General features: G+C 40.5%; 61 protein-coding genes (2 of these 61 cut by a window edge). 13 read left to right on the top strand and 48 right to left on the bottom strand.

Going from position 1 to position 56372, the window contains the following annotated elements; genetic code table 11:
- The 3 genes from ACVR1I_RS06005 to ACVR1I_RS05995 form a co-directional block, all read right to left on the bottom strand.
- A protein-coding gene (locus ACVR1I_RS06005; RefSeq protein WP_447443125.1) for a phosphoglycerate dehydrogenase crosses the window boundary here: on the bottom strand, positions 1–889 show its 5' portion. 293 nt of this gene lie to the left of the window's left edge; 889 of the gene's 1182 nt are visible here — the first part of the coding sequence; the start codon lies at positions 887–889; the stop codon falls past the left edge of the window.
- An 18-nt stretch (positions 890–907) separates the two neighbouring features.
- Complete coding sequence (gene serC, locus ACVR1I_RS06000) at positions 908–2002, bottom strand: 3-phosphoserine/phosphohydroxythreonine transaminase (protein ID WP_447443124.1); 1095 nt, start codon at positions 2000–2002, stop codon at positions 908–910.
- Between the two features lie 139 nt (positions 2003–2141).
- Positions 2142–3476, bottom strand: a complete 1335-nt coding sequence (locus ACVR1I_RS05995) for an MATE family efflux transporter (protein WP_447443123.1) — start codon at positions 3474–3476, stop codon at positions 2142–2144.
- Between the two features lie 131 nt (positions 3477–3607).
- Here ACVR1I_RS05995 and ACVR1I_RS05990 point away from each other — a divergent pair, with 131 nt between their 5' ends.
- The gene (locus ACVR1I_RS05990; RefSeq protein WP_447443122.1) at positions 3608–4237 is read left to right on the top strand and encodes a copper homeostasis protein CutC; all 630 of its coding nucleotides are present in this window, start codon (positions 3608–3610) and stop codon (positions 4235–4237) included.
- An 18-nt stretch (positions 4238–4255) separates the two neighbouring features.
- On the opposite strand, the gene rsmI is transcribed toward ACVR1I_RS05990, so the two are convergent.
- The 4 genes from rsmI to tmk are packed head-to-tail and all read right to left on the bottom strand — an operon-like array spanning position 4256 to position 6990.
- Positions 4256–5134, bottom strand: a complete 879-nt coding sequence (gene rsmI / locus ACVR1I_RS05985; protein WP_447443260.1) for a 16S rRNA (cytidine(1402)-2'-O)-methyltransferase — start codon at positions 5132–5134, stop codon at positions 4256–4258.
- Positions 5112–5453, bottom strand: coding sequence for a DNA replication initiation control protein YabA (gene yabA / locus ACVR1I_RS05980; RefSeq protein ID WP_447443121.1), 342 nt, complete (start codon positions 5451–5453; stop codon positions 5112–5114). The genes rsmI and yabA overlap by 23 nt, the downstream gene beginning before the upstream one ends.
- A gap of 17 nt (positions 5454–5470) precedes the next feature.
- Positions 5471–6358, bottom strand: coding sequence for a DNA polymerase III subunit delta' (locus ACVR1I_RS05975; protein WP_447443120.1), 888 nt, complete (start codon positions 6356–6358; stop codon positions 5471–5473).
- Positions 6355–6990, bottom strand: coding sequence for a dTMP kinase (gene tmk, locus ACVR1I_RS05970; protein ID WP_447443119.1), 636 nt, complete (start codon positions 6988–6990; stop codon positions 6355–6357). Before tmk ends, ACVR1I_RS05975 begins: the two co-directional genes overlap by 4 nt.
- Before the next feature lie 127 nt (positions 6991–7117).
- Here tmk and ACVR1I_RS05965 point away from each other — a divergent pair, with 127 nt between their 5' ends.
- Positions 7118–7984, top strand: a complete 867-nt coding sequence (locus tag ACVR1I_RS05965) for a YitT family protein (protein WP_447443118.1) — start codon at positions 7118–7120, stop codon at positions 7982–7984.
- A gap of 19 nt (positions 7985–8003) precedes the next feature.
- On the opposite strand, the gene ACVR1I_RS05960 is transcribed toward ACVR1I_RS05965, so the two are convergent.
- The 10 genes from ACVR1I_RS05960 to ACVR1I_RS05915 all read right to left on the bottom strand — a co-directional run bounded on the left by ACVR1I_RS05960 (position 8004) and on the right by ACVR1I_RS05915 (position 15725).
- On the bottom strand, positions 8004–8660 hold the full coding sequence (locus ACVR1I_RS05960; protein WP_447443117.1) for a CBS domain-containing protein: 657 nt from the start codon (positions 8658–8660) through the stop codon (positions 8004–8006).
- A 76-nt stretch (positions 8661–8736) separates the two neighbouring features.
- On the bottom strand, positions 8737–9447 hold the full coding sequence (locus tag ACVR1I_RS05955; RefSeq protein WP_447443116.1) for an ABC transporter ATP-binding protein: 711 nt from the start codon (positions 9445–9447) through the stop codon (positions 8737–8739).
- On the bottom strand, positions 9447–10211 hold the full coding sequence (locus tag ACVR1I_RS05950) for an ABC transporter ATP-binding protein (RefSeq protein WP_447443115.1): 765 nt from the start codon (positions 10209–10211) through the stop codon (positions 9447–9449). The genes ACVR1I_RS05955 and ACVR1I_RS05950 overlap by 1 nt, the downstream gene beginning before the upstream one ends.
- A complete protein-coding gene (locus tag ACVR1I_RS05945; RefSeq protein ID WP_447443114.1) occupies positions 10211–11167 on the bottom strand; it encodes a branched-chain amino acid ABC transporter permease in 957 nt (318 codons plus the stop codon). Before ACVR1I_RS05945 ends, ACVR1I_RS05950 begins: the two co-directional genes overlap by 1 nt.
- A 4-nt stretch (positions 11168–11171) precedes the next feature.
- Positions 11172–12041: a branched-chain amino acid ABC transporter permease gene (locus ACVR1I_RS05940; RefSeq protein ID WP_447443113.1), complete on the bottom strand. Its 870-nt coding sequence runs from the start codon at positions 12039–12041 to the stop codon at positions 11172–11174.
- A gap of 68 nt (positions 12042–12109) precedes the next feature.
- Positions 12110–13288 carry an ABC transporter substrate-binding protein gene (locus ACVR1I_RS05935; RefSeq protein WP_447443112.1) on the bottom strand — a complete coding sequence of 393 codons (1179 nt, stop codon included), beginning with the start codon at positions 13286–13288 and terminating at the stop codon, positions 12110–12112.
- A gap of 87 nt (positions 13289–13375) precedes the next feature.
- Positions 13376–13648, bottom strand: coding sequence for a YlbG family protein (locus ACVR1I_RS05930; protein WP_447443111.1), 273 nt, complete (start codon positions 13646–13648; stop codon positions 13376–13378).
- Between the two features lie 101 nt (positions 13649–13749).
- Positions 13750–14340, bottom strand: coding sequence for an ATP-dependent Clp protease proteolytic subunit (locus ACVR1I_RS05925; RefSeq protein ID WP_447443110.1), 591 nt, complete (start codon positions 14338–14340; stop codon positions 13750–13752).
- A 114-nt stretch (positions 14341–14454) separates the two neighbouring features.
- Positions 14455–15084: a uracil phosphoribosyltransferase gene (gene upp, locus ACVR1I_RS05920; protein WP_447443109.1), complete on the bottom strand. Its 630-nt coding sequence runs from the start codon at positions 15082–15084 to the stop codon at positions 14455–14457.
- An 86-nt stretch (positions 15085–15170) separates the two neighbouring features.
- A complete protein-coding gene (locus tag ACVR1I_RS05915) occupies positions 15171–15725 on the bottom strand; it encodes a sugar O-acetyltransferase (protein WP_447443108.1) in 555 nt (184 codons plus the stop codon).
- Positions 15726–15816: 91 nt separating this feature from the next.
- Between ACVR1I_RS05915 and ACVR1I_RS05910 the strand changes: the two genes are divergently transcribed.
- Positions 15817–16191: a YbgA family protein gene (locus ACVR1I_RS05910; protein WP_447443107.1), complete on the top strand. Its 375-nt coding sequence runs from the start codon at positions 15817–15819 to the stop codon at positions 16189–16191.
- A gap of 31 nt (positions 16192–16222) precedes the next feature.
- On the opposite strand, the gene ACVR1I_RS05905 is transcribed toward ACVR1I_RS05910, so the two are convergent.
- Complete coding sequence (locus ACVR1I_RS05905; RefSeq protein WP_447443106.1) at positions 16223–17383, bottom strand: MalY/PatB family protein; 1161 nt, start codon at positions 17381–17383, stop codon at positions 16223–16225.
- On the bottom strand, positions 17384–18475 hold the full coding sequence (locus ACVR1I_RS05900) for a cystathionine gamma-synthase (protein WP_447443105.1): 1092 nt from the start codon (positions 18473–18475) through the stop codon (positions 17384–17386). It abuts the gene before it with no gap.
- Positions 18476–18635: 160 nt separating this feature from the next.
- Here ACVR1I_RS05900 and ACVR1I_RS05895 point away from each other — a divergent pair, with 160 nt between their 5' ends.
- Positions 18636–20081: a UDP-N-acetylmuramoyl-L-alanyl-D-glutamate--L-lysine ligase gene (locus ACVR1I_RS05895; protein WP_447443104.1), complete on the top strand. Its 1446-nt coding sequence runs from the start codon at positions 18636–18638 to the stop codon at positions 20079–20081.
- 100 nt (positions 20082–20181) lie between these two features.
- On the opposite strand, the gene ACVR1I_RS05890 is transcribed toward ACVR1I_RS05895, so the two are convergent.
- Positions 20182–20901 carry a pseudouridine synthase gene (locus ACVR1I_RS05890; RefSeq protein ID WP_447443103.1) on the bottom strand — a complete coding sequence of 240 codons (720 nt, stop codon included), beginning with the start codon at positions 20899–20901 and terminating at the stop codon, positions 20182–20184.
- A 66-nt stretch (positions 20902–20967) separates the two neighbouring features.
- Positions 20968–21669 (bottom strand): glucosamine-6-phosphate deaminase, encoded by a 702-nt coding sequence (gene nagB, locus ACVR1I_RS05885; RefSeq protein WP_447443102.1) that lies wholly within the window; start codon positions 21667–21669, stop codon positions 20968–20970.
- Between the two features lie 99 nt (positions 21670–21768).
- On the opposite strand from nagB, the gene ACVR1I_RS05880 reads away from it, so the two are divergent.
- Genes ACVR1I_RS05880 through ACVR1I_RS05870 form a run of 3 tightly spaced genes read left to right on the top strand, consistent with a single transcriptional unit; the run spans position 21769 to position 23462 of the window.
- Entirely contained in the window at positions 21769–21936 is a 168-nt protein-coding gene (locus tag ACVR1I_RS05880; protein ID WP_447443101.1) for a hypothetical protein, read from the top strand.
- Between the two features lie 12 nt (positions 21937–21948).
- Positions 21949–22977 carry a tRNA preQ1(34) S-adenosylmethionine ribosyltransferase-isomerase QueA gene (gene queA / locus ACVR1I_RS05875; protein WP_447443100.1) on the top strand — a complete coding sequence of 343 codons (1029 nt, stop codon included), beginning with the start codon at positions 21949–21951 and terminating at the stop codon, positions 22975–22977.
- A gap of 11 nt (positions 22978–22988) precedes the next feature.
- Positions 22989–23462 (top strand): arginine repressor, encoded by a 474-nt coding sequence (locus tag ACVR1I_RS05870; RefSeq protein ID WP_447443099.1) that lies wholly within the window; start codon positions 22989–22991, stop codon positions 23460–23462.
- Between the two features lie 21 nt (positions 23463–23483).
- Here the strand turns inward: ACVR1I_RS05870 and ACVR1I_RS05865 are convergent, their stop codons facing one another.
- The 12 genes from ACVR1I_RS05865 to ACVR1I_RS05810 form a co-directional block, all read right to left on the bottom strand.
- Complete coding sequence (locus ACVR1I_RS05865) at positions 23484–23930, bottom strand: GNAT family N-acetyltransferase (protein ID WP_447443098.1); 447 nt, start codon at positions 23928–23930, stop codon at positions 23484–23486.
- Between the two features lie 72 nt (positions 23931–24002).
- Positions 24003–25616: a C69 family dipeptidase gene (locus ACVR1I_RS05860; protein WP_447443097.1), complete on the bottom strand. Its 1614-nt coding sequence runs from the start codon at positions 25614–25616 to the stop codon at positions 24003–24005.
- Positions 25617–25652: 36 nt separating this feature from the next.
- Positions 25653–26990, bottom strand: coding sequence for a dipeptidase (locus ACVR1I_RS05855; protein WP_447443096.1), 1338 nt, complete (start codon positions 26988–26990; stop codon positions 25653–25655).
- 18 nt (positions 26991–27008) lie between these two features.
- Positions 27009–28514 carry a YfcC family protein gene (locus tag ACVR1I_RS05850; RefSeq protein WP_447443095.1) on the bottom strand — a complete coding sequence of 502 codons (1506 nt, stop codon included), beginning with the start codon at positions 28512–28514 and terminating at the stop codon, positions 27009–27011.
- A 117-nt stretch (positions 28515–28631) separates the two neighbouring features.
- Positions 28632–29579, bottom strand: coding sequence for a carbamate kinase (gene arcC / locus ACVR1I_RS05845; protein WP_447443094.1), 948 nt, complete (start codon positions 29577–29579; stop codon positions 28632–28634).
- A gap of 104 nt (positions 29580–29683) precedes the next feature.
- Entirely contained in the window at positions 29684–30697 is a 1014-nt protein-coding gene (gene argF / locus ACVR1I_RS05840; RefSeq protein ID WP_447443093.1) for an ornithine carbamoyltransferase, read from the bottom strand.
- 39 nt (positions 30698–30736) lie between these two features.
- Positions 30737–31171 (bottom strand): GNAT family N-acetyltransferase, encoded by a 435-nt coding sequence (locus ACVR1I_RS05835; RefSeq protein ID WP_447443092.1) that lies wholly within the window; start codon positions 31169–31171, stop codon positions 30737–30739.
- 5 nt (positions 31172–31176) lie between these two features.
- Positions 31177–32406, bottom strand: a complete 1230-nt coding sequence (gene arcA, locus ACVR1I_RS05830; protein ID WP_447443091.1) for an arginine deiminase — start codon at positions 32404–32406, stop codon at positions 31177–31179.
- A gap of 253 nt (positions 32407–32659) precedes the next feature.
- Positions 32660–33355, bottom strand: a complete 696-nt coding sequence (locus tag ACVR1I_RS05825) for a Crp/Fnr family transcriptional regulator (protein ID WP_447443259.1) — start codon at positions 33353–33355, stop codon at positions 32660–32662.
- A 111-nt stretch (positions 33356–33466) separates the two neighbouring features.
- A complete protein-coding gene (locus tag ACVR1I_RS05820; protein ID WP_447443090.1) occupies positions 33467–34462 on the bottom strand; it encodes an ornithine cyclodeaminase family protein in 996 nt (331 codons plus the stop codon).
- Between the two features lie 24 nt (positions 34463–34486).
- Complete coding sequence (locus tag ACVR1I_RS05815) at positions 34487–35344, bottom strand: sulfite exporter TauE/SafE family protein (protein WP_447443089.1); 858 nt, start codon at positions 35342–35344, stop codon at positions 34487–34489.
- Between the two features lie 12 nt (positions 35345–35356).
- On the bottom strand, positions 35357–36142 hold the full coding sequence (locus tag ACVR1I_RS05810; RefSeq protein WP_447443088.1) for a TrmB family transcriptional regulator: 786 nt from the start codon (positions 36140–36142) through the stop codon (positions 35357–35359).
- 235 nt (positions 36143–36377) lie between these two features.
- Here ACVR1I_RS05810 and ACVR1I_RS05805 point away from each other — a divergent pair, with 235 nt between their 5' ends.
- The gene (locus ACVR1I_RS05805; RefSeq protein ID WP_447443087.1) at positions 36378–37475 is read left to right on the top strand and encodes a DUF6287 domain-containing protein; all 1098 of its coding nucleotides are present in this window, start codon (positions 36378–36380) and stop codon (positions 37473–37475) included.
- A 26-nt stretch (positions 37476–37501) separates the two neighbouring features.
- On the opposite strand, the gene ACVR1I_RS05800 is transcribed toward ACVR1I_RS05805, so the two are convergent.
- From ACVR1I_RS05800 to ACVR1I_RS05785, 4 genes are all read right to left on the bottom strand, one after another.
- Positions 37502–38596, bottom strand: a complete 1095-nt coding sequence (locus tag ACVR1I_RS05800) for a serine hydrolase (RefSeq protein ID WP_447443086.1) — start codon at positions 38594–38596, stop codon at positions 37502–37504.
- Positions 38597–38695: 99 nt separating this feature from the next.
- Positions 38696–39301 carry a superoxide dismutase SodA gene (gene sodA / locus ACVR1I_RS05795; RefSeq protein WP_447443085.1) on the bottom strand — a complete coding sequence of 202 codons (606 nt, stop codon included), beginning with the start codon at positions 39299–39301 and terminating at the stop codon, positions 38696–38698.
- Between the two features lie 70 nt (positions 39302–39371).
- Positions 39372–40409, bottom strand: a complete 1038-nt coding sequence (holA, locus tag ACVR1I_RS05790) for a DNA polymerase III subunit delta (protein ID WP_447443084.1) — start codon at positions 40407–40409, stop codon at positions 39372–39374.
- 84 nt (positions 40410–40493) lie between these two features.
- Positions 40494–41858: a DUF1958 domain-containing protein gene (locus ACVR1I_RS05785; protein ID WP_447443083.1), complete on the bottom strand. Its 1365-nt coding sequence runs from the start codon at positions 41856–41858 to the stop codon at positions 40494–40496.
- Between the two features lie 145 nt (positions 41859–42003).
- Here ACVR1I_RS05785 and ACVR1I_RS05780 point away from each other — a divergent pair, with 145 nt between their 5' ends.
- Both ACVR1I_RS05780 and ACVR1I_RS05775 read left to right on the top strand, forming a co-directional pair.
- Positions 42004–42870: a helix-turn-helix domain-containing protein gene (locus ACVR1I_RS05780; protein ID WP_447443082.1), complete on the top strand. Its 867-nt coding sequence runs from the start codon at positions 42004–42006 to the stop codon at positions 42868–42870.
- A 77-nt stretch (positions 42871–42947) separates the two neighbouring features.
- Positions 42948–44132, top strand: coding sequence for an MFS transporter (locus ACVR1I_RS05775; RefSeq protein WP_447443081.1), 1185 nt, complete (start codon positions 42948–42950; stop codon positions 44130–44132).
- Positions 44133–44153: 21 nt separating this feature from the next.
- Here ACVR1I_RS05775 and ndk read toward each other — a convergent pair whose 3' ends face one another.
- Positions 44154–44570, bottom strand: coding sequence for a nucleoside-diphosphate kinase (gene ndk / locus ACVR1I_RS05770; protein ID WP_447443080.1), 417 nt, complete (start codon positions 44568–44570; stop codon positions 44154–44156).
- Between the two features lie 61 nt (positions 44571–44631).
- A complete protein-coding gene (locus ACVR1I_RS05765; protein WP_447443079.1) occupies positions 44632–46869 on the bottom strand; it encodes a DNA internalization-related competence protein ComEC/Rec2 in 2238 nt (745 codons plus the stop codon).
- Positions 46870–47105: 236 nt separating this feature from the next.
- On the opposite strand from ACVR1I_RS05765, the gene tnpA reads away from it, so the two are divergent.
- On the top strand, positions 47106–47534 hold the full coding sequence (gene tnpA / locus ACVR1I_RS05760) for an IS200/IS605 family transposase (protein WP_447443078.1): 429 nt from the start codon (positions 47106–47108) through the stop codon (positions 47532–47534).
- Positions 47535–47675: 141 nt separating this feature from the next.
- Here tnpA and ACVR1I_RS05755 read toward each other — a convergent pair whose 3' ends face one another.
- The 7 genes from ACVR1I_RS05755 to ACVR1I_RS05725 form a co-directional block, all read right to left on the bottom strand.
- Positions 47676–48575 carry a ketose-bisphosphate aldolase gene (locus tag ACVR1I_RS05755; protein ID WP_447443077.1) on the bottom strand — a complete coding sequence of 300 codons (900 nt, stop codon included), beginning with the start codon at positions 48573–48575 and terminating at the stop codon, positions 47676–47678.
- 26 nt (positions 48576–48601) lie between these two features.
- Positions 48602–49693, bottom strand: a complete 1092-nt coding sequence (locus ACVR1I_RS05750; protein ID WP_447443076.1) for a PTS fructose transporter subunit IIC — start codon at positions 49691–49693, stop codon at positions 48602–48604.
- Between the two features lie 11 nt (positions 49694–49704).
- A complete protein-coding gene (locus ACVR1I_RS05745; RefSeq protein WP_447443075.1) occupies positions 49705–50019 on the bottom strand; it encodes a PTS fructose transporter subunit IIB in 315 nt (104 codons plus the stop codon).
- A gap of 27 nt (positions 50020–50046) precedes the next feature.
- The gene (locus tag ACVR1I_RS05740; protein WP_447443074.1) at positions 50047–50523 is read right to left on the bottom strand and encodes a PTS sugar transporter subunit IIA; all 477 of its coding nucleotides are present in this window, start codon (positions 50521–50523) and stop codon (positions 50047–50049) included.
- Position 50524: 1 nt separating this feature from the next.
- A complete protein-coding gene (locus tag ACVR1I_RS05735) occupies positions 50525–51982 on the bottom strand; it encodes a BglG family transcription antiterminator (RefSeq protein WP_447443073.1) in 1458 nt (485 codons plus the stop codon).
- A gap of 192 nt (positions 51983–52174) precedes the next feature.
- On the bottom strand, positions 52175–52825 hold the full coding sequence (locus tag ACVR1I_RS05730; protein ID WP_447443072.1) for a helix-hairpin-helix domain-containing protein: 651 nt from the start codon (positions 52823–52825) through the stop codon (positions 52175–52177).
- 59 nt (positions 52826–52884) lie between these two features.
- The gene (locus ACVR1I_RS05725) at positions 52885–53625 is read right to left on the bottom strand and encodes a lysophospholipid acyltransferase family protein (RefSeq protein ID WP_447443071.1); all 741 of its coding nucleotides are present in this window, start codon (positions 53623–53625) and stop codon (positions 52885–52887) included.
- A 36-nt stretch (positions 53626–53661) separates the two neighbouring features.
- Between ACVR1I_RS05725 and ACVR1I_RS05720 the strand changes: the two genes are divergently transcribed.
- Together ACVR1I_RS05720 and ACVR1I_RS05715 are read left to right on the top strand one after the other, a co-directional pair.
- Positions 53662–54429 (top strand): tRNA1(Val) (adenine(37)-N6)-methyltransferase, encoded by a 768-nt coding sequence (locus tag ACVR1I_RS05720; RefSeq protein WP_447443070.1) that lies wholly within the window; start codon positions 53662–53664, stop codon positions 54427–54429.
- Complete coding sequence (locus ACVR1I_RS05715; RefSeq protein ID WP_447443069.1) at positions 54419–54685, top strand: GIY-YIG nuclease family protein; 267 nt, start codon at positions 54419–54421, stop codon at positions 54683–54685. Before ACVR1I_RS05720 ends, ACVR1I_RS05715 begins: the two co-directional genes overlap by 11 nt.
- Positions 54686–54745: 60 nt before the next feature.
- On the opposite strand, the gene ACVR1I_RS05710 is transcribed toward ACVR1I_RS05715, so the two are convergent.
- Both ACVR1I_RS05710 and ACVR1I_RS05705 read right to left on the bottom strand, forming a co-directional pair.
- Positions 54746–55585, bottom strand: coding sequence for a class C sortase (locus ACVR1I_RS05710; RefSeq protein ID WP_447443068.1), 840 nt, complete (start codon positions 55583–55585; stop codon positions 54746–54748).
- Between the two features lie 69 nt (positions 55586–55654).
- On the bottom strand, positions 55655–56372 hold the final stretch of the coding sequence (locus tag ACVR1I_RS05705) for a SpaA isopeptide-forming pilin-related protein (protein ID WP_447443067.1). 938 nt of this gene lie beyond the right edge of the window; only the last 718 of its 1656 coding nucleotides appear in the window; its start codon lies beyond the right edge, outside the window; it ends in the stop codon at positions 55655–55657.

Below are 56372 nucleotides of genomic sequence, written 5' to 3'. Positions count from 1 at the left end.
TTTCCAAAAATTGACGAATGGTCTGACTGGCCATAATGGCACAATTTAATTCAGCCTCTTCTGTTGATCCGCCAACATGTGGAAAAACTGTGATTTTTTCCTTGTTTAAGAGATCTTCTGTACCGAAGTCCGTCACATAGCGCTTCACGACATCTGCTTCGATAGCTTCAAACAAGGCATCATGATTGACCAATTCAGCCCGTGCAAAATTGACAATCGTAACCCCTTTTTTCATTTGGGCAAAAGCTTCTGCATTAAACGTATCTTTTGTATCAGGTGTCAAGGGTACGTGAACCGTAATGTAATCACAGTTTGCAAAAATCTCCTTTAAGTCATTGACCCGTTTCACATGACTGGAAATATTCCAAGCCGTTTCAATCGATACATACGGGTCGTAACCAAGAACATTCATCCCCAAACGACGTGCATCATTGGCAATACGAGCTCCAATCGCTCCAAGTCCAATAACTCCTAAGGTTTTACCAGAAATTTCCGTTCCAGCAAACTGACTTTTTCCCGCCTCAATTTGTTTTGGAACATCAGCACCTGTCAAAGTATTGGCCCAATTTGTTGCTGAAAAATAATCACGCGCAGATAATAAAATCGCTGTAATCACAGCCTCTTTAACTGCATTGGCATTGGCGCCAGGGGTATTAAAGACAACAATCCCAGCAGCAGTTGCATCTTCAATCGGAATATTGTTGGTTCCAGCTCCAGCTCGCGCAATGGCTTTTAAGTTCTCTGGAAATGCTGCACCATGAAGATTTTGACTGCGAATAATATAGGCATCTGGATTTTCAGAACGGTCCCCATCAATCTGAAAAGCATTCCCTAGTTCTGCCAAGCCAATCTTATTGATATTATTATAGGTTTTGACACTGTATACCATCTTCTTTTTCCCACTTTCCTATTTGTTTTTCGCTTCAAAAGCAGCCATAAAATCAATCAGAGCAAGCACCCCTTCTCGTGGAAATGCGTTATAAAGACTAGCACGCATACCACCAACAGAACGGTGACCTTTGATATTTTTAAAGCCAAGCGCATCCGCTTCTTTGGCAAAGGCAGCGTCCAATTCTTTACTTGGGGTTGTAAATGGAATATTGCAAAGCGAACGGTCTTTAGCCTCTTTTACTGGACTCTTATAAAAGGTTGATTTGTCAATGAAATCATAAAGCAAGCCCGATTTTTCTCGATTGAGATTTTCCATTTTCTCAACGCCGCCAATCTCATGTTTCACCCAGTCAAAAACCAGTTTTGAGATATAAATACTGTATGCTGGTGGTGTGTTGTAAAGCGATTCATTTTCAGTCTGAATGCTGTAATCCAACATTGATGACAACATCGGCACCTTGTTCAAGAAATCTTCTCTGACAATCACAATGGTGACGCCAGCAGGGCCAATATTTTTTTGAGCACCGGCATAAATCATAGCAAAATCCTCTACCTGATAACGAGCGGCTAAAATATTAGAAGACATATCTGCTACCACAGGGACACCATTGGTATCTGGAATATCGTAAATGGCTGTTCCTTCAATGGTATTATTGGTTGTGAGATGAACGTAAGCTGCTTCTGGATCAATGTCTTTCTCATCAAAAGAGGGAATATGGTCATAAACCGTCTCTTCAGATGAAGCCAGTAAGATCGGTTCAAAATCAATTGTTTTTGCTAACTTAACAGCCTCTGTATAAGCTTTTTTTCCCCAAGAGCCACCCACAAGGTAATAAGCTTTTTTCCCTTGGGCCAAGTTGAGAGGCAGCATAGTGAATTGAAGAGAGGCTCCGCCTTGTAAAAAGAGAACTTTATAATTGTCTGGAATCGCCATCAATTCACGTAGCGTCGCTTCCGCACCTTTGATAATCTGGTCAAATTCTGGAGAGCGATGCGACATTTCAAGTACCGACATTCCCGAACCTTGGTAATCCAAGAGCTCAGCTTGAGCCGTTTTTAAAACCGGCTGGGGTAAAGTCGCAGGACCTGCAGAAAAATTGTAAATTGTCATTGTTTCGCCTCCAAAATATAATACTTCAAATTATATACATTTTTCTGAATTTTGTAAAGATTTTTACGGTTTTTTCTACTGTTTTTTTCGTATTTTTATACAAAAAATCGCTTTCCGTATTTAGAAAACGATTTCCTTATTATAATTCTCTTTTTTTAATGCGCTTTACAAAAATCAACAAACTCGGTATTAGGAAAAAGAGGCTACCAATCCATGCTGCAGGGTGAGCTGCTGCCACTCCAGCAAAACCAAAATACCGACCTCCTAATACAGCGACAATAGCGCGCATCACCAATTCCCCAAAACCAGCCAGAGTTGGGACCAAACCATTTCCCAATCCTTGAATGAAGGAGCGTGAAATAAAGAGAATAGACAAACTCCAGTACATTACACCATTGATAATATAATAAACAAAGGCCAAATCTAAGACGACTTTAGATGGACTTGCAATAAATAAAGCTGAAAATTGTCGGTTGAATAGAATCAGAATAATTGCAAAGAAAATCCCCCAAACAACTGTTACTACCAAGGTATCTCTTAATCCCTCAAGCAGACGCTCAAACTTTCTTGCCCCATAATTTTGAGCTGCAAAAGTCGACATCCCAAGGCCAAGATTGACCATCGGAAGCATAGCCAATTGATCTGTTTTACTGGCAATTGATTGAGCCGCAATAGCATCTGTCCCTAGCTGGTTCAAGACGAATTGTAAGGTGATGGCTCCAATTGCAATGATGCTAGACTGAAATCCCATCGGAAAAGCAATCCGAGCATGGTCTTTTAACTCTTGTTTTTCTAAGATAAAGGCCTTCTTTTTCAACTGAAAAAACGGAAGCTTTTTCTGGCTGTATAAGAAAAGGTAGACAACCGAGAAGGCTTGCGCTAAGATCGTCGCAAAACCGGCTCCAAATACTCCCATTTTTAAATTTAAAATGAAGAAAAAATCCAAGCCAATATTAATAATACAAGCAATAATCAAGGCATATAAGGGCGTTTTCGAATCCCCCAAAGCCCGAATCGCACTTGAAAAATAATTGTACAAAACAGTAAAGACCATCCCACCAAAAATAGCCAAAAGAAACTGTGCAGAATGATCTAACAATTCTTGTGGTGTTTGCATGATTACTAGTAAGGGACGAAGAAAACTTAAGGATAAGATTGTTAAGATCAGGCTAACCAGTAATGAATAAAACAAACCATGAATAAAACTTTTCCTAATCCCCTCATGATCACCCGCACCAAAACGTTGGGAGATGAGGATAGATAAACCACTCGTTAATCCCTGTGAAAACCCAATCACTAAAAAAACAATACTGCCTGTTGCTCCTACACTGGCAAAAGCCGTTTGTCCTAAGGTGTGTCCAACAATCATGGCATCTGCAAAATTATAGGTCAACTGAAAAAAACTACCAATCAATAAGGGAATGGTAAATTGTAAAATAACCTTAATTGGCTTTCCTTGTGTTAAATCCTGCATGTCTTCTCTCCTATTTTCTGTCTTCCTATTCTACTCCGATTTCCAAGGAGAAGCAAGCCCAAACTCTTCTTTTCTGTATAAAAATGTTTTTCATGCTATACTGATAGAAAAAGGACGAAAGAGGAAATCAAATGATCAAAGAATTTTGTGCAGAAAACCTGACAGATTTACATTTACTCGATCCAAAAGAAGTCTCTCGGGTCGAACTGTGTGATAATTTAGCTGTTGGAGGAACGACGCCATCTTATGGTGTCATAAAAGAAGCAGCTAACTACCTCCATGAAAAAGGCATTCGTCTGGCAGTCATGATTCGGCCTAGAGGTGGCCATTTTGTCTACAACGATATTGAGTTACGGATCATGGAAGAAGACATCTTAAAGGCTGTCGAATTGGAAGCTGATGCCTTGGTCTTGGGCTGTTTGACAGAAGACAACCAATTGGACACCGAAGCCATTGAACAATTGCTGCCAGCTACCCAAGGGCTCCCATTGGTCTTTCACATGGCCTTTGATGCCATTCCAGTAGCAGCACAAAAAGAAGCAATCGATCAGTTAATCGAGTATGGTTTTGTGCGGATTCTCTTGCACGGCTCAAAAGAGCGCCGTGGGATTGCAGAAAACGCCGAACACATTCGAGACTTGGTAGCTTATGCTAGCAACCGCATCGAAATCATGATTGGTGGCGGTGTTACGGCTGACAACTGCCAAGAATTGAGCCAGCTAACAGGTACCTCTATCGTCCATGGCACCCAAATAAACTAAAGGAGTTTGAGCATTCGCTCAAACTCCTTCTTCTTTTTGTTCATGAAACTGATGGTAGAGTTCTTGGCGATTTAGTCCCAATTCTTTGGCGACTTTTTTGATGGCTTGGTTAGGTTTCTCACCCGTAGCAATTCTAGCTTGTACCAAATCCACAGGAGCCATCTCTTCGACAACGGCTTCGGTGTTCTCACCATCAAAACCTGACACAATCAAGAGGCATTCCCCTTTCAGTGGGTGGTCAGCCAAATAGTCCAAGACCTCTGTCACAGAACCCCGTTGGTATTCTTCATAGAGCTTGGTCAATTCCCGCACCACCACTACTTGGCGGTCACCGTACACAGACAAAAGATTCTCCAAGGTATCTGCTAGACGATAGGGAGACTCATAAAAAATCTGGGTTTCTGGATAATCCTTTTTACTGTCAAAAAACGCCTTCTGCTGGCCTTTTTTCCGGGGTAAAAATCCATAAAAAACATGGGGCTGCGGCGCTAGACCAGAAGCAATCAGAGCTGTAATACCAGCTGAAGCTCCTGGTGTTGCCACCACTGAAATCCCTGCTTCAATAGCCGCTTTTACGAGGTCATGACCTGGGTCAGAAATAGAAGGCAGACCCGCATCAGATACCTGGGCCAAGGATTGGCCAGATTTTAATAAGGTAATCAGACCAGGAATTTTCTCATAGGCATTGTGCTCATGAAAGGAAATTTGCTTGGTGGCAATCTCAAAATGTTTGAGCAACAGTCCGGTGTTACGCGTATCCTCCGCACAAATCGCATCGACTGTTTTTAGAATGTCCACCGCCCGAAAAGTCATATCTTGCAGGTTTCCAATAGGTGTTGCGACCAAATAAAGTGTTCCGTAAGTGCTCGTTCCCTTAAATGATTTTTGTATCTGCATCATACTCTCGATTCAATAGTTCATTGCAAAACATACAAGGCTCATCATCTTCTCTTCTTTGTCCATAAAAGAAGGTACAAATATGAAAGCCATCGTCATAGATATGCTCTAAATTCTCTTTTCCGACATTGGCTGACTTGCCACCATCTTTTTCTTCTCGTGCCAAACGATCTCTCAACTTTGAATTTTCCAAACGAAGAGCGGTGTTTTCATCAATCACTCCTTGTAAATGCTTTTTAATAGCCTCGACTTCTGCCAAGGTCATCAATAATTGTTGAGAAAAGCCGTCAAGGGCATCAAAAATCTCTCTCTTATCCATCTCTACCTTCTCTAGTTCTATTTTCGGAGCAAGACATATTCCAGGGCATTTTGCAGGCTCACATTGCTTTGCCACATCTGCCTTACAGTTAATAAGTCTTCTACCATTTGTCTCGTTTTCCATTGCGTCCAATCGCGGGAAACAGATACTGTCAGTAAATTTAAGAGTTGCTCTTGCTCTACCTTATCCGTCGCTAAAGCCGTTAATTGCCCGACCATCAAGTAGGCTTCCATTTGGTCCTTCTCCCAAGCCTGAATGAATTTGGGCACAAAGGAAAGACTATCTCTAAAGTGCTTATTTTTTAAGAAAAGCAGAGCTTCTTCCTTATCTGCCATCAAGTCACTCAGTAAGCGAGCTTCCGTTTTTAAGACACCTTCTTGTTCCAATTCCTCCTGGAAAATGGCTTTGTTAGCAGGAAAAGGAACAATCTGTGTCCGACTTTTAATAGTTGGCAAAACGGCCTCTTCTTGATTGGTCAGTAAAAAGAGAACAATATCGCTCTGTGGTTCTTCAATGACTTTCAATAGAGAATTGGCTGCATTGACATGCATTTTTTCAGCATCACAAATGATAAAAACCTGCTTGTCTGACTCGAAACCAGACTGTGAAAAATTCTTAATCAATTCTCGAACAGTATCTGTTTTGATCAGATTCCCTTGTGGTCGAACAATGGTCACGTCTGTGTATTCTTGATTGGCAATAAGCCGGCAATTTCGACAGGTACCACACGGTTTCCCAGCCGTTTTTTCAGTACAAAAGAGGGATTGGCTCAACCAGATGGCCATTTCAAAACTCCCAAAACTCCCTGAAAACAAATAAGCATGCGCTAAAGCCTGATCTGCTAGTACTCCCTCAAAACGAGTGTGTAATTGCGGTTGCCAGTTGCGGATTTTTTCTTCTATCATTTCGTAAATAATCGTTCTTTTATGACATGAAAGGCTGCTTCAATCACAGCTTCCAAAGGCTGACTTGCATCAATTTTTACTATACGATGGGATTGGTTTTCTAAAATTGCTAAATAGCCCTGGCGGACCCGTTGGTGCATATCTAGGGCTTCCATATCCAGACGATTGACATCACGGTCTTTATTCCGGGCAATGCGGGCCAAACCTTCTTCTGAATCCACATCAAAATAAAGCGTCAAGTCAGGTTCTAAACCATCTGTGGCATAGTGATTTAACCAATCAATAGCTGAAACATCTAACCCTCTCCCAAAACCTTGATAGGCAATAGAAGAATCAATGAAACGATCCACTAGAAGCAACTTCCCAGATGCCAAAGCTGGTAAAATCCGCTCTTTTAAATGCTGTCTTCTAGCAGCGATATACAAGAGCAATTCTGTCTTGTCATCCATCTCCGTATGGCTCGGATCTAAAATGACATGGCGGATTTGTTCTGCAATCGCAACACCACCCGGCTCACGTGTGGTCACTATGTCCATCCCAAATTCTGTTAATCTTGGCAACAAGGCTTCTAAAACAGAGGTTTTGCCTGCTCCATCTGGTCCTTCAAACGTAATAAATAGTCCCTTTTTCATCTCTCGCCTCATTCTTTCTACTTCATTTTATTCTATCAAATTTCTTTCAAAAAAGCACTTCAAATTTTCTTGCGACAATCCAGCTTTTTTGTTAGAATGAAAGACAGATTGAAAAGGAGAGTCGGGTATGCGTTTAAAAAATAGCTTATGGATTATTTTAGGAGCCGGATTGTTTTCATTCGCTCTGAATTATCTGGTCATGCCAAACGGTCTTTACGAGGGAGGAGTGACTGGTTTAACCCTCATTATTTATTACCTCTTCAATATCCAGCCCTGGATTATGAATATTGTCATCAATGTCCCCTTATTTCTAATCGGTTGGAAAATTTTAGGACGAAAAATGCTGAAATTGAGCCTACTCGGAACATTTGCTGTGACATTTTGGTTGGCCATTTTTGAGCATATTCCCTTTACACTTGATTTAAAGGGGGATCTCATTATTGTCAGTATGCTCTCTGGTCTTTTCATCGGCTCTGGACTTGGTATCATCTTTAAAGCTGGTGGTACAACAGGCGGAAGTGACATCGTGGCACGTATTGGACACCAGTACACCCCTTATAGTATCGGGAGAATCATTCTTGTTATCGATGTTTTAGTGGTCATCTTAACCATCATTGTCTCGCAAGATTTAAGAATTGTTCTTTATACCTTGCTGTCTGTTGTCATTACTTCTCGCATGATTGACTTAATTAGCGATGGAGATTATGGTAGTAAGGGAGTCATGATTATTAGTAGCAAATACAACGAAATCGCAACTGCTATTGACAGCCAGATTGAACGTGGAGTCACACTTATCAAGGCTCAGGGTTTTTATAGCAAGGCAGATACCAATATGGTGTATTCAGTAATTTACAAGAGCCAGCTACAAGAAACAAAAGAACTCATCCATAAAATCGATCCCCACGCCTTTATCACGATTACAGACGCCCATGAAGTATTGGGGGAAGGCTTTACATTAGATCAAAACAAACAACCACTAAAAAAAACAAAATGAGCTGATAACCAGCTCATTTTTATATTTTCTTTGCAACCGTTTCTTGAATCGATTCGATTTCAATCACTTGTCCACTCACTGCTTCTTTAAGTTTTACTTGGTCTACTTGTCCGTCAATCTGCACTTCGATTATAGCAAATCCAGGTTCTGAATCGATTTGGACGGTATTGGCTACATTGTATCCTAATTCAGAAATACTTGTTAAAATAGCTCCTAACTTGCCTTTCTCATCTTGTACACGGCAACGAAGTCGGACACCATTTTCGCCATAGCCTGAAACCTGTAAAAAGGCCTTAAAAACATCGCGATCAGTGATAACTCCTGACAGTTGACCGTGGTCCATGACTGGTAAAATCCCAACCTTGTTCTTGAACATGAGGTAGACTGCATCTTCCAAGCTGGCAAACTGAGATATGGTGACCACATCACGGATCATCACATCTTTGACCTTGGTCTTGTTGAGCAAATAATTCATCTCATAGATGGACAAACTCGTTGCTTTTGATGGACTTGCTTCAGCGATTGTTCCCTCTGTTACCAAACCAACCAAACGGTCATTTTCAATAACAGGTAGGCGGTGAATATCTTGTTCCCGCATCAAATCAGCTGCATGGGCAATGGTTGTGTCCGGTGATATATAAACCACTTTCCGCGTCATAAAATCTCTTACTGCCATGAAGACCTCCTCTATTGATTTCTAGTATCTATAACTATATTATACTACCATTTTTACGGATTGAATAGTCCCTTTTCTAGCCACCAAGATAGGCTTTTTGAACCTCATCTGATTGCAAGAGTTCTTGCCCAGTTCCTGATAACACGATAGAACCTGTTTCAAGGACATAGCCTCGATCTGCAATCGATAAGGCTTTTTTAGCATTTTGCTCAATCAATAAAACAGTCGTTCCTTGGCGTTGGATGTCTTGTACTATATCAAAGATTTCTTGAATAAAGATTGGGGCTAGTCCCATGGAAGGCTCATCTAGTAAGAGCAATTTAGGCTTGCTCATCAATGCCCGTCCCATAGCCAACATCTGTTGTTCGCCACCAGAAAGCGTTGCGGCATCTTGGTTTTTTCGTTCTTCTAATCGTGGAAAACGGTCAAAGACCTTACGCATATTTTTCTGGTTCTCTTCCTTGTCTTTATGTAAAAAAGCTCCCATCTCTAGATTTTCTAGGACAGTCAAGCCAGCAAAAACATGGCGTCCTTCTGGAACTTGTGACAAACCTGCTGCAACAATTTTACGGGCAGGAGCTTTATGGATATCCTGACCCAAAAACGAAATGATTCCTTGACTTGGGCGAACCAATCCTGAAATGGTCCGTAAAATTGAGGTTTTACCAGCACCATTTGCTCCAATTAATGAAACAACTTCTCCTTCGTTGACTTCAAAACTAACATTTTTTACCGCTTCAATCGCCCCATAACTAATGGAGAGATTCTCTACTTTCAACATACTCATTAGGCTTCCCCTCCCAGATAGGCTGCGATAACACGTTTATTTTGTCGGATTTCATCTGGTGTTCCATGGGCAATCAGACGGCCATATTCTAAAACGTAGATTCGCTCTGTTACTTCCATCACCAGACTCATGTCGTGTTCAATTAAGATAATGGTAATGCCAAACTCTTCTTTAATTTGACGAATCAAGGCTGTCAATTCAGCTGTTTCCTGTGGATTCATACCCGCAGCTGGTTCGTCCAAAAAGAGGATTTTAGGCTCTGTTGCTAAGGCACGAACAATTTCCAAACGGCGTTGTTGCCCATAAGGTAGATTTTTCGCCAAGGTATCTGCTTGATCTTCCAAATTGAAAATCGCCAACAATTCCAAAGCCTTTTCTCTTTGAGCTGCTTCATTTTTATAAAAAAGAGGCAGGCGCAAAAGGGAAGCTAAAAGATGCGGTTTATGCCGATTGCCAAAAGCAACCAGTACATTGTCCAAAACGGTCATATTTTTGAAAAGACGGATATTTTGGAAGGTCCGAGACAAGCCCAAAGACGCAATCTTATAGGGAGCTTTTCCGTTGAGTAAATGACCATCTAAGGTCACTGTCCCCTCGCTTGGCTCATAGACCCCAGTCAACAGGTTGAAAAGGGTCGTCTTACCCGCTCCGTTTGGACCAATCAAGCCAACCAACTCACCCTCATTCAACTCTAAGCTCACATCGCCAACCGCTGTTAAACCACCAAAGTTCTTGGTTAATTGTTTTACTTCAAGAAGTGCCATTAGTTGCTCCCCTCCTTTTTCTGTTTGTGAAACAGGCGTGAAAGATTGAGTTCCCAAGTTCCCAAGAGACCGCCTGGTCGAAAGACCATCACCAAAATCAAGGCTAGAGAATAAATAATCATCCGCAACTCCGATACATTTTGCAAGAACATATTGAGGATACCTAGCACAATGGCTGCCAAAATGGTACCAGTAATCGAGCCGAGTCCTCCCAATACTGCGATAATCAAGTATTCAATCGACCGCATGATGGTAAAATCTTTTGGCACAACTGTACCAATATAGCCTACATATAGTGATCCTGCTAGGCTTGAAATCATAGCAGCAACCACAAAGACAATCACTTTAATCTTAGTGGTATTCACTCCCATGGCTTCTGCTGCAATCTCATTTTCACGCACGGCCAGCACTTCACGCCCCATTGGACTACGTAGGAAATTCAGTACTAAAATGGTCATCAGAACGACAAAGACAAAGACAACTGTCCAATTGGTAAAGGGCAAAATCCCTGTCAAACCCGCTGCACCATTGGTGATTTCATCTGCGTTGATAATGATGATCCGAATGATTTCAGCCACCCCAAGCGTCGCAATAGCCAAATAATCTCCCTTTAGGCGAAGGGTTGGAATCCCAACGACTAAAGCAACCAGAGCTGTAATTAGAAAACCAACAAAAATGGACAAGTAAAAACCTGCATAGGTTGGATTAACCTCTGTCATGATGGCTGTTGTATAGGCACCAATTGCCATAAAACCAGCTTGACCAAGCGAGAATTGACCTGAAAAGCCAAGAATTAAATTAGTGGCAAGGGCCATTAAAATCGAAATGCCAATCCCCATCAAAATTTGTATATAGTATAGACCAAGTACACCTGAACGAATCAAACCTGACAAGATCCCAAATACGACAAGGATCAGAGCAGTCCATGCTAAAATCGGTTTTAGATTTTTTTTCATATTCCTACACCTTTTCCTTTACATTTTTACCGAGGATACCGGCTGGTCGTACCAAGAGAATCAAAATCAGTACTGCATACACCACAGCATCACGGTAGCTTGAAAATCCAACTGTAACCGCCAAGGTTTCCAAGAAGCCAATGACCATGCCACCAAGGGCTGACCCTGGAATAATCCCAATTCCTCCTAAAACAGCAGCTACAAAGGATTTAATTCCTGGTGCCATCCCCATCAAGGGCTCAACAGAGTTGTAATACAAACCAATCAAGACACCCGCTGCACCAGCAAGGGCTGACCCTAATGCAAAGGTAAAGCTGATCGTTGAATTGACGTTGATCCCCATGAGCTGTGCAGCATCACTATCCACTGAAACAGCCCGCATAGCTTTCCCCATTTTGGTCTTTTGAACAATAAATTGTAAGGCCAACATTAAGAAAACAGAGACACCTAAAATGGTCAACTGAACATTTGTAATGGTGATGGGACCAAGGTTATACTTGACCGTTTCAAGGGCCTGCGGAAAGGCTCTGGTATTAGCACCAAAGAAATAAATCATGCCGTATTCCAGTAAGAAAGATACACCAATAGCGGTAATCAAGGCCGCAATCTTGGTAGAATTCCGTAAAGGACGATAGGCCAAGTATTCAATGATGACACCGATTGCTGCAGTCAACACCATTGTCAATATCAAAGCGACAAAGAAATTCATCTGGAAAGTATTGATCAAAAAATAACCAATAAAAGCCCCCATCATATAAATATCCCCGTGTGCAAAGTTAATCAATTTAATAATGCCGTAAACCATGGTATAGCCAAGTGCTACCAAAGCATAGACACTTCCTAAAATCAGACCATTTACCAATTGTTGGAACATAGTTCACCAAACTTTCTATTTAAAATAAGAATTCTGGAAGGCAGCTTTCCTCCCAGATTCTATCTGTTTTATTCTACTGTAACAGCCTCTGCTGCAGCTTCTTTCCCGTTTTCCAATTTCACCATGATGGCAGATTTGACTGGGTTATGGTTTTCATCGATTGAGATTGGACCTGTTACCCCTTCAAAATCTTTCAAGTCTGCCAAGTTACCGGCGATATCAATGGAGGTTTTCGCGCCTTTTGCAGCTTCTGCTGCCATGTAAACTGCATCGTATGAAAGTGCTGCAAACATGTTTGGCTCTTCACCGTATTTTTCTTTATAGGCAGCGACAAAGGCTGTTGCTTTTTCAGAAAGTGCTACGCTAGTAGAGTAACCTGACACATAATAAATATTACTTGCATTGGCTGTACCCGCACCTTCGATAAACTTGCTATCAGCAAAGCCATCTGGTCCAAGGATAGCTGCATCAATCCCCATTTCACGTGCTTGCTTGGTAATCAAACCAGCTTCAGTGTAATAACCAGGAATCACAAGAGCATCAAAGTCTTTGTCCTTGATTTTTGTCAAAGCTGCTTGGAAATCTTTGTCACCTGCTTGATAGGTTTCTTCTACAACAATCTCACCTTTGTAGGCTTCTTTGAAGGCTTTGGTAATTCCTTTTGCATAGTCACTTGAATTGTCTGAATAGAGAACAACTTTTTTCGCAGATAAGTTACTACTTGCATAAATAGCCATTACTTGCCCTTGGAAACTGTCTTGGAAGGTGGAACGGAAAACATAGTCATTCACTTTACCGTCTTTCGCAACTGTTAAGCTATCTTGCGTTCCAGATGGTGTAATCAATGGTACAGCCGCTTGCATAATAGCTGGAGTTGCCGCTGCTGTGGCACCTGATGTCGCAGGCCCAATCACCACATTGACTTTTTCTTCTGTTACCAAATTGGTCGATACCGTCGCAACTTCTGAATTCTCAGACTTATTGTCCTTGGTTACAACTTCTAATTTTTTGCCATCAACACCACCTGCTGCATTGATTTCTTCAACAGCTAAGTCAGCCCCATTTTTTTCTGCTTGACCATAGGCTGCAACAGCTCCTGACAACTCTAGGTTGTAGCCAATTTTAATAGTCTCCCCCACTGTGGTTCCTTCAGCAGTTGTGTTACTAGATGGTGCGGCACCACAGGCTGCTAAAAAGGCTACCGAGGCAAGGGTTAATACGCCTGCTACAATTTTTTGATGTTTCATAAGAATCTCCTTACATCTTTCTTAAAAGTAATACTGTTCTAATATACTGAATTATCAGAAAATTGTCAACAAAAAAAGAAAACTTTTTTAAATAATAACGTTTTCTTTTTCATCTCGGTATAAATTTCCCACAAAATTTTGGTCAATATCTTTCACAAAGGACGGCAAAATTTTCTTCACAAATCGTTCTTTTTTCAAATTTTTGATTAAAGCCTCTGCCTGATTTTGGTCAACATACAAGAGAACATAGCGCATTCGCTTAGAATGATAAACCAAATCCCCATGCTGATGTAACTTTTTGGCATCCCGATTGTAATGAAGGTAGACAGTTAAACATGTTCTTTCTTTTTTTTCAAACATTCTTACTCCTCTTTCTTTCCGATCTTCTTCATTATATCATAGAAGAGGATTTTAGAAAAACGAAAAAAAACTGAAACACAGTGGTTTCAGTTTGAAATAACTTATTTGGCGTCGGCTGGATTCATGATTTTATCAATAAAACCGTAAGCCAAGGTTTCTTCAGCGGTCATCCAATAGTCACGCTCGGCATCTTTATGGATCTGTTTCACCGTTTTACCAGAATTATCCGCTAGGATTTTCTCTAATTTATGACGGGTTTTTAACAAATGCTCCGCAGCAATAGCCATATCGGTTTGCTGGGTACCACCACCCGTACCACCCATCGGTTGGTGAATCATGTATTCAGCATTTGGCAACATGAAACGTTTGCCCTTGGCACCGCTTGATGCGATGATGGTTCCCATAGAGGCTGCTGTCCCCATGACAATGGTTTGCACATCAGCCTTAATGAAATTCATGGTGTCCACAATCGCAAGACCTGCTGATACAGATCCTCCTGGTGTGTTAACATACAAGTAGATATCTTTGGTTGGATCTTGAGCATCTAAGAACAAGAGCTGAGCAATGATGGAATTGGCCATATTGTCTTCAACCGTCCCTGTCAACATGATAATGCGATCTTTTAATAAACGAGAATAAATGTCATACGAGCGTTCGCCACGACTGGTTTGTTCAATAACTACTGGAATCATAAACAATCTCCATTTCAAATTTTATGATACTATTATAATTTTTTGGTCAAGAAAGGTCAAATAAAAAGTGTCCTTCATTAAAAAAAGGTGCTGAGCACCTTTTAACTACATTATTTATTTTGTACCAAACAAGCGGTCACCGGCATCTCCTAGACCTGGAACAATGTATCCATGCTCATTGAGCTTTTCGTCAAGAGCCGCTGTGTAGATATCGATATCTGGATGAGCTTCTTGCAGTGCTTTGACCCCTTCAGGAGCTGCTACAAGAGCTACAAATTTAATATTGGAAGCTCCGCGTTTTTTCAGCGAATCAATCGCCAAGATTGCCGACCCACCAGTTGCTAACATTGGGTCTACAACAAAAATATGACGGCGATCAATGTCCTCAGGTAGTTTTACTAAGTATTCAACAGGTTGCAATGTTGTTTCATCACGGTACATACCAATATGCCCAACTTTTGCGGCTGGTACAAGACTCAATAGGCCATCTACCATTCCAATCCCTGCACGTAAAATTGGAACAATCGCTAATTTTTTACCAGCAATTTGTTTTTGGACAGTTGTTGTGATTGGTGTTTCAATTTCCACATCTTCAAGTGGCAAGTCACGTAATACTTCATATCCCATCAACATCGCAATTTCATCAACTAGTTCACGAAAGTCTTTGGTGGATGTATCTTTCCGGCGTAAAATAGATAACTTATGCTGGATAAGTGGATGTGAGATGACTTGGAATTTTCCCATGGTAAAACCTCTCTTTATTGTTTTTTCTATTTTACCAAAAAATTAGGAAAAATGCTTGTTTGAATACAAGAAATTTTGCTGATTTTTTAGTCTTCGATCTCTTTAATGATACGCGCAGGATTGCCAGCGATAAGAACATTATCTCCAAAAGATTTTGTAACCACAGAGCCTGCCCCCACTACAACATTGTCTCCCAAGGTGACCCCAGCTAAAATCATAGCACCACCACCTATCCATACATTGTCACCGATGGTAATGGGAGCCCCGTATTCCGGCCCAGCAATTCGCTCACTGGCTTTAAGAGGGTGTAACGGTGTGTAGAATTGAACATTCGGTCCCAGCATGGCATTGTCCCCAATCGTGACCCGACAGGTGTCCAAGATCATCAGATTAAAATTAGCAAAGAAGTTTTTACCAACTGAGACATGGCAACCATAATCCATGGTTAAGGGGGCTTCGATATAAAGATTGTCACCTGTCTGCCCCAGCCATTCTTTCGCAATTTTTGTTCGAGTCTTCCCATCTGTCTCTGCCGCATTAAAGGCCTTTCGGTAGTCTCTTGCAGCCTGTCTGAGTGCCACCAATTCCGGATCTCCTGCGTGATAGAGTTGTCCTGCCAACATCTTTTCTCTTTCAGTCATAACTTCCTCCTTTTTCTTTATTATAGCACGAACTATCTTTCTATTCGTTATTTTTTCTGATCTATGCGATAATAGACGAAAGGAGAAAACCATGCGCGCATTTCAAAAAGATTGGGCTTACCATAAATACTGGGTCATGGGGCATTCACAAGCCCACTACAATGCCTTACGCCTCTTATTCAAGGGTAATGATTGGTCTCAAGAAAAAGCAGAGCAGTACCAACAGTTACTAAAAGAAGCTGGTCAACTTTCACCCAGCAAGGCGACACTAACCACCAGTTACCAACACATGTGGGGCTACTTTAAGAAAAAAGCCAGTCCAGAGGAGAAAGAGACCTATAAATTTCTGATTGAGGCTGTGAGGCCTAAAAAAGATGACTTGAAGCCCTTTATTCTCCAACTCATCGACAAATACCAGCCGGCTTACTTGGTCCGCTCCAAATTTTATGACGACAAAGGATTTTAAAAAGGTTGAGAATGATTCTCAACCTTTTTTATTATCCAAATACGGCGACAATGCGTTTGCAGGCCTCTTGAACAGTTTCTAATGGTGTCGCTACATTCAATCGGGCATGGAGCTTGCCCTCTTTCCCAAAGGCAATTCCATCATTTAAGACAACCTTAGCCTCTTTAAGCAACTTATCATGCACCTCATTATGGCTTAAGCCATAGGCTGAGAAATCCAGCCAAATCAAATAGGTCCCTTCTGGTTTCATGACCTTTATCTGGCTGTTTTGTTCAAGGTAATCAACTGCATATTGAATATTTTTCTCCAAAACAGTCTTCAACTCTTCTAGCCAAGGTTTTCCAGTCCGCAAGGCTACTTCTGTCGAAATCAGGCCAATGGTTGGAATTTCATGTTGGTTGTTGGCCAACTGACGGTCGTAAAAAGCTTTCCGCAAGGCTTCATTTTCAATAATGGCAAAACTATTTTTCGTACCTGCAATATTAAATGTCTTGGTGGCAGAGCCAAGGACAATGGTAAAGTCTTTAAAATCTGGTGATACCGTATTGAAACTATGGTGCTGGTTGCCAAAGAGAGCCAAGTCCTGATGGATCTCATCCGAAATCAGTAAGACATGGTGCTTTTGGCAAATTTTCCCAATCTGAAGTAGTTCTTCCTTGCTCCATACCCGTCCACCAGGATTGTGGGGACTACATAAAATATAGAGTTTAACATCTTGTTCTACAATGTCTTTTTCAAGCTGGACAAAATCAATCTCAAAGCGATTGTTTTGAAGAACCAATGAATGGTTAACCAACTTACGCTTGTTGAGCTTAACAGACCGAGCAAAAGGAGGATAGACAGGGGTATTGATCAGCACACTGTCGCCTTCCTTAGTGAGGGCCTGGATCGCAACTGAAATGGCTGGAACAACCCCTTCAATCAAAAGAATGTCTTTTCGTTCAATGGCGTAGCCATGCTCTGCTTTTTCCCAGTCAATAATGCTTTGGTAGAGGCTGTCGCTAGCATAAGGATAGCCAAAAACATGTTCTGAAGCGTATGAAATCAAGGCTTCTTTCACGCTCGGTAAGGGCGGAAAGTCCATATCAGCCACCCACATTTGTAATAGATCCGGGTCTTTTTCACTGCTATGCCACTTCATGGTGTTTTGGTCCAACCGATTGGGCCTGGTTGTAAAATCAAATGTTGCCATCTAAACCTCCAAAGCTTGTTTCAAATCTGCAATCAGATCATCTGCATCCTCAATCCCGATAGACAAACGCAAGAGGTCGTCGGTCAAGCCGTATGAATGACGAACGCTTGCTGGAATATCAGCGTGGGTCTGAGTTGCTGGATAGGTAATCAAAGACTCAACACCACCTAAACTCTCCGCAAATGTAAAGACTTTTAAGGTATTCAAAATGGCTGGAATCCTTCCTTCATCCTCCACCTTAACCGACACCATGCCCCCTTTTCCAGTATAAAACACTTCCTTAACAGCTGGATGATTGCGAAGGAATTCGACCACTTTTTGGGCATTTTGAGTCGAACGTTCCATCCGAAGAGATAGGGTTTTGAGCCCTCTCATCAAGAGGTAACAATCAAGCGGTGACAGGGTCGGACCCGTTGTATTTTGGTCATAGAACAGTTTGTCATAAATGGCCTGGTCATTGGTCATCAAGACACCCGCCAACACATCATTGTGACCAGAGAGGTACTTGGTAGCTGAATGCATGACAATATCTGCTCCCAGTACCAAGGGATTTTGGTAAATTGGACTATAAAACGTATTGTCGACAATCACCAGTGCTCCATGCTGGTGAGCTTTTTCTGCTACTCTTGCAATGTCAAATTCCACCATCAATGGATTGGTTGGAGTTTCGATAAAGACATAGTCTGTTTCATCTGAAATGGCTGCTAGCATCTCTTCTTCAGTATTGGTATAGGTAAAGAAATACCGGCCTTTTTCTTCTTGTTCGTTAAACCAGCGGAAAGAGCCACCGTACAAATCACGTGCCGCAACAACTTTTGAGCGATCCGGAAAGGAATTAAAGAGCAAGACAAGGGCCGCCATTCCAGAAGATGTCACCAAGGCATAGTCTGCCTTTTCAATCTTGGCCAATGTTTTTTCTAAATTCAAACGAGTTGGGTTCTTGGTCCTCGTATAGTCAAAACCAGTGGACTGTCCAAATTCTGGGTGCTGGTAGGTCGTTGACAAATGAATGGGAGAAATCAAGGCTCCAGTAGCCTTATCTGAATTAATCCCTGCCTGGGCTAAAATCGTATCTAATTTGTAATCTGTCATGGTACTCTCCTTTGTTATTCCTAGTTTTATTATAGCATGAAAGGCCTGTTTATAAATCGTTTTTCCCATAGTTATTTAAAAAGACCGTCTTTGGATTTCTTTATAGCTGACTTTACCTGTTTTACTTGTCAAACCACCTAAATCGGTTTACAATAGTAACATGATTAAGATTGAAACTGTATTAGCTATTTTAAAACAAGACCAAAATTTTCGCAGTATTGTCCATCAAGGAGAGTTTGCTCATCACTGGAAGGAAGTAACATTCGATGCCCTCAGTTACGATAGTCGCAAGGTTAGTCCAACAACCCTCTTTTTTGCCAAGGGAGCTGCCTTTAAAAAGGAATTCCTAGAGCAGGCCATTGAACAAGGTTTGGGCTTTTACATTAGTGAAACCGACTACGACGTTGCGATTCCTGCTATTCTCGTCAATGACATCAAACAAGCCATGAGTTTGGTTGCCATGGAATTTTACCAGCATCCAGAAAAGAAAATTAAACTTCTGGCCTTTACTGGCACAAAAGGAAAGACGACTGCAGCCTATTTTGCATACCACATCTTGCAACAATCCCACAAGCCAGCCATGCTTTCCACCATGAACACGACGCTGGATGGGAAAACCTTTTTCAAGTCGGCCTTGACCACACCTGAAAGTTTGGATTTGTTTTCCATGATGGCCCAAGCAGTTGACAATGGCATGACCCATTTGATCATGGAAGTATCCAGCCAAGCCTATTTGGTAAAGCGAGTCTACGGATTAACCTTTGATGTTGGGGTTTTCTTGAACATCAGCCCAGACCATATTGGACCGATTGAGCATCCCAGTTTCGAAGATTATTTTTACCACAAGCGCCTTCTATTGGAAAATAGCAGAGCTGTTATCATAAACAAGGGCATGGACCACGCGGATTTTGTCCTCGACAGTGTTGCTGAAAAAGATTGGGAAGCCTATGGACATGGCTCTGACAATGCTGTTGAGAACAGCCAAGCCTTCTCCTTTTCCACAAACGGAACCCTTGCTGGTGACTACACTATCCAGTTGATCGGTCAGTTTAACCAAGACAATGCCATTGCTGCAGGACTGGCCTGCCTGCGTCTAGGAGCCAGCTTAGAAGATATTCAAAAAGGAATTGCTGAAACAGTTGTCCCAGGCCGAATGGAAGTCGTCACCCAAACCAATGGTGCAAAAGTTTTCATTGACTATGCCCATAATGGGGACAGCTTAGAAAAATTACTCGGAGTAGTAGAACAACACCAGAAAGGGCAAATCATCTTGATTATTGGCTCCACTGGCAACAAGGCAGAGAGCCGTCGAGCAGACTTTGCAAGGGTCATCAATGCCCATCCAGCTATCCAAGTCATCTTAACAGCCGATGATCCAAACTTCGAAGACCCGCAAGCCATTTGCCAAGAAATAGCCAATCACGTTACACGACCAGTTCAAATTCAGGTCGATCGAGAAAAAGCGATTCAAGAGGCTCTAAGCCTTACCACGAAAGATTCCGATGCGGTCATCATTGCTGGAAAAGGCGCAGATGCCTATCAAGTGGTCAACGGTCAAAAGGAAGATTATCTTGGTGATCGCGTCATTGCTAGTCGCTATCTATAAGTAAATTAAAAAGAGGGCAATCCCTCTTTTTTTATAGCCAATTTGGCCATATCCTTACGTATTTTTAACAAAAGAAAAAGAGTGGTCCCCACCAACTCTTCTAATCGAAATAGGTCTTTAAATGGGCTTCTTCTGCTCTTGTCAACTTCCTATACTGACCAGCGGGGAGCGTTTCTTCCAAACGAAATCCTCCAAAGGCAACCCGCTTGAGATAGGTTACTTTTAACCCGTAGGCCAGAAACATTTTTTTGACCTGATGAAACTTTCCTTCCGATATAGTCAAATAAGCACTGCTTTTTTCAGGACGAGTCTCAATGATTTCTAGGTGGGCTGGCTGGCAGCTGGTCCCATCCAAAAAGACTACTCCCTCTGCAAAAAATTCTGGTGCGTCTTCTTTTAACTGGCCATTCACTTCTACCAAATAGGTCTTTGATACGTGGTGTCTAGGATGGAGCATGCGAAAGCCAAGGGGACCGTTGGTGGTTAAGATGACTAGCCCTTCAGTATCTCGATCCAATCGCCCAACAGGATAAATGCCATCCTGCCTGTCCTTTTCTGATAAGAGATCTACTACTGTCTGGTGTTTGGCATCACTGACCGCTGTCACGACGCCGGCTGGTTTGTTAAGAAGGAAGTAGGCGGACGAATTTCCTCTAATAATCTGACCAGAAACTGTGATTTTTTGTAGTCCAGAGTCCACAATCAAGCTATCTTTTGTAGCAACTTTCCCATCTACCCGTACTTGGCGTGAACGAATCAATTTTTTTACAGCATTGCGGCCACCTAATCCAGCTTTTCCAAGTAATTGATCCAGTCGCATAATCCCTCACTTTCTGAAGTTTAGTATAACACAAAAAAGCCCCAAACAGATTAGGGGCTATCCTGTTTATAGTTTTGAAGCAGCCGCCTCATCTACGATAACAACAACATCGTCGTGTTTTTGTAACACACTGGCTGGAAGGTCTTCCGTGATCGGACCATTGACCATTTGTGCAACGGCATCTGCTTTTTCTGCCCCAAAGGCCTCAAGAACAATTGTCTTGGATTTCAAGATGGAAGCAATCCCCATGGAAATGGCCTGTTTTGGTACATCATCCATACTAGCAAAGAAACGACTGTTGGCTTCAATGGTATTTTCTGTCAAATCCACAACATGGGTTGTCACATCAAAGGATGTTCCTGGCTCATTGAACCCAATGTGGCCGTTGCGGCCAATTCCTAAGATTTGGAAATCAATTGGATTTTCGTCAATGATTTGGTCATAACGTTTTACTTCTGCGTCTAAATCTTCCGCTAATCCATTTGGCAAATGATTTTCCTTAAAGGGTTTGGCATTAAAAAGATTATCCCGCATGAAGTAATCATAACTTTGGTCGTTTTCGACTGGTAAGCCAACATATTCATCCAAATTAATACTAACCATATCGGTAAAATCCAAATCGCTTTTGACAATTTCTTGGTAGAAGGTAATCGGAGTACTACCAGTTGCGAGACCCAAGGTTTTTGCACCGGCCGCAACTTTTTCTGAAAGAATATCAAAGGCAACTTTTCCACCTTCAACAGCGTCTTTAACTATTATTATTTTCATGTTCTTATCCTCCTCAAGTGGTTATAACCATTATAACGGTCTATACCAATTTTTGTCAAGTCTTAACCGAAAAAATGTAAAATATGGTATAATAAAACCATGTTACCAGAAGTATTGATGTTATTTTTGGCAGGTCTTGTACTCTGCCTTATCGCCTATTTTATCAAAAGTATCAAATGGCTCCGCATTCTCTTATTAGTAATTGGGGTCTTCTTACTCTTGTGCCCATTTTTATTGCTTTTTTATCTCTTAACACCACTTATTTAACAAAGGAAGATTATGAACACTAACGATTTTGATTTTGAATTACCAGAAGAACTGATTGCCCAAACGCCACTTGAAATCCGTGATGCTTCTAAATTGCTGATATTAGACAAGGAAAAGAAAACCATGATCGACAGCCATTTCGATGCCATCGTGGACCAATTGCAACCAGGTGATGCCCTGGTCATGAACAATACCCGTGTCCTCCCCGCCCGTCTTTATGGGGAAAAACCTGACACGCATGGGCATGTTGAATTGCTGCTCTTGAAAAACACCCAGGGAGACCAATGGGAAGTCTTAGCAAAACCAGCCAAACGGCTCAAAGTCGGAACCAAGGTCGTTTTTGGAGACGGCCGCTTGCAGGCGGTAATCGTGGAAGAATTAGAGCACGGTGGGCGCATCGTCGAATTCCAATACGAGGGAATCTTCCTTGAAGTCCTAGAAAGCCTAGGCGAAATGCCACTGCCGCCTTATATACACGAAAAATTGGAAGACAAGGAACGTTACCAAACGGTTTACGCCAAAGAAAATGGCTCTGCTGCTGCGCCAACTGCAGGTCTTCATTTTACCCAAGAATTGCTTGAAAAAATTGATGCCAAAGGCGTGAAGTTGGTTTACTTGACCTTGCACGTTGGATTGGGAACATTTCGTCCTGTATCAGTTGACAATGTGGATGAGCATGAAATGCATTCAGAATACTACCAGCTCAGTCAAGAGGCCGCAGATACCTTGAATGCCGTCAAGGAAAATGGTGGACGTATTGTAGCTGTTGGTACGACTTCTATTCGAACCTTAGAAACCATTGGCAACAAATTTGATGGAAAGCTAGCAGCAGATTCAGGCTGGACCAATATCTTTATTAAACCTGGTTATACCTTTACCGTTGTCGATGCTTTTTCAACCAATTTTCACCTACCAAAATCCACACTGGTCATGTTGGTTTCTGCCTTTGCAGGTCGTGAATTTGTCCTTGAAGCCTATCGCCATGCCGTTGAAGAACGCTACCGTTTCTTTAGCTTTGGCGATGCCATGTTTATTTCCTAACAGGTAATCCTATGAATAAAATTGAAAGCCGTCACCAACTCATTCGCTCACTCGTCATGGAAAACAAAATCCATACCCAGCAACAATTGCAGGAACTACTGGAACGAAATGATGTCCATGTGACCCAATCAACACTCTCTAGAGACATTAAGTTATTGAATTTGGTCAAAATTACAGAAGGAGGCTCAACCTACTATATCATCAATACTATCGCTCCTTCTCGTTGGGAAAAACGCCTGCGTTTTTATATGGAAGACGCCCTAGTCATGTTAAAACCTGTCCAACACCAGGTTGTTCTAAAAACCTTACCGGGACTCGCTCAGTCCTTTGGATCCATTTTAGATGCCATGGAAATTCCACAAATAGTCGCAACCATTTGTGGAGACGATGTCTGCCTGATTATCTGTGAAGATGCTACGGCAGCCCAAGCGTGTTTTGAGACCCTTAAGCAGTACACGCCACCTTTCTTTTTTAGCAAACGATAAAAAGACACCTAAGGTGTCTTTTTATTTTTTATCCAATAACATATCTTGATGAGGAATGCCATCTTCTAAATAGACTTCTGAAATAGCTACAAAGCCCAGTGATTCATAAAAGGCATCTAAATATTTTTGAGCTGAAATTTGAATCTGGCTCTCACCCATTTCTTCCAAAATATAGGAAATACAGGTCTGCATTAAGCGTCTGCCCAAATCTTTTCCTCGGTGTTTTTCAGCCACAATCACTCGACCAATAGAAGCCTGTTCAAACATAACTCCTTTTGAAAACAGACGCGCATAGGCAGCTAATTCCCCATCTTCATAGAAACAGACGTGTAGACAATCTTGATCTTTTCCATCCAAATCTTGATAAGGGCAATTTTGTTCTACCACAAAAACAGCTAGACGCAAGGCTAAAATATCATAGAGTTCTGTTTTTGTTAATTCATCAAATCGTTTTATTGTAAATGCCATAACCCACCTCTTGTTCATTATAGCAAACATTCCTAGGAACGTCAAACGTCCTAGGAATATGGTGATAGACGCTTACTGCTGATTTGATTTCTTATAAAAGATATATCCACCAATCAAAATAAGTGGTATAAGACCAATAAACCAACCATTCATGTTAGAAGAAGTAGATTTTTCCTCTTTGTTGGTTGCTTTCTTTTCAGACCCTTGTTTCAAGGATTTCACTTGTTTTTCCAAAGACGCTTCGATTTCTTTGAGCCGTAAGAAGGTTTCTTCTGCCCGTTTCAAGCTATCTTGAGTCGCAACTTGAGCTGCTTTTTCTGGATTTTCTGCATGAAGGGCAATCACTTTTTGGTCTTGCTCTTTTTGAGCAGTTATCCACGTTTGCTCGAGCGTTTTTACTTCATCAATAACTTCTGTACCAAATTCGGTTGGATATTGAGCCACCATATCATTGATGTGGGAAATCACCCAATACCATGAATCCGGACTATATTCCACACTGGTATCTTGATAAGCTTTATAGGTCTCTGTAATGTTACCATAATATGGTAAATAGGGTGCATTTCTTGGGCTACCAATTGCCAACCACATCACCCCTCCACCTAATTCAGCTGGAATTTCTTCTTTTAATTGGAAGATGTGTGCTTCCATGACATTTTCATTGGAAATGGGATAGGCATAGCCTTCAACAGCATTTTTTGATTCTGGTTTTCCTTTGCCATCCAACTCCATTTGATCCAATGGCTTCAAGTCTAAGCCTTCAAATCGATTGCGTTGCAGGGCCATGGCATCTTCTAGTTTGAATTTCTTGTCAGAAGAATGCAAGAGCTCGTAGTACTCATCTTCATAGGTCACTGCTGCTGACTCATCTAGGGCTTTGATTCCAGAGTAAGAACGGGAACGATTGGCATCTTTTAATGGTGGATTATAGGATTGGGCAATATGAAATTGTCCATCCACTTCTTGATAAGTCCCGGCTTCTTCGGTCAGCCCTTTCACATTATCAGAAGCAATGACTCCTTCTTTATCTGAAAAATCAACGTGGCCGAGATAGAAGGTATTTGGAAATACTGCAAATTTATCTGCTGGAAATTGGATTGCAACATATTGGTGACCAGATAAGATTTCCATATACCAGACACCTTCTTTGTCTGCTAAGACAACAATATTCCCTTCTGCTGATCCTTTTTCTGTCACAATTTTAGCCAGCAATTCTATCCCTTCACGGGCTGTTTTGACTTGTTGTAAAATGATACTCGCCATGGAAGATTCAGCCAAGCCGTCTTCTACATAAGGATCTAATTTCAAGATGTCGTCATTGGCCGTTGCAGAAACAGTTGCTGACATGGATACCCCATATTCATTAAATCCTGCCTCATCATAAACCCCGTATTCTGGTGTCACATCTGGTACAGCAGTGTATTTAAACGAAATTGCTGGCAGTGGGTATTCAAAACCGTTGGCTTGGTCTTTCCACATTGCCCCTTGCGCATTTTCTTTTCGTTCATGAACCACAAATGTTTTATTGTGATTGGGCTCTAAATCTTCTGTTCGACCGTAGAGCCAGCTACCATCTTCCGTTAAGTCTTTTCCAATAATAAATCCTGTACAGGCTGAAACAAGGGGTTGGAATACCCATAAACTGATACAAAGCAATAAAAGAGAAACGATTTTCTTTGTTTTCATCTGATGTCCTCCAAGATTCGTTTGTGGTTAAAAGAACTACTGTTTTGCCGCCAATCTGTAAATGGCTTCTGCATAAATGTCCATTGCACGGTACATATCGGTTAAGAGAATACGTTCATTTTCTTGGTGCTCGGTCTGCAAACCTCCTGGGAAACAAGCTCCAAAAGCCACACAATTTGGCATTGTTCTTGCAAAGGTGGCCCCACCAGAGGATTTGGCTGGTCTCATGTCTCCCGTTTTTTCTTGGTAAACACGCATCAATGTAGAAACCAATTCGCTATCTAGTGGCACATAAAGAGATGGTAGGTAATCAAACTCTTCATATTGTAAACCATAGCTACTTGCTTTTTCTGACAAGGTAGCAACCAAAGACTCCTTATCCACCAAAACCGGTATCCGCAAATCCAGACGAATCTCAGAAGTATCTTCCGTGATGGTTAGACCTGCGATGTTAAAACTTAAATCGCCTGATGGCTCATCGGTTAGTAGACCAAATAAATTTGAGGCCGTTGCATCCTCCCCTACTCCTTCTGCGATAAATCGCAAGGTTGGATGGTCAGAATGAACCCTCAAAGCCTTGGCCAATCGAACCAGAGCATTGACACCTTTTGCTGCATCTTTTGCATGGCGAGAGATTCCTAAAACAGTAATTGTCTCGTCTGTTTCTTCGTATTCAAAACCGAGGCGATTGAGTTCTGTTTTTACTGTTTCTATCCAGTCCCCTTTGTAGCTGGCTTTTGCTGGAACAACATTATAGGCTTGGCCTATTTCTAATTGCACATCAAGAGCTCCTGGTCCAACTAATTTTGCCTGCAACAATCCTTTTTCTGCATAGGTTAAAGGAAAGGCTGAATCAGGTGCAAATCCCATGGTCGCAAGGGCTTCTTTTTCGTTGTAGCGGTTCATACACCGCCACAATGTCTCTTCGTCTGTGCCAAAAATAAATCGAATTTTTTTGGTAAACTGCATTCCTGCGTCCATCAAGGCCTTTACAGCAAACAAGGCCATCATAGAGGGTCCCTTGTCATCTTGCGTGCCACGACCCTGAAGGCAACCGTCTACCATCACTGCTTCAAAAGGCGGGGTGTCCCATTTGGTTAAATCCCCAGCAGGAACAACATCTAAATGGCATAAAATGGCCAAGGTTTCTTCTGCCTCACCCAAGTCTGCATACCCATAATACCCCTCAGGATCCAAGTAGGTTTTAAAGCCCAGACGCTCTGTTAATGCCAAGGTATGCTCTAGGACATCTTGAATGGCTTGACCAAATGGTGTGCCATTTTCTCCCTCTTTGCAAACAGAGGGAAAAGCGACCAAATCACTGATCGCTTCTAGACATTCTAAATGGTGTTGTCTGGTCACAAATTCGTTCATATCGCTATTCCCCCATGGTTAAAAGAAACTTGCAATAACTAGAATGATAATACTAGTTACAACAATGGCTGCAATCAATTTACCAACAAACTTATACCAAGTACCCAATTCAATTCGCCCAAGAGCAAGTGCTCCAACAACGATACCTGAAGTTGGTGTGATTAAGTTGAGAACTCCTGAAGCAGCTTGATAGGCTGTGATAATCAAACTTGGTTTGACATTGACAAATTCGCCCATTGGAGCCATAATCCCCATTGTTGCACTGGCCAAACCAGATGTTGATGGGATTAAGAAGGACATTGGTAGATAGAAAAGATAGGTCAAGACGATAAAGACTTGAGAAGACAATCCTTGCAACCCTTCTTCACCCCAGTTAAGAATGGTCGCTGTGATCAAACCATCATTCATGATGACTTGAATACCACGCGCAACAGCACAAATCAAGGCAACACTGAGAAGATCCGCCGCACCATTCATAAAGGATTTGATGAAACGCTCTTCCCCCATACCAGATACAAAGCCAATCAAAACACCACTCATTGCAAAGAGCATAGCTCCTTCTGAGAAGTACCAAGTACCAAGAGCATAAGTGGATGTTCCAACAATCTGACCAATGACTGGTAATCCAATTAACCATTCATTAAAGTTATCAAAGAGAGAAACGTGTAAATCGCCCCATGGAATAAAGCTGGCAATCATCAAGATAAAGGTCAAGACAAAAATCCAGAGCACCCGTTTTTGGACAGCTGTTAAACTTGGTACGTCTATATTCGTATCTTTGGAGACGTTAAAGTGTACCATATCTGCTTCTCTATTTTTGTAGACCAGTGATTTGGTTGGATCTTTTTGAACTTTTTCAGCATAACGGCCCACAAAGAACATGCTCATCGCTAATAAAACAACAAAGAATACAACCCGCCAAATCGCGCCATCTGCTACTTTGACACCAGCAGTTGCTGACGCAACACCTGTTGCAAATGGATTGACAGTAGAAGCCAAACAACCAATTTGAGAGCCCAGCAAGATAATCGCAACACCTGTCAAGCTATCAAAACCAACAGCCATCATAACTGGTACCAACAACGGATAAAAGGCCATGGTTTCCTCACCCATACCATAGGTAGAGCCTCCAAGAGCAAAGAGAGGCATGAGTATATAGATGAGCATTTTTTCTCTGCCCTTGTATTTCTTCACAATTGAAGCAATTCCGACATCAAGCGCACCTGTCTCATTAACAACTCCTAAAAAGGCACCCACCATCAAGATAAAGAAGGCAACATCGATTGCTGCTGAAGTTGCTCCGTGTCCTAACATGGCACGGATTGGAGCCATCAACACATCCCAAATCCCTTGAGGGTTTTGAGCCACTCGCTCATAAGTGCCCGTAATCAAGTTACCAGCATCATCAGTCTGGTACTGACCTGCTGGAATAATCCATGTCATCACAGCCATCAAGGCAATGATAATCATCAAAATGCTATACGAACTCGGCATTTTAAAGCCTTTTTTTGCTTTTTGATCCATGATCAACCTCCTAAATGTTTGACCCCACCACTCCATCATGGTTTGGTCATTTCTCCGTGAACAATCCGAAACATGGATAAACAAGATGTATACCCAGGTTTCTCGTATCGGCTATTACTAGCCTTTTTCAATAATGGTACCACTCTCTGATTCGATTAAGGCGCCAAGATTTTCTAGTGATGTAATGACAGCTTGTGATGTCGGTTTATGATTTACAAAAGCCATGGTTGCTTCCACTTTTGGCAACATAGAGCCCGGAGCAAATTGATCTTGGCGGATATATTCTTCCAATTCTGCCACTGTCACGCGCTCCAATTTCCGTTGGTCTGGTTTATTAAAGTTCACAAAGACATAGTCCACACCTGTTAAAACAATAAAGACATCTGCATCCACCAATTCAGCAAGCAGTTGAGAAGCAAAATCCTTGTCAATAACAGCTTCTACACCTGTTAAGGTACCGTCTTCTTCTTGAATGACAGGAATACCTCCGCCGCCACCGGCCACTACGATTTCACCAGCATCTAGCAAGGTCCGAATGGTCGCAATCTCTTTGATACCAACTGGTTTTGGCGAGGCAACAACCTTGCGCCAACCTCGTCCTGCATCTTCTTTAAAAGTAGCTCCCGTTTTTTCTGCCTCAGCTTTTGCTTCTTCTTCTGTATAAAATGGTCCGATTGGCTTGGTTGGCTTCTCAAAAGCTGGATCTTCCTTGTCAACAATAACCTGTGTCACTACTGAAGCCACTTCTTTTTGAATCCCTTCTTTGGTCAATTCATTTTCCAAGGCATTTTGTAGCCAAAATCCAATCGATCCTTCCGTCATGGCTACTAGGGAATCCAGAGGAAAGGCTGGATTTTTTTCTGAATCTGCCGCCAAATTTTGTAGCAATAAATTTCCGACTTGGGGACCATTTCCGTGAGTGATAATCAGGTTATCCCCGTTTTTAATCAATTTGACAAGATGCTTAGTCGTATCGACCAAGGCTTTTTTTTGTGCCTTTGCAGATGGATCTGAAGATAGGATTGCATTGCCTCCCAAAGCCACCACAATTTTTCGATTTGCCATATTCTCTTCCTTTACATTCTCTATTTTTCTTTTCAGGTTTTTGATAAAAATGAGGACCGGGCGTTTTGCTGCCTCAGCCCTCATTGGTCTATTCTTACTTTCTCTTATACTTTTGGAATAAAGAGGTTACCAAGTGTTGCTGCCATCACAGCCTTAATGGTGTGCATGCGGTTTTCAGCTTGGTCAAAATGACGGGCATACTTGCTACGGAAGACTTCATCCGTCACTTCCATTTCTTCTACGCCAAATTTCTCAGCTACATCTTTACCATAAACAGTATTGGTATCATGGAAGGCTGGCAAGCAGTGTAAGAAGATGAGGTTGTCATTTTCTGCTTTTTTCACCAAGTCCATGTTGACTTGGAATGGTTTCAAGAGATTGACGCGTTCTTCAAACTTGTCTTCTTCCCCCATCGATACCCAAACGTCTGTATAAAGAACATCTGCTCCTTTTACTGCTTCGTCTGCATCATCTGTGATGAGGATACGGGCACCCGATTCTTTTGCAAATCCTTCAGCAAAAGCAACAACTTCTTCTTCTGGGAAAAGTTCTTTTGGTGAGAAGATATGCACGTTCACACCAAGAATCGCACCGGTTACCAAGAGAGAGTTGGCTACGTTGTTACGGCCATCACCACAATATACTAAAGTCAAACCTTCGAGTTTACCGAAGTTTTCTTTTACAGTAAGGTAGTCTGCCAACATCTGAGTTGGGTGCCACTCATCTGTCAAGCCATTCCAAACGGGTACACCAGAGAATTCTGCCAATTCTTCTACCATGCGTTGGCTAAAACCACGGAATTCAATCCCATCAAACATGCGTCCAAGTACTTTCGCAGTATCTTCTGTTGATTCTTTCTTGCCAAGCTGAATATCATTTGCCCCAAGGTATTCTGGGTGAGCACCTAGATCAATCGCTGCTGTTGTAAAAGCTGCGCGTGTCCGAGTAGAGGTTTTTTCAAACAAGAGGGCAATATTTTTGCCTTCCAAATAGTGATGTGGAACACCACGTTTTTTCAAATCTTTTAAGTGAGCTGAAAAATCAATTAAATACTCCAACTCTGCGCGTGTGAAATCTTTTTCTGCTAAGAAACTACGTCCTTGAAATACTTGTGTCATAACAATCAATTCTCCTTCATATCTGTTTGTATCTTTCGATTAGTCTAATTTTTTACGAAGAGACTGACAAATTTCGCCATCTTCTTCGTAAACTTCTCCAAAAGCTTGATAACCATGCTTTTCATAAAAGGGCTTGGCAACCAACTCGCTATGAATAATGATAGTGGTATATCCTTTTTGATAGGCATGTTCTTCCAAGGCCTGTAAGACCTTAGAAGCATAGCCCATACCTCTGTATTTTTTTAGGGTTGCAATCCGCGTCAATCTGGCCTTTTTTCTGGTTTCAGGGAGAAAGCGCCCCACTGAAACAGGTTTTACTCCTTCATAAACAACAGCGTAGACTGTACCTTTTTCATCATGAGCATCAAACTCGTCTGACAAGGCAATATCCCTTTCCAGCACAAAGACCGAAAAACGAACATATATACTGGCTGCACGCTGGAAAGGCTGACTACCGACTAAGACTTCTACCATAATACTTAAATATCTTCGCGTTCAAATGGCATGGACATGCAACGTGGTCCACCACGGCCCCGTACCAACTCACTTCCTGAAATCTTAATCAAGCGAAGCCCTTTGGATTCCAAAATGGCATTGGTAATGGTATTGCGTTTGTAAACCACTACAACCCCTGGTGCAATGGTTAAGGTATTAGAACCATCATTCCACTGTTCACGTCCTGCAGCAACCAAGTTATCGCCACCACAACGGATCAAATCAACCTTTTCAACACCCAAGTTTGCAGCTAGTAGCTCTGCCAAATCACCTTTTTCTTCCACGATGTGGAGTTCTTCATTTTCATATGTCACAGAGTAGACACGCAGGTCACCTTCAATTTCTGGATGAATGGTAAACTTATCATAGTCCACCATGGTAAAGACCGTATCTAGGTGCATAAATTTGCGATTATTAGCAAATTCAAAGGCCAATACTTTCTTAAAGCCAAGGTTTTCTTTAAAGATGTTCACCAAGAGTTTTTCAATAGATGCAGCATCAGTGCGTTGCGAAATGCCAACTGCTAACACATCTTTTGACAAGACCAGTTCATCCCCACCTTCGATACGAGTGGTTTCTTCACGGTTGTAAACCAATGGGACTTTTCCACCGTATTCAGGGTGATGGGTAAAGATGTATTTACCATAAAGAGTCTCACGGTTACGGGTGTCCGCGTACATGTGGTTGAGGGATACCCCATTCCCAATCGTTGCAAATGGATCCCGTGTGAAGTAAAGGTTTGGCATTGGGTCAATGGCAAATGGGTAATTGGATTCTACCAAGTCCGTCAAACCTTTTTCTTCAGCTGGAACTTCTGGCAATTCACATTTTTGAATACCAGCCATGGTCTTATCAATCAATTCCCGATTGTCTTCAATGGCTAACAAAAGCTTACGAATGGCTTTTCGTGTAGCACGACCACGTACATTGGCTTCAGCGATGTATTCATCTACAAATTGTTCCCGAATCTCAGTTGAAACCAAGGATTCAGCTGCCAAATCTTCAAGATAAAGCACCTCTACTCCTTCGTCTCGAAGTGCTTGTGCAAAGGCATCATGCTCTTTTTGAGCATCTTCTAAGAAAGGAATATCGTCAAACAAAAGACGTTCCAAGTAGTCTGGCATCAGGTTTTCAATTTCCTTGCCTGGACGGTGCAACATAACTTTTTTCAGTTTTCCGATCTCTGAAAAAACGTGAATTGGATGATGAGACATCACAATACCTCCTTAATGATTTTTCATTGTAAAAAGGTCAAACCTTTTCCTTTAACTGCTTACAGTATACCACTGACACATTGCTCTAATTGTTAATTTTTGTACAAACAATTTGCCAATTTTTTCGCATTTTCCGAAATCATTTTAGATATTTATTTATTATAAAACGCTTTCTTTGGATATTTTTCTTTTTTTGCCCATTTTATAAATAATTATTATTTTGATTTTTTTCTAAAAAAATAAAAAAGAGACATCATCGTGTCTCTGATAAATTTTCTAAAAAATAGGCAATGTCGACATAAACTAATTTCTTACGAGCATAGGTAATCCGCTTCTCATTTTTCAGCTTTTTGAGTACCTGACTGGCTGTTTCACGAGTGGTTGCAGCCAGCTTGGATATTTCCTGGATGTGAATACAAAATGGCAGCTCTTGTAAATCGCTAGGCTTACATAAGTCCCAGTACAAGAGTGCCAAGACTTGAACAACCCGCTCACGCGCACTGGAAATAAGGGCATTTCGTAAGCGCAACTCCTGCAAGCTCAGAATTCGACTCAATTTTTGATTCAAAAAGAGCATTTGTTTGGTATTTTTCCGAGAGAGTTGCTCATAAAGCGCCATTGGTACCATGAAGTAGGCCAAATCTGTAATGGCAATGGCTGTGTAATGGTAATAAGGATCTGTAAACATGCCCCCAAAAGGAAAGGCGCCTCCCTCACGAATATAATCTAAATAGGAAAACGTATCCGTCTGGTCATATTGTTCAATGCGCGCATAGCCTTTTTGTAAAATAAAGAGATAATCTCGATTATCCCCAGCAAAAAAGAAGACCTGATCTTTTGAGATTTTACGAAAACGCACCTCTTTTGCCAACTGGTCAAAATCTTCAATAGACAGGGATTGCAGTGAGGGATGATTCCGTAAAAAATAGTATTGTTCCTTGCTAATCATGGCATCTCCTATTTCTATTCTTCTCATCAGTATACCATAAAACGTTTTCAAAACCAATACTATCTTTTCATAGAAAAAAAGCAATGTTTCCATTGCTTCCATTGCTTTTTTCTAAAACTCAAAACGAGTTCCAATTCCTTTTTCAATTGCTTTTTCAACAATCAGTTGAGCCGTGACAATATCCAGTACCGCAGAGCCAACACTCTTGAATACTGTAATATCTTCTTTACTCTTACGTCCTTGGATTTTGCCAAGCAGGTAATCCCCTAACTCACCATTGTAATCTTCTTTTGTCAGCAGACCTTGGCGAATCGGTTCTAAAATATCTCCAGCTTCTGCTAGAACACCGTCATTTGTATCAAAGACAACTGCATCTGCTTTGACCAATAAATCAACTGGTAACTCCAACATTTCAGGAGTATAGGCTCCAATACCATTAACATGTGCACCCGCTTTAACATCTGCAGCATCAAACGTTGGTACTTTGGAAGTTGTCACCGTCGTGATAATATCCGCATCTGTCACCGCCTCTTTAGCTGTTTTTACAGCATGAATCCGAGTAGTATAACGCCCTTTCATATCTTCTGATAAGGTATTTGCAAAGGCTGTTGCGCGGTCAAAATCAATATCAAAGACACGCAATTCTTCCAAGTTGCGGGCTGTCATCATAGCAATTGCTTGCTGATAGCCTTGGCCACCAGTCCCAATTAAGCCTCCGATTTTAGCATCTTCATTTGCTAATTCCTCTGTTCCTGCACCTTGAATAGCTGCTGTCCGAAGTTGCGTCAAATAAGTCCCGTCTAAAATCGCTGAGACAATCCCCGTCTCAGGGTCCAAAGCCACCATCGTAGCAGGAACAGATGGCAACCCTTTTTCAATGTTTTCAGGATAAACGGAAACAATCTTAACACCTAAGGCACTTTGCTCGCCACTTGTTACGGCTGGCATATACAAACTCTGTCCACGGTATTCAGACACATCTAAATTTGTCCGAAGTGGAACTGTTGCTTCACCCGATGAGTAGAGTCGCACTGCTTTTTTGGCTGCTGCAATCGCATCTTTCATCGAAAAACAAGCTTGAATATCTTCCTTTGTTAAAATCAGCATTTTTTTACCTCACTCTGTCTATTCTTAATTTTTCTTCAGCATACCATATGCACTGTATAAGAGAATAAAGGCAACAAACCATTGCAAAATAGCCGTATTTAGACTTGTGATGACAAACACTGCACACAAGACACCAAGTACACCAAATGTTGATGTAAAGAGGGTAATCTTACGGCTGTATTCTCCAGATTTGACAAACTGAACACTACCAACAGGAACTGAGAATGTTGCTGCTCCCATCATGATTGGAAAAGCTACTGCTGGATTTAATCCCAGTAAGTAAACCGTAATCATGGTCAAGGCATATGAACCAATCCCAATATTGTTTAGCGCACCAAAGATAGCCAAAGCAACGGCTGCAACAACCAACTTAATACCAGTCAATTCGGTCGCATTTCCACCACCTGGTAACAAGCCAAATTTCCCACCAAAGATAATGAGCGCTGCCACAATCATCCCAATTCCAATTGAAACTTTTAATTTTTCTGCTGGCAGTTTGACTGCGAATTTTGCTCCGAAATAAGAACCAACCATTTGACTAACAATACAAACAATTAAAGTTGTGACACTCACTTCAATCTTTGTAATGTAGGCAAGAGCCATTACTGCAACTGGAATGGTACACTGGGTATTCAATGTGCCTGGTAATTTTTTAACACTTGTCCAATTTAATTTTGGATAGAGACTGGTACTAATTGCAAAGTCCGAAATCCCTACGGTCGATAAGAAGAAGATAATAGCACTTGAAAATGGCAAAGCCGCTGTGCTAGCTTCTTCTGACATGACTTCATGTTTATGAAGAATCAAATCCTTAATAAATACAACTGCAAAATAGGCATTCACTACAATAACCAGTAGTAACAAAATATCTTTAAATGACATACATAATCTCCGTTAATAGATTTTACGAATGCCCTCAAAGTCCTTACCATAGTCTGCGATCAATTCTGGTCCATGTTCTTGAATAATTTTTAAGGTATATGCATCATGCTTAATGTACTCTTTTGCTAGTAATCGCATGGCCTTGTTATGACTCCAAATGACGTCACATACATCATCAAGTGTCCCAAATAAAACAATATCATTGTCACACACCAAATTGATCCAACGACCTCCCATGTCTTTTATTTTATCCACTTCAAATCCATGGGGATAAAAACGCTTGAAAGGCAAGTTATACTGACCACTGTTGCTAAACAAAATACAGACAAAAGTTTCCAGACGGTCTTCTGCTTCTTCTAGGGCTTTGACGATAGTAGGAGTAAGGTTGTCTTCCCAGATTTGGATATAAAGACTCTTTTTACTATGCTCAATTATGTAAAGCATTTTGAGTAAAACAGCTTCTTTTTGCTCCAATTGCCACAAAAGCGTATCTTCTTCTTTTTCTTTTATGTCTGACAAATGGTCATCTAAATATTGAATATCACTCAAAGTCGAATGTTTTAGCATGCTGACAAACTCTTCTGGTGATAGGGCTGAGTATAATTTTGGTTCACTCTTATTGACAAGGACGACTCCCTTTTTGACCAAAATCTCTAATCCATTATAGACTTTTGAACGTGGAACACCAGACTTCTTGCTAACTTCATAGCCAGTCATCGAACCATTTTCCACTAAGCTAAGATAAATATTTGTTTCGGATTCAGTAAAGCCGAACTGTTTCATTTTTTGAACCAGCATATAAACTCCTTTTAAATGTAGTAGCTACTCTATGTAACTACTATACATTCCTAAATAAGATTTGTCAATAGATTTTGTGAAATTTTTAACATTTTTTGAAAAATTATTTTATAAAGAAAGTAGCTAAGTTAATTATATGAAAGTTCTTTCAAAATTTGAAACTCTGATATCCTAGCTTGACTTTTCCTATTTTATTATTGATAATGAAAATACTAGTACATAGGAGGTCTTTCAAATGAAACCAAATTTTCGTTTTTTTCTACTCTGTTGCTTGGCTTGTCTTGTTTTATTTGGGTGTGTTTCTACTCCAAAAAACAAATCATCTCTAAAAAAAGAAAACACTTCTACAAGAAAAATCTTAGATTTTAACGATGATGATCTATTAGCTTACCAAGAACCCTTAGAAGCATATCAATCACTCCTATCAGAAGAAACTTCTTCATTCTTTAATGAGGAAAAATACAATGCTTTTGCAAAATTAGTCACCATTAACGATACCACAAGCAAGAACCGATTTATTTATAGTTTTTATGATATTGATCAAAATGGTGTAAAAGAGTTACTGATTGCTCAAGAACAGTCCGTCTACGATGACTTAAATCATGTTCTATATGATATTTTTACACTGGATCATCAAAATAAACCAAAACGGTTAACAACTAAAAAATTAGGTCTTGAAGCGATTGGAGAACAAAAAAAGTTAGTACTGATGTATAATCATCAATTGCGACTCCAGCAACCAGGGGATTCATTTAGTGAACTCGAATATCATTTTTTCACCTTTGCGAAAAATGGGACAAGATTACAACCAACCCAATCTGTTACCTATCATTATGAAACCGATAGCTACCAACTTTCTAAAATAGACATATCAAAAGACAAATTTGAAAAACTTGGTGAACCTTTAGAGAATATAATTGATATTGGGCAATGGTACAAGCTAAGTAAACCTCTTGATGAAGTTCTAATAGAACGACAAGAATTCAGTGAGCTACTTTCTGGTGACTATTCTAGCATTGCTGGTACCTGGATAAACGAAGCTGGTGAAGCTATTACCATAACAAAAAGCGGTAGCATTGAAGAATTTCCGGATATAGAATTCAATACCGACTTGATGACAGTCTCCAATGGTTGGCTTGCAATGTCACGACAAAGACATTCAAAATATGACACACCTGTTTTTTTATATTATGCTCCTATCGGTGTCGAGATAATCTTTGATGAAGATCCACCATTTTTTAAATCAGATACAAGCAAAGAAAGAATACAAGTAGCACTACCTGATATGAATCACATCCTGTATTATCGAGCAGATGAAACAGTTTCAAACTAAAAAGGAAGAATATTTTCTTCCTTTTTCTATCCTAGTCCATTTTCATTAACACGATGCCACTGGTTGATAACATAAGTCAATGCCGCCAGTTGCATGTAGCCATAGCCACTAATTTCTTGACTGTATTCTGTCGTCCCTCCCAAGTACCTGGTGTAGATAGCAATCAGATAGGGACTTTCTTCAAACACCATCGCATCTACATTTAAGGCCTCTGCTACGTATCCAGGTTTTTGAACAATGCGAATATCCGGTACATAGGTTTCGTAATACTGGCCTGTAAACGATAAATCCATATAGTAGATAATATCTGCATACTTATCTTGATGATCATAAAGATGCTCTAACACATGGATGTAATAATCTGTTGTTGTCTTGTTGTCCTCTCTGCGAATGGTTTTTACCTCTCCTTTTGACTGACCAAAACGGTCCAATTCCGCAAAAGCAGCATCCATCCCACCAAAGCGATCAGCAAGTGCATAGGCAGGTGTATTTTCAGAGTAAACCAAGGAATATTCTTGCATTTCAGGAATACTCATTGCGCCACCAAATTGCCCAACATAGGCATCATGTTCAAATTTATATTCATACGGAGTATTGGTAATATCAAATCGTTCTGTTAAGGAAAATCTTCCTTTTTCAACCTCATCAACAACCAACATATTTAAAGGCATTTTATAGGTAGACCCTGCTGTCATTGGCTCTGTATCATTCATAGAAAACTGATGGCCAGTTGCAGGGTTTTTATAAGTAAAGGCAACCTGCGATGGATCAATCCCATATTCACTTAAATAAGCTTGGACAACTTCCACCAAGCCCATATTGGCATAATCATAATAAAGTCCTAACGAACTCATCCGTTCCATATCCCTATCCATAACTGCCTGCTTTGCTTCAGGTGATTTTAGATACTCCTTTACTGGCTCCGGGGCTTCAGAATGTTTTTTAAGCGCTGTTTTGTCTGTTGTCTTTGAAACTTGTTGTTTCTCTTGCGAAACCTGTGGAGAACTGTTGTTCGGATTCATCCACACTACTGCTCCAAAAAGAATAAGAAAGGGTACGACTAGCAAGCCAACCAAAATAAGGACAAAACGAGATCTTTTCCGCAATAATTCATACATCATAACCTCTTTATTTTACCCTAAAATAAAGGAAATGAAAACCACTTGAAGCCATTTAATCATCAATAAAAGCCCCGTTTCTTACAAAACGGGGCTTATCTCTTATTTTGCAGCCTTGTACAATTCGTCAACTTTGTTCCAGTTGATGACATCAAAGAATGCTTTGATGTAGTTTGGACGTACGTTGCGGTAGTTGAGGTAGTAGGCATGCTCCCAAACGTCCAAGCCAAGGATTGGTTTTAAACCGTCCATGATTGGTGTATCTTGGTTTGGAGTAGAAGTCACTTCTAATTTGCCATCTTTGTTGACGACAAGCCAAGCCCAACCTGAGCCAAAACGAGTAGTTGCTGCAGCTGTAAATGCTTCTTTGAAGGCATCAAATGAGCCAAATGTTGCATCAATATCTGCTGCTAATTCTGACGAAATTTCTGTTTTCTCTGGAGACAACAACTCCCAGAAAAGAGCGTGGTTCAAGTGCCCACCACCATTGTTAATCAATGCTTGACGAATATCTGCTGGAATCGCTTCAACATTTGATAAGAGGGCTTCTAAGTCTTCACCAATTTCAGGGTGTTTTTCAAGTGCAGCATTGGCATTTGCTACGTAAGTTGCATGGTGCTTATCATGGTGGAGTGTCATTGTCTCTGCATCAATGTGTGGCTCCAAAGCATCGTATGCGTAAGGTAGATCAGGTAAAATAATAGCCATGTGTAGGGCCTCCTTTAGTCTAGTTACTTCTATTCTAAATGAAAATAAAACCGATTTCAAGTTTTTTGTACTAGGAGAGGGCATTCATCATTTTCAATAAACAAATATCAAACAGATACTCTTTTTCCATCTGTCCAGACTTGATCTTGTAATCTGTCTCAATGAGGTTGGCAACTGTTTCTTTTAAGAAAGACAGTGACAAACCTCTGGAATCGCGTAGGGCAAATTTGACCTGGTAAGGATTGACTTTTCTGCCCAAATAATCCGAAAGTTCAGTAACAATTTGACTTTCTGCGCGTCCTTTTTGGGACAATAGTTGCACCTGCAAGAACATCCGAAATTGGGTTAGTAAAATCGCAATGAGCTTGACATCATCTTCTCCTTGCAATCGTAAATCCTTGACCAAGTCCTGGGCCTGATCTACTTTTTTTCCTAATATATAAGTCGATAAATCAAAGAGATTGTCCTGTAAGGTCTTAGGAATTGCCTCCCTTATATCTTCTGAAGTGATGCTCCCTTTCGGTTTATAGGCTTTCAAAAAAGCGATGTTCTTGGTCATTTCTGAAATGTCAAAACCCGATTTCACTAATAATTGCTCTAACACATCCTCGCCCATTTCCATATTTTTTTTGCGAATTTCCTGCTGAAAATAGGTTCGGATTTCTGCTTCTTTTGCTTCTGTGGCTTCAATACAAAGGGCATCACGTTTGAGCATTTTAACCAAACGCCGCTTGTTATCTAACTTTCCTGGCACTAATAAAATCAGGCGTGTCGTTTCATTCGGTGCTTCTAAATATGCCTCAAACTGTTTGAGTTCTCCATCAGAAAAATAGCGTTTTTTATCCGTAGAAAGATCCGAAACATAATCTGCAATCACAATTTTTTCGTCCGCAAAAAAAGGCAGAGATACCAACTCCAGTTCAAATTGAGCAAAACTGCTCTCTGATAAATCAAAGTAGGCAAAACTCAAATCGCTGGCATCGAATCCCAGCGTTTTCAACAAGGCTTCTTTGGCAAGCTGGTACTGTCCCGTATCTTCGCCAGACAAAACGGTGAGTAGCCCGAGATTGTTTTTGTTTAATTTTTTTACTGCTTCAATGGCTAACATAGTCTCATTATATCACTTTTATAGAGGAAAAAGTGCAAAAAATACCCAACAACCTCTAGACTTGGTTGTTGAGTATCGTCTTCTTTAAAATTTCCGTCTTCTTCTGTGACGGCGACTACGAGATGTTGAATCAAGATGTTGCATGCTGCGAGCCCGTCTACTACTTCCAAGAATCAATCGCAAGGCAATCGCCAATACGATCAAAGCAATCGGAATCAGTATATATACATATTTAGGAATCTTTGAAATCAGTTGGTTGGTTTTTTTTACTGCCACTTTGTTCGAAGTAGAAATAGCCTGTCCCAAACCCTTCTCTTCTTCAAGAGCTACACCGCTCTCTGTGATAATACTGTCTTTTACTTTCAAACGGTTGTTTTCAACGACCAGATCAGGGGTTTGTTCTCCCGAAACTAGCGCATACAAATCTTCTGAAGTCCTTACAGTCTGGCCAGCAATTTCTTGTTTTCCAGCTTTTGCAACTACTTGACGGCTATATTCTGAAAAACTCTTTTCCAAAAGGGTATTGACAAAGTAATGTCGGAAATATTCCCCGCCTTGCACCTGCCAATCTCCAACTCCCAAGACAACACTAATGAGACGTGTATCGCCGCGTTTTGCGGTTACAATCGAGTTAAAACCAGCCGTTGGACTAGAACCTGTTTTTAAACCATCTACGCCTTCAATGCCGTGTTTCGCACCTGGCAAGGAATAGTTATAAGTTGTAAAGGTTTCTTCTAAGTAGGTTCCTGTCTTTACAGTCACCTCTGGTTGATTGGTATACTCAAGAATTTGAGGGTGTTTTTTCAACAAATGATAGGTCAAAATCGCCATATCACGCGCTGTCACTTCATTGGTCTTATTGTGGTCGTAACCTGCTGGAGCATAGTAGCCCTGAAACGCTGCGACCACTGCTCCCGTTGCATTGTGGAAAGTCGTATTGGTCATGCCAAGTTCTTTTGCTGTATCATTCATGAGTTGTAAGAATGAAGCATCGTCCCCATCATGAATCAAATGAGCCAACATCAAGGTCGTAACATTTGATGATGGAACGAGGGTCATGGTTAAAAGCTCACTGACTGTATAAGTTTCTCCAGCGACAATTTTGTTGTTGCTGAGGGCATAAATACCAGCAATGGCCTGATCTGTCTCAGTCGCAACAACCTGTGTATCCAAGGAAATCTGTCCCTTAGCGATGGCTTCTAGTGTCAAATAAATGACCATGGTTTTAGTGGTACTGGCTGGATCCCATTTCATATCAATTTCTTGTCCCCAGAGCAATTGACCCGTATCTGCGTCAATCACAATAGAAGCTTTTGGCACCATATCTGCTGTGGCTGGATAGCCTGCATTTTGCGCCATGGTTAGCAAATCTTCCTCAGCCAGAACTGGCTTACCAAGTGTAAACAAGGATAGGAGTACCATCAAACAGACAATAAAAAACTTTTTCATATACAATTCCTTTTCATAAAAATCTCTTATATTATACCATATTCTAAAACGCAAAACGGTATTTTTTCAAAAGAATTTATTTGCAGATATGGGAAATTCTTGCCAATTTCTGAAGACTTGCTATAATCATTTTAGGAGGAAGACCATGGACAAGAAACTTTTAGGAGAAACCTTTCGGACCTTGCGGATCAACCGCCATATTTCACTCAAACAAGTTGCAACGGCAGACTTATCCATTTCCCAGTTGTCGCGATTTGAGCGAGGAGAATCCGAACTCTCTATTTCCAAATTTCTCATTGCACTCAACAACATTCACGTAGAAGTCAAAGAATTTATGGATGCTGCATCTGGCTTTCAGCACACCGAGCAAATTCGCTTTATGAGTGAATTGATTGACTTGGAGTACAAACGAGACGTCGCTGGCTTTCAACGCTTGCAAACTGAACAACTGGAACGCTTTAAACACTACCCTAATAAGGAACGTTACAAGCTCAACAGCATTCTTTTGCAAGGCTTTATTTGCAAGTGTGACCCAACCATCCCATTTCCAAAAGAAAGCCTTGATACCATCACAGACTACCTTTTTGCCACTGAAAATTGGAACATCTACGAGCTAGCTTTGATTGGAAACCTCTACCTCTTTATCGACATTCCGCTGCTGCACCGCATGGGACAAGAAATCCTCAAACGAAGAGACTATTACCGCGAAATTGCCACCCATCGCCACATGGTCGTCGCCACCATTATGAATATCTGGGAAACCTGTATTCACCGTAATGTCTTGGATATTGCTGATTTTTACCAGGAACAATCTGCTGCGCTTTTAACCAATGAAACCAAGCTCTATGAAAAGACCATTTTCCTCTTTTTGAAAGGCCTGCAAGCCTACCGTTCTGGTCAAACCTTGCCTGGCATCGAAGACATGACCCATGCCATTCAAATTTTTGATTGGCTGGACTGCCCACATATGGTCGACAATTACAAGACTGATTTTGCCCGTTTCGTAAAATAAGGCCATATCTGCAAAAAATCTGCAACCTCCACTGATCTAGTCTATAATAAGGCTCTAAAACATGTGGAGGTTTTTCAATGCAAAAAAACGAATGGAAATTATTGGCTAGCCGGGCTATCAACAAAATCGGCAATGTCATGTACGATTATGGCAACAGCAGTTGGATTGCAGGATTGGGAGGGTTGGCTCCTCAATACATCGGCTATTACCAACTAGCCGAACAGCTCATTTCTTTTTTTCTCAATCCGTTTGGAGGAGCTGTTGCCGACCGCTTTAAACGGCGAAAAATTCTACTGGCAACGGACTTTATAGGTGGAATCATGTGCGCCCTTTTGGCACTTATTGGTACAGATACAACCATGCTCTACGGCCTCATTGCTGTCAATGCGGTGCTAGCCATGTCCCATGCTTTCTCAGGGACATCTTTCAAATCTTATGTTGTGACCTTGGTTGATGAGGATCGATTGGTGGATTTTAATGCCCATTTGGAGGTAATCAGTAAAGTCATCAGTGTCTCTTCTCCGCTTCTGGCCTTTCTTTTTGTAGACCGCTTCGGCATTCGTCCGACCCTTATTCTAGATAGTTTGACCTTTTTCCTCTCATTTGCGCTGCTTTTTTCCATCAAGGACAAGGAAATACATCTAGAACAGAAAAAAGAAAAAGCCTCTATCCAGGCCATCTTGGCAGATATCAAGGAAGGCATGCTCTTTGTCTTTCACGAAAAAGAGGTTTTCTTTCTCTTGGCGATTGCAGCCTTGGTCAACTTCTTTATCGCTGCTTTTAACTACCTCATTCCTTTTAGCAATCAGCTCTTTGCAGACAAGTCAAGCTATGCTAGTCTTTTATCCATGGGAGCCCTTGGATCAATTTTAGGAGCTCTTTTGGCCAAACGCCTCTTTGCTCATTCCCATAACAGCATTTTGATTGCACTGGCCCTGAGTGGTCTAGGACTGGCTAGTATAACCCCGCTGGCTCTGCTTGGTTTACCAGCCAAAATTATCGTCGCTGGCAATCTTGTTTTTGAATGCTTTTTAACCATTTTCAATGTCCACTTCTTTTCCATGGTTCAAAAAAAGGTGCCCAACCACCTCTTGGGTCGTGTCTTTAGCTCCATTTTTACCGTAGCGGGCATCTTTATGCCACTGGCTGTTCTCTTGATGACTGCCCTGCCTTTTGCCATTCATGTTGCCAGCTTTGCGGTTATTGGACTGGGAATTGTCCTACTTTCAGTATGTGGCTACCTGTATCGTAAAACAATCTAAAAACCGACTTGCGTCGGTTTTTTAGTTTGGAAACCAAATCCCAATCTCGCGTTCAGCGGATTCCTTGGAATCTGATCCATGTACAACATTTTGAATGCCACCGGTTTCTCCTGGTGCTTGGGCAAAATCTCCTCGAATCGTACCTGGCAAGGCATCTTTTGGATTGGTAACGCCCATCATGGACCGCCAAGAAGAAATGACACGGTTGCCCCGAATCACACCCGCAACAATCGGCCCACTTGTCATGTAGTCTTCCAACTCAGGGAAAAAGGGTTTGGTCCGTAATTCCGCATAATGTGCCTGTAACTGCTCTGGAGTGGCCTGAAGCAACTCCAACCGTTCCAACTCAAAACCTCTTTGCTCAATCCGCTTTAGAACAGCACCGACCAAGCCTCTTTTTACGCCGTCAGGTTTGATGATGAAAAAGGTACGTTCCATAACAAACTCCTTTGCTTTTCTTCTATTATAGCACATTGTGCCTTTTTCACAAAGAGAGATTTCACCTCACCGTCTCCACTGTCCATTTGTTCAGCCCTCTAAAGCGAATGGCTCCTTGTTGGTCTGTTCGGTAGACTGCAATGTCCCGTTCCTTGAAACGGTCCAGCGTTTCTTGGTGGGGGTGTTTGTAGCGGTTGTTTTTTCCTGCCGAAATCAGGCTAATTTGTGGTTGGATATGGTCTAAAAATTCTGGATAAGAGGAGCCCTTGCTGCCGTGGTGGCCAGCTTTTAGGACATCTACTGGCAAGCTGGGATAGCGTTCGATCAACTCTAACTCTCCATCTTCCAAGTCCCCTGTCAATAGAAAGTTCTTGTCCAACAACCTTCCGTACAAGACCAGGGAATCATTGTTGCCCCCGTCTCCTGTTTCCCAAGGATAGAGAACATGGAGTTGACTACCCATCATCGAAAGGCTATCTCCTGCCTTCAGAACACGAACCTTGACCTTCATAGCCTTCAGGCGTTCCACAAATTCAGGGACGGTCAAACTACCCGGACTCACCAAAACCTCGCCAATCACAACGTGTTTGGCTACCACTTCCATATCCCCAATGTGGTCGGTATCGGTATGGGTCAAAACCAGTTGGTCAATTTTCCCGACGCCTCGACTCTTTAGATAAGGAATGAGCGTCCGCTCCGCATTGGCATCTGTCCGTTTTTCGCGCCAGCTTTCCCCAGAAGAAAAATTCACCCTGCCCCCTACATCAATCAGCATGGTTTTCCCACTCATATCCCGTAAAAAGAGGCTATCCCCTTGACCAATGTCAACCACTGTCACTTCATTTTCTAGAGGGTGTTTGACGAAAAAAAGCAGAGCAAGGACCATGATGGAGAACAGAAGAACGATTGGCTTGCGAGACCAAAAATCGTATAGGATCGCTAGAAAAATCAACAGTAAGACAAGAAGGACAAGACTTGGTTTGCCAAAAACGAGCGGTTGACTACTGATAGATGCCACCCAAGAAATAATCCTCTCTAATCCTTGAAAGAGGCTGTTAAACTGGTCTATAATCAGCACTGGCGACAAAAGAAAAACAAGGCTTAATAAGGGCAAGAGAAGCACATCAAAGACAAAGGAAAAGAGAAAGGTCAGAAGAATGGACAAGGGCTGAAAACCGGAGAAATAGTAAATGAGAATCGGCAAAATTCCCAGTGAAATAGCTACACTTTCCACAACTGTTTTCCAGATAGATGATAGGTGTTCAAAATCAAAAACGGTCAACAGAAAGGCATAAGAGAAACTCAAGACACCACCAGATGATAAAAGGAAAGCTGGAGAGATCAAGTAGCATATGCCTAGGGTTACGGCGAGATTGTTCAAACCCTTTATCTGCTTGTTCCCAACTAGTTTTTGCACTAAGGAACGCACAACAGAAACAGACCAACCTGTCAGACCAGCGTAGACCAAGGAAAACGGAAGTTGCAACCAATCGACAGTCTCACGTTTTAACCCTAATCGCAACAGAAGGTAGCGGAATTTATCAATAAAAAATCCAACCTGCATGCCGGATAAGGCAAAAAGATGGATAATCCCCAGACTAGAATAGACATCCTCCATTTCTTCAAATTCCTTGTCCAAATCACCAAACAAGAGCCCTGTCATATAATGCCGCATGGGTGCTGGAAATTGTGTTCTAACGTGAACCAGGGCTTTTCGACGCATGCTTGCCAACCAATCCAGTGGATTCCATGAAATTGCCTTTTTGACAGATGTGATTCTTTTAATATTGACCGTACGGTAAATGCCTTTTGTCCGCAAATACTGACGGTAATCAAAACCGTTGAAATTGCGCTGTCCCTCTGGGATAGTCACTTCTGCCTCTACTTCCAGAACAACCAGATCTACCATATTCTGAAAATAGGCCTGTTCTTCTTGGGATTGGAGTTTGTAAAAAACCTGGTAACGGAAACCTGCCTCTTTCGCTTGAAAGCTAAGGCTATCGCCATTGACTGAAATCGTATCTGGAACTACCTGCAACCTTGTTAGATTTGATGGTTGCTGATGTTCCCGCCAGTATTCCAAAGTACGATGGCCTACAAATACCACTGTTCCTAGAAGGAGAACGAGCATGTTTTTGCGAAAGACATCTCGTCCATACTGACCAAACATACGCCACAGTAAAAAGCCAAGGAACAACAACCCCAAAATAGAGAAACGGTAAATCAAAAAATAAATAGATAGCATCACTACCGCTAACTGAATCGGAGGAATCGGGGTTTTATTAAGCCATTTTTTCATTGAGAACTCCTTTTCTATTTATTCGGAAAAGGAAGTCTAACTATAAAGAAATCAGTATTCTAGTCGTTAGAATACTGGTCTCTTTTTATTATGTGACTTTCAGTCCGTTTCGCTCCGCAGGTGCGAAACAAATAAACCACCCGCTATGCGGGTGCGCATCGCTGGTTATACCAAAAAACTCCAAACGCGATACAATAAAGGTATTCAATCCTAATGTAAAGCGAAAGGAGCAAAATATGGCACAAAAGGCACATAGTTTATCTCACACAAAGTGGATGTGTAAATACCACATTGTGTTTACCCCTAAGTATAGACGAAAAGTAATCTATAATCAATATCGAAGTAGACTAGGTGAAATAATAGAAGGACATTTAATACCAGACCACATTCACATGTTAGTTAGTATCCCACCACGAATTAGTGTTTCAAGTTTCATGGGCTACTTAAAAGGTAAGAGTGCCCTGATGATGTTTGACAAACACGCCAATCTCAAATACAAGTTTGGGAATCGCCATTTTGGGGCAGAGGGCTATTATGTGAGTACAGTTGGACTGAACGAAGCCACTATCAAAAAATATATCCAAGAACAAGAAAAACATGACATCGCCCTAGATAAATTGAGCATAAAAGAATACGAAGATCCCTTTAGGGATGATGGCAAGTAATACCAATGCCTCTTTAAGAGGCAAGTGACGAGTCAAAAGCAGTTAGGCTTGAACAAAGTGAAAGCCAGCGTCTTTAGGCGCTGGCTGGTGATGTGGGCTTATAGCCCCTGTTCAAACCACCCGTTAGACGGGTGGTCATGATTAATTAAATTCATTTCTCCATGGTTTAATAGCCTGCTCTCTATAAAGTGCCGCTTTACCAACTGATTGGAATAATTCCATTTTATGTTTGATAACTTCTTTACCAGCCTCAATACATTCAGGATTAATCACATTAGCATCCCACAATTCTGTCGTAGATAGAATTTCACGGCATTTTTTATAGTATGCATACTTATAGTCTGAGGAAATATTGACTTTTTGAATTCCAATTTTCACTGCCTCTGCAATTTCTTCGTCAGGATTAGCCGACCCTCCATGAAGAACCAACGGAATATCTACTCGATCCTTAATTGCTTGTAGTACATCCATTTTTAATTCTGGCTTCACATCTTTAGGATAAATACCATGAGCCGTTCCAATTGCAACAGCTAGAGTATCAATTCCCGTTTTAGATACAAAAACCTCTGCATCTTCTGGGTTAGTATAAATTACTTTACTAACACCACCCTCGACACTAGTCCCTGTATTCCCAATTGTTCCTAATTCAGCTTCTACAGAAACACCAATTTCTTTACAAACATCAACAATCTTTTTGGTTAAAGCAATATTTTCCTCAAAAGGCAGTAAAGATCCATCAATCATAACCGAACTAAATCCGGCATGAATTGCTCGCATAACACTTTTTAACGAATCCCCATGATCCAAATGTAAGACAAACGGAACTGGACTGTTTTTTATTCTGGTGAGAACATATTGAAAAAAATCATCCTTTGAGTAATCTAACTCCGTAGGGTGAACAGCAATGATGGCTGGTGAATCATTTTCTTCCGCAGCCTCAACTACTGTTCTTAAAAAATTACTATCTGCAATATTAAAAGCACCCACAGCAAACTTATTTTCTTTTGCAACTTCCAATAATTGAGTCATATTTAATAACATATACTTACCTCTTTTCTTGCATCAAATTAACTAAAACTGATATTTGACAAATCAACTTCTTCTTCTACATCTTCCACAATACCACTAGCTTCTTCTTCAGTAATCTCTTTTTTCAAGAATACTAAAATAATCGCTGTAACAATTGATCCTGTTAATAGGGCAATAATGGCTACAAAAGGTTTAGTCATTGCAGGTATTACAAATACTCCTCCTGAAGGAACTGGAGAACCATTACCAAAATAATAAGAAATCATTCCAGTAATACCACAACCAATTGAAGTAGCTGTTACGGTCCGTAACAAATCATTCATCGCAATAGGAATAACTCCTTCACTAATCATACATAGTCCCATTGGAAAAGCGACCTTAATATTTTCAACTTCTTGATTTGTGAAAATACGTTTTTTGACAATTTTGGAAAGGAGCAGTGCAAATGTTACACCAATTGGAGGAACCATTGCAGCCAATACTTTAATCCCCTCAGGCTCCAAAATTCCTTCAAGTAACAAACCGTCAGCAATTAAGTTAGGTACTTTTGAAATAGCACCACCATAGTCAATACAGCCAATAAATCCAATAATAAAACCATAAAGTGCTTTTTGCGACTGATCTAAACCTGTTATAAAGTTGGTCAGGCCTGTTGTCATAGCTACCAACGGAGTTCCTAAAACAAAGAACATTAGGAAGCCACCAAGGATGGCAGTTAAAGTAGGAATAATCATCATCGGCATCAGAGCTTCTGCCCAAGAAGGAACTTTTAAATTCTTTCTAATAAGTTTTGCAATATATCCACCTATGAAACCACCAATTACTCCTCCAAGAAAACCTGCTCCTAAGAAACTAGCAATTTGACCCATCAAAAATCCGGGTGCAATACCTGGTCTATCAGCAATGGAATATGCTATATAACCTGCTATAAAAGAAGGTAATAATCCCATTCCGAATACACCTAAAGTTGTCAATGAACTAGCAAGAGACATTTCTGAAAATTCTGTAACGTAGCTTCCTCCCATCAAATTTCCAATTGCAATCAGTAATCCTGATGCTACTACCAAAGGTAGCATATAGGAAATAGCCGTCAACAAATGTTGCTTTATTTCGTTTAATACTTTTTTCATTTGTTTTCTCCTTATGATTTATTTAATTCTTCTTCAATTTTTTGAAGTAATTGCTTTGGAGCTTTTGTAACTACTGATGTACCAACTTTAACCGTTTTTTTATCTTTAAATCGATCAATACCGGTTATCGCTATATCAATTGCAAGTATAACAACATCAGCTTCTGCTATTTGTTCTGCAGTCAATTCATTTTCAGTCCCAATTGTTCCTTGGGTCTCTAAATGAATCGTATGTCCTAAAGATTCGGCTGCTCGAATCAGTTTCTCTTTTGCTATGTACGTATGTGCAATACCAGACGTACAAGCTGCAACTCCAACAATTTTCATGTTGACCTCCTTTTATGATTATAATTTTTATTTTGAAAGTAATTCCAACAATTTACTATTACTGTCTACAGTTTGAATAGCATCAATAAAATCATCATCTGCTAGTTTAATAGCAACTTGTTGTAAAAGTTTTATGTGTTTTGTATTCGCTTCTACATTTCGTACAGCAAATAAGATGATAAAGTTTACAGGTTCCTCGTCTAGTGTTTCCCATTCAATAGCAGTCTTAGTTCTTCCTATAGCAATTGCGGTTTTTATGACACTATCAGATTTTCCATGAGGTATCGCAATACCTTGTCCAATACCTGTAACTCCTTCTTTTTCTCTCAGATAAACATCCTCTATAAACTCTTTTTTATCAGAGAGATACCCAGATTGAAACAACATTTGCGATAATTCTTCAATGACACCATCTTTTGTTGTCGCATTCAATTCAAGATTAATTAAATCTTCATTAACAATCGCAAAAAAATTGAATTCTTCTTCCATATGTGATTTAGACATTCTATTTTCCTCCTAATATTGTTCTGACTTTTGTAGCATCTTGTTCGTTAAATAAAACACTAACTAATATTGATGGAATTTCTCCAAAATCATTGTAATTAACAGTTGTTAAAATTAAATCAATATCCTTGTACTGAGTCTTCCTTTTTCTGTATAGATGAACTGATATGACATCAACAATTTCAATGTTAGGTATCGTTTTCATCACCCTCGTCTTCAATAATTCTGAAGTACCAACACCTGAAGAACACATAATTAAAACACGCTTTACTGATTCAGCCTCCTCTTTATACTTAACAAAGTAAAGCGTTATAAATCCAATTTCATCATCTGAAATTTTATTGTAGCTATATGTAGCTAAAACTTCTTTCACTTCAGAACTCACTGTATTAAATATATTTTCATAATCTTTTTTTATATCATCTAATAATTCATTTTTTACAGAAAATCTGTTTTTTAACCTATATAGCATAGCTCCAAGATGAGTTTCAAAATCAGCAATATTTGCTTGGCTGTCTAATTTTAAAGACATTTTAAAACCTACTCTATCTAAAATTTCTTTTGCAATCATTTTAATTTCATCGTTATCATCAATTTCTAAAAATTCTTTCTGTTCAAACCTTGAAGATAACAAATGGAAAAATAAATAAAAATTTTCAAAAGTCGAAATTGGAACATTTAAATATGAACGAATAGCATTAATTGTTTCCTCAGCAATTCTATATAATTCTGAATTTTTTTCAATTAATTCTCTTTCATCTGATATGAAATCTTGCTGTAAAATATTTTGATTTATAAACCCATGACGGCCTCGTTGAATTAATATATAGAGATGAGAGAAAATATTTAGACTATAAGGATGATTTAAATTTGCTCCAATTTTAAATTCTAACTTTTTGAACAAATTAGTAACAAAATCAATATCTAAAGAATTTTGATTATTTTTATCATCAGAAAGGATTTCACTATAAATTCCTAGTTCCTGATTTACCTCATCTATTAAATTTCTAATATCTGTCTCTTTACCAACAATTGATAATCTTCCAAAACTCTTAACAAGTTTTATTTTATTTTTTTCTACTATTTTATTAATGCTTGCTATATCATTTAAAATAACAGAATCACTTAGATAATAATTTTCAAACAAATAATTGATTTCTACCGATTTAGGAGAAAAGTATAGTAATCTTAATAAAATTTCCATTCTTCTTTTCTCTACATCAGAATATTTATTTTTATGAAAACTCAACCCAATATAAGACTCATAATCAAGAAGAATTCCTTTCCCACTGTGAGAGATTACAAGTTCCATGTTTGCAATACTATTGATTCGTTTAATCATTCTATACACTGTCTTGGTAGATACACCAATTTGTGTAGACAAATCAATTGCAGTTAATGGAGATTGAGAAGTACTGAGTATTGACAATAATAGAAGCTCTTTTGTACTAAATTCCATTATGCCGTTCCTCCTTTTAAAATAAGTATAGCAACTTTTTTTGTATGCGCTAACATTTCTGTGTCCATTATTGTGGACAATAGTCAACACTAATAATTAAAATATATCAGCACTGATTCAAAAAAGTAATTAACTTATTATAATATAAATACATAAATAAAAAGAAACTTCCTTCAAAAAGAAAGTTTCCTCCTACTCCACCGTCACATAAGGGCGGAGGTTTTCCATGGTTTTGTCTCCGATGCCTGAGACATTGTTGAGATCATCGACTGTTTTAAAGCCACCATTGCTATCGCGGTAGGCGATAATGTCATTGGCGCGTTTTTCTCCAATTCCCGAAATCGTAGTCAAGTCTGCTACTGTCGCCGTATTGAGATTGACCTTTTGACTAACAGTATCAGAACCTGCCATCTGCCCCGCAGCAGATTGAGGAGTTACAACATTGATTTCCTCCCCTTGATGAGCCACATAAACAACCGCTTCATCTGTTAATTTTTGTGCGAGATTAACCGACTTCTGCTCTGCCTTTTCCGTAAAACCACCTGCTGCTTGAATGGCATGGTAAACCCGCTCATCTGCCTTTAGCTCATAGAGCCCCGGTTTTTGGACAGCTCCTTTCACATCGACCAGTATGGCTTTCTCAGATGTGGACTGGGCTTTCGTCTCAATAGCAGGGGCCTCTTCCTCGCTCATGCTAGATACCAACTTGGTTTCCGGAAAATCAGCTACCGCAGCTTCTGGTTTTTCTTGCCAGCTCAGAATCATTCCCACAAAAAGGGACGCGACGACTACTCCTACTACTAATAAACGGTATTGCTGTATCCATTTAAGGTATTTGTTCATATTCTCCTCCTATTTTCTTATTCGAAAACAAAAGAAAAAGCCAAGTATTTGGCTTTGATTTATTTGTTATTTTTTTCTGGATTCCAGACAAAACTCGCCACTAATGTAAAGAGAAGTGTTAAAAGTAAGACGAAAATTGCTAGGAAGGCAGCTGGTATCCGCACCAAATAGGAGAGAGGATTAACTCGTTTTCCATTTGAAAGAGAACGGGATTCTGCATCCAAACGGTCAAATTCTGCTTGAATACGCCTAGCAACTTCTTCAATTCCTTCGTCGTTCATTTTCTTAATATCGGATACATCAATTGGATTACCAAAGTTCATATCGACCCTCTCCCCAGCAAACAAGCCTGAAAGCGTCATCGGTCCAACATAACTGGAAGGCATGATTTTAACCTTTGCCATTTTAGCAATCACAGCAACTCCGCCTTTGACACCTGTTGCGTGACGACTCCCACTTGGAAACATGACCAAGGAACGGTCACTTTTTTTCAGCTTATTGATTGGGTACTTCAGAGCCTCTGTGCCTGGATTTTCACGGTCAATCGGAAAGGCTCCACACATCCGAATCCACCATGCAAACAAGCGGTTTGTAAACAATTCTTTTTTGGCCATAAAAATAAACTGTTTTGGTCTGGCAGCATAGGCCATATAGACTGGATCCCAAAAAGTTCGATGTGGGGCAACCAAGATGTAATTCTCATTCTTATCTAAGATTTTGTCCTCATTATGAAAGTGGGCATTGCCATTTACAATCCATAAAAGAAACATGACCAGGCCACGTAAGTAAGCGTAAAACATAAAATCTCCTTCGAACATTTATGGTATAATTATAGCATGAATGAAAGAGATTTAAAAGAAGGAGAGCGGATTGACCAGCTCTTTTCAACAGATGTGAAAATCATCCAAAACAAGGATGTCTTTAGTTACTCAATTGACAGTGTGCTTCTCTCACGTTTTCCCAGCATTCCTAAAAAAGGCCTGATTGTTGATTTGTGTTCTGGAAACGGAGCTGTCGGACTCTTTGCCAGCACCCGCACCAAGGCCCACATCGTCTTGGTCGAGTTGCAGGAACGCTTGGCAAATATGGGGAAACGATCGATTGCCTTAAATGCCTTAGAAGAGCAAGTCCGCATGGTCCACGATGACTTAAAAAACTTGCTGGCCCATGTTCCCCGCTCACAGGTTGATTTGATCCTGTGCAACCCGCCCTATTTCAAGGCCAGCGAAACCTCCAATAAAAACCTATCGGAGCATTACCTCTTGGCCCGCCATGAAATCACCACCAATCTGGAAGAAATCTGCTCTGTCGCCCGGCACGCTCTCAAGTCCAATGGCCGTTTGGCCATGGTCCACCGGCCTGATCGGTTCTTGGATATTCTGGATACCTTGCTTCAATACAATCTAGCTCCAAAACGGATTCAGTTTGTCTACCCGAAAGAGGGAAAAGAGGCCAACATGCTCTTGATTGAGGCCATAAAAGATGGCTCGACAGACGGTCTGAAAATCCTGCCGCCCTTGTATGTGCACAAAGCCAATGGCGACTACACAGATGAAATCCATGAGATTTATTTTGGTAAAAAAGGAGACCAGGATGTCCGATAAAGCAGCCTATATGTATGTATTGGAATGTGCAGACGGAACGCTCTACACCGGTTACACAACTGATCTGGATCGCAGAATCAAAACCCATAACGCTGGAAAAGGTGCCAAATACACCCGCAACCGCCTCCCTGTTACCCTTGTCTATCAAGAAGCCTTCAACAGCAAGCAAGAAGCCCTGCGGGCAGAAGCCCTCTTTAAAAAACGCAAAACCCGCCAGCAAAAACTCGACTATATAAAAGAACACACTGCCAAATAGGCGGTGTGTTCAGATTGAAGACAAACTTCATTTTGAGGTTTGTTTACTCCATCAAAAATATCAGCCCTGTTTCTTCTTTGCTAACCATCCAAAAATTGTCACCAATAGAAATGATAAGACAACACCCGAAATAGCTAATATGATTTGTATTCCCACATGAACCTGATTCACTCCTGCAGGATTGGCTTTGGCTTTTTTATAAACCTCTTTAGAATAGGGGATTCGTTTTCCTCGCACCAGCAAGCGATCTGTATTGATTCCATAAGGTGTACACGTAATCAAAGTGGAATAATCTTTACCTTCAACACCCGTTAAAGACGTTACTTCCGAGGGTTTGACCACTAAAATTTGATCCACCTCATAAGCTAGAGTTTCTCCTAACACTTTATAATAGAAGGTATCTCCCTTTTCTAACTTATCTAAGTTTGTAAACATATCCGCACTAGGCAATCCGCGATGAGCCGACACAACAGCATGTGTCCCTTCGCCTCCTACAGGTAAAGCACTCCCAAATAAATGCCCAGCTCCTTTTGCTAATACGTCATCGGTCGTGTAGTGAAAAATAGGTAACTGGACATTAATTTTAGGAATCTCAACATAACCCATCATTGAATCAGAATGGACATTCAATAATGATTCATAATGTTTATCATTCAACCCTTCACGTAGTGAAAATGCATCTGGAACAGGTTGAATCCCAAGTTCTTTATTATAGGAAACTGCAGCGTCCCAAGCAGCTTTCTTTTGTTTAGCAGATTGCTGATCAATTGATTGATGGTATTCATTAATTAATAGTCGATCTCTATAAGCATTCCATTTACTACTGACCATTGGATACAATAGAATCACAATTCCTAAAATAATCAGTAGAATGTATAGAATAGATGTTTTATTTTTCACTTCTATCTCCTAATAAGTAAACCGAGAGAGTTTTTTCTCGCTCGGCTTTCTTATTTTTTATTGAGCTTATTAAACAGCTTTTTTCTTTTTAATGAAGAGCAATAAACCAGTTGCTAATCCAAATACTCCAAGGAAAGTAAAGAGATACGTTCCCATCGCACCAGTGGATGGCAATTCACCAAGTGGTGTATTGTTAATATCACCATAATGAGATGTTCCAGAACCTTCTCCATTATTTGTAGTTACAGTTGTATCATCACTAGTTGTAGTTGTAGCAACAAGATAAGCTTTCGTCACACCTTCTTCATCACCGTTAAAAATATTCATAGCATAAAATACATTGTTTTTTAACCAACCAACTTGTGTATTGTTTACAGCTTTTGAAGGATCTGAAGTGTATGAGCTACGGCTTGAACTTTTGCTAGTAGTGGTTGTTGCTGTTGCCCAACTTGCAGTTACAGTAAAAATTTCTGTATTCAAAGAGTAACCAGTAGGAGCAGTTATTTCTTTGATGTAATATGTTCCTTTTCCAACCTTAGTTGAAATCGCATAACCTTGCGCATTAGTCGTAACAGTATCAATCAATTTAGTGGCTTCAGCATCTTCATAGATACCAAATACCGCACCTGCAAGAGGTTTCTTTGTTAATGAGTCAACTTTTTTAAAGGACAATTGATAAGTATAAACTGTTTTAGAATCTTCCTTTTTAGTTAATGAATCATCAGATTGTGGATCTGGTTTCTCATTTGGGTCATTATATGTTTTACCCTTGTTTGGGTTATTAGCA

It is taken from the genome of Streptococcus cameli (genome assembly GCF_053207365.1).
This window is presented reverse-complemented; position numbering and strand designations above follow the sequence as displayed.

Excerpts from the sequence above, each read along its gene's own strand:
- serC (WP_447443124.1), bottom strand. The coding sequence starts at position 2,002 with ATGACAATTTACAATTTTTCTGCAGGTCCTGCGACTTTACCCCAGCCG.
- ACVR1I_RS05995 (WP_447443123.1), bottom strand. The coding sequence starts at position 3,476 with ATGCAGGATTTAACACAAGGAAAGCCAATTAAGGTTATTTTACAATTT.
- ACVR1I_RS05990 (WP_447443122.1), top strand. The coding sequence starts at position 3,608 with ATGATCAAAGAATTTTGTGCAGAAAACCTGACAGATTTACATTTACTC.
- rsmI (WP_447443260.1), bottom strand. The coding sequence starts at position 5,134 with ATGCAGATACAAAAATCATTTAAGGGAACGAGCACTTACGGAACACTT.
- yabA (WP_447443121.1), bottom strand. The coding sequence starts at position 5,453 with ATGGATAAGAGAGAGATTTTTGATGCCCTTGACGGCTTTTCTCAACAA.
- ACVR1I_RS05975 (WP_447443120.1), bottom strand. The coding sequence starts at position 6,358 with ATGATAGAAGAAAAAATCCGCAACTGGCAACCGCAATTACACACTCGT.
- tmk (WP_447443119.1), bottom strand. The coding sequence starts at position 6,990 with ATGAAAAAGGGACTATTTATTACGTTTGAAGGACCAGATGGAGCAGGC.
- ACVR1I_RS05965 (WP_447443118.1), top strand. The coding sequence starts at position 7,118 with ATGCGTTTAAAAAATAGCTTATGGATTATTTTAGGAGCCGGATTGTTT.
- ACVR1I_RS05960 (WP_447443117.1), bottom strand. The coding sequence starts at position 8,660 with ATGGCAGTAAGAGATTTTATGACGCGGAAAGTGGTTTATATATCACCG.
- ACVR1I_RS05955 (WP_447443116.1), bottom strand. The coding sequence starts at position 9,447 with ATGAGTATGTTGAAAGTAGAGAATCTCTCCATTAGTTATGGGGCGATT.
- ACVR1I_RS05950 (WP_447443115.1), bottom strand. The coding sequence starts at position 10,211 with ATGGCACTTCTTGAAGTAAAACAATTAACCAAGAACTTTGGTGGTTTA.
- ACVR1I_RS05945 (WP_447443114.1), bottom strand. The coding sequence starts at position 11,167 with ATGAAAAAAAATCTAAAACCGATTTTAGCATGGACTGCTCTGATCCTT.
- ACVR1I_RS05940 (WP_447443113.1), bottom strand. The coding sequence starts at position 12,041 with ATGTTCCAACAATTGGTAAATGGTCTGATTTTAGGAAGTGTCTATGCT.
- ACVR1I_RS05935 (WP_447443112.1), bottom strand. The coding sequence starts at position 13,288 with ATGAAACATCAAAAAATTGTAGCAGGCGTATTAACCCTTGCCTCGGTA.
- ACVR1I_RS05930 (WP_447443111.1), bottom strand. The coding sequence starts at position 13,648 with ATGTTTGAAAAAAAAGAAAGAACATGTTTAACTGTCTACCTTCATTAC.
- ACVR1I_RS05925 (WP_447443110.1), bottom strand. The coding sequence starts at position 14,340 with ATGATTCCAGTAGTTATTGAACAAACCAGTCGTGGCGAACGCTCGTAT.
- upp (WP_447443109.1), bottom strand. The coding sequence starts at position 15,084 with ATGGGAAAATTCCAAGTCATCTCACATCCACTTATCCAGCATAAGTTA.
- ACVR1I_RS05915 (WP_447443108.1), bottom strand. The coding sequence starts at position 15,725 with ATGACTGAAAGAGAAAAGATGTTGGCAGGACAACTCTATCACGCAGGA.
- ACVR1I_RS05910 (WP_447443107.1), top strand. The coding sequence starts at position 15,817 with ATGCGCGCATTTCAAAAAGATTGGGCTTACCATAAATACTGGGTCATG.
- ACVR1I_RS05905 (WP_447443106.1), bottom strand. The coding sequence starts at position 17,383 with ATGGCAACATTTGATTTTACAACCAGGCCCAATCGGTTGGACCAAAAC.
- ACVR1I_RS05900 (WP_447443105.1), bottom strand. The coding sequence starts at position 18,475 with ATGACAGATTACAAATTAGATACGATTTTAGCCCAGGCAGGGATTAAT.
- ACVR1I_RS05895 (WP_447443104.1), top strand. The coding sequence starts at position 18,636 with ATGATTAAGATTGAAACTGTATTAGCTATTTTAAAACAAGACCAAAAT.
- ACVR1I_RS05890 (WP_447443103.1), bottom strand. The coding sequence starts at position 20,901 with ATGCGACTGGATCAATTACTTGGAAAAGCTGGATTAGGTGGCCGCAAT.
- nagB (WP_447443102.1), bottom strand. The coding sequence starts at position 21,669 with ATGAAAATAATAATAGTTAAAGACGCTGTTGAAGGTGGAAAAGTTGCC.
- ACVR1I_RS05880 (WP_447443101.1), top strand. The coding sequence starts at position 21,769 with ATGTTACCAGAAGTATTGATGTTATTTTTGGCAGGTCTTGTACTCTGC.
- queA (WP_447443100.1), top strand. The coding sequence starts at position 21,949 with ATGAACACTAACGATTTTGATTTTGAATTACCAGAAGAACTGATTGCC.
- ACVR1I_RS05870 (WP_447443099.1), top strand. The coding sequence starts at position 22,989 with ATGAATAAAATTGAAAGCCGTCACCAACTCATTCGCTCACTCGTCATG.
- ACVR1I_RS05865 (WP_447443098.1), bottom strand. The coding sequence starts at position 23,930 with ATGGCATTTACAATAAAACGATTTGATGAATTAACAAAAACAGAACTC.
- ACVR1I_RS05860 (WP_447443097.1), bottom strand. The coding sequence starts at position 25,616 with ATGAAAACAAAGAAAATCGTTTCTCTTTTATTGCTTTGTATCAGTTTA.
- ACVR1I_RS05855 (WP_447443096.1), bottom strand. The coding sequence starts at position 26,990 with ATGAACGAATTTGTGACCAGACAACACCATTTAGAATGTCTAGAAGCG.
- ACVR1I_RS05850 (WP_447443095.1), bottom strand. The coding sequence starts at position 28,514 with ATGGATCAAAAAGCAAAAAAAGGCTTTAAAATGCCGAGTTCGTATAGC.
- arcC (WP_447443094.1), bottom strand. The coding sequence starts at position 29,579 with ATGGCAAATCGAAAAATTGTGGTGGCTTTGGGAGGCAATGCAATCCTA.
- argF (WP_447443093.1), bottom strand. The coding sequence starts at position 30,697 with ATGACACAAGTATTTCAAGGACGTAGTTTCTTAGCAGAAAAAGATTTC.
- ACVR1I_RS05835 (WP_447443092.1), bottom strand. The coding sequence starts at position 31,171 with ATGGTAGAAGTCTTAGTCGGTAGTCAGCCTTTCCAGCGTGCAGCCAGT.
- arcA (WP_447443091.1), bottom strand. The coding sequence starts at position 32,406 with ATGTCTCATCATCCAATTCACGTTTTTTCAGAGATCGGAAAACTGAAA.
- ACVR1I_RS05825 (WP_447443259.1), bottom strand. The coding sequence starts at position 33,355 with ATGATTAGCAAGGAACAATACTATTTTTTACGGAATCATCCCTCACTG.
- ACVR1I_RS05820 (WP_447443090.1), bottom strand. The coding sequence starts at position 34,462 with ATGCTGATTTTAACAAAGGAAGATATTCAAGCTTGTTTTTCGATGAAA.
- ACVR1I_RS05815 (WP_447443089.1), bottom strand. The coding sequence starts at position 35,344 with ATGTCATTTAAAGATATTTTGTTACTACTGGTTATTGTAGTGAATGCC.
- ACVR1I_RS05810 (WP_447443088.1), bottom strand. The coding sequence starts at position 36,142 with ATGCTGGTTCAAAAAATGAAACAGTTCGGCTTTACTGAATCCGAAACA.
- ACVR1I_RS05805 (WP_447443087.1), top strand. The coding sequence starts at position 36,378 with ATGAAACCAAATTTTCGTTTTTTTCTACTCTGTTGCTTGGCTTGTCTT.
- ACVR1I_RS05800 (WP_447443086.1), bottom strand. The coding sequence starts at position 38,596 with ATGATGTATGAATTATTGCGGAAAAGATCTCGTTTTGTCCTTATTTTG.
- sodA (WP_447443085.1), bottom strand. The coding sequence starts at position 39,301 with ATGGCTATTATTTTACCTGATCTACCTTACGCATACGATGCTTTGGAG.
- holA (WP_447443084.1), bottom strand. The coding sequence starts at position 40,409 with ATGTTAGCCATTGAAGCAGTAAAAAAATTAAACAAAAACAATCTCGGG.
- ACVR1I_RS05785 (WP_447443083.1), bottom strand. The coding sequence starts at position 41,858 with ATGAAAAAGTTTTTTATTGTCTGTTTGATGGTACTCCTATCCTTGTTT.
- ACVR1I_RS05780 (WP_447443082.1), top strand. The coding sequence starts at position 42,004 with ATGGACAAGAAACTTTTAGGAGAAACCTTTCGGACCTTGCGGATCAAC.
- ACVR1I_RS05775 (WP_447443081.1), top strand. The coding sequence starts at position 42,948 with ATGCAAAAAAACGAATGGAAATTATTGGCTAGCCGGGCTATCAACAAA.
- ndk (WP_447443080.1), bottom strand. The coding sequence starts at position 44,570 with ATGGAACGTACCTTTTTCATCATCAAACCTGACGGCGTAAAAAGAGGC.
- ACVR1I_RS05765 (WP_447443079.1), bottom strand. The coding sequence starts at position 46,869 with ATGAAAAAATGGCTTAATAAAACCCCGATTCCTCCGATTCAGTTAGCG.
- tnpA (WP_447443078.1), top strand. The coding sequence starts at position 47,106 with ATGGCACAAAAGGCACATAGTTTATCTCACACAAAGTGGATGTGTAAA.
- ACVR1I_RS05755 (WP_447443077.1), bottom strand. The coding sequence starts at position 48,575 with ATGTTATTAAATATGACTCAATTATTGGAAGTTGCAAAAGAAAATAAG.
- ACVR1I_RS05750 (WP_447443076.1), bottom strand. The coding sequence starts at position 49,693 with ATGAAAAAAGTATTAAACGAAATAAAGCAACATTTGTTGACGGCTATT.
- ACVR1I_RS05745 (WP_447443075.1), bottom strand. The coding sequence starts at position 50,019 with ATGAAAATTGTTGGAGTTGCAGCTTGTACGTCTGGTATTGCACATACG.
- ACVR1I_RS05740 (WP_447443074.1), bottom strand. The coding sequence starts at position 50,523 with ATGTCTAAATCACATATGGAAGAAGAATTCAATTTTTTTGCGATTGTT.
- ACVR1I_RS05735 (WP_447443073.1), bottom strand. The coding sequence starts at position 51,982 with ATGGAATTTAGTACAAAAGAGCTTCTATTATTGTCAATACTCAGTACT.
- ACVR1I_RS05730 (WP_447443072.1), bottom strand. The coding sequence starts at position 52,825 with ATGAACAAATACCTTAAATGGATACAGCAATACCGTTTATTAGTAGTA.
- ACVR1I_RS05725 (WP_447443071.1), bottom strand. The coding sequence starts at position 53,625 with ATGTTTTACGCTTACTTACGTGGCCTGGTCATGTTTCTTTTATGGATT.
- ACVR1I_RS05720 (WP_447443070.1), top strand. The coding sequence starts at position 53,662 with ATGAATGAAAGAGATTTAAAAGAAGGAGAGCGGATTGACCAGCTCTTT.
- ACVR1I_RS05715 (WP_447443069.1), top strand. The coding sequence starts at position 54,419 with ATGTCCGATAAAGCAGCCTATATGTATGTATTGGAATGTGCAGACGGA.